General features: G+C 67.0%; 52 protein-coding genes, 1 riboswitch and 1 other annotated feature (2 of these 54 only partly in view). Of the genes, 27 read left to right on the top strand and 25 right to left on the bottom strand.

The genetic code is table 11. From position 1 onward, the window contains the following. Both TS85_RS02415 and TS85_RS02420 read left to right on the top strand, forming a co-directional pair. Positions 1-394, top strand: the 3' portion of a protein-coding gene (locus TS85_RS02415) for a hypothetical protein (protein WP_044330223.1). 191 nt of this gene lie to the left of the window's left edge; 394 of the gene's 585 nt are visible here — the last part of the coding sequence; its start codon lies off the left edge, out of view; it ends in the stop codon at positions 392-394. Positions 395-571: 177 nt separating this feature from the next. Further along, positions 572-1,564: a HupA family protein gene (locus TS85_RS02420; protein WP_044330224.1), complete on the top strand. Its 993-nt coding sequence runs from the start codon at positions 572-574 to the stop codon at positions 1,562-1,564. A gap of 61 nt (positions 1,565-1,625) precedes the next feature. Here TS85_RS02420 and pth read toward each other — a convergent pair whose 3' ends face one another. The 3 genes from pth to TS85_RS02435 form a co-directional block, all read right to left on the bottom strand. Then, positions 1,626-2,195 (bottom strand): aminoacyl-tRNA hydrolase, encoded by a 570-nt coding sequence (gene pth, locus TS85_RS02425; protein ID WP_044335710.1) that lies wholly within the window; start codon positions 2,193-2,195, stop codon positions 1,626-1,628. A 76-nt stretch (positions 2,196-2,271) separates the two neighbouring features. Further along, a complete protein-coding gene (locus tag TS85_RS02430) occupies positions 2,272-2,871 on the bottom strand; it encodes a 50S ribosomal protein L25/general stress protein Ctc (RefSeq protein ID WP_044330225.1) in 600 nt (199 codons plus the stop codon). A 281-nt stretch (positions 2,872-3,152) separates the two neighbouring features. Continuing rightward, positions 3,153-4,025 (bottom strand): TraB/GumN family protein, encoded by an 873-nt coding sequence (locus TS85_RS02435; RefSeq protein ID WP_044335712.1) that lies wholly within the window; start codon positions 4,023-4,025, stop codon positions 3,153-3,155. Between the two features lie 133 nt (positions 4,026-4,158). Here TS85_RS02435 and TS85_RS02440 point away from each other — a divergent pair, with 133 nt between their 5' ends. The 4 genes from TS85_RS02440 to TS85_RS02455 all read left to right on the top strand — a co-directional run bounded on the left by TS85_RS02440 (position 4,159) and on the right by TS85_RS02455 (position 10,918). Then, positions 4,159-5,025 carry a glycine--tRNA ligase subunit alpha gene (locus TS85_RS02440; protein WP_044335713.1) on the top strand — a complete coding sequence of 289 codons (867 nt, stop codon included), beginning with the start codon at positions 4,159-4,161 and terminating at the stop codon, positions 5,023-5,025. A 280-nt stretch (positions 5,026-5,305) separates the two neighbouring features. Then, positions 5,306-7,567, top strand: coding sequence for a glycine--tRNA ligase subunit beta (glyS, locus tag TS85_RS02445; RefSeq protein WP_044330226.1), 2,262 nt, complete (start codon positions 5,306-5,308; stop codon positions 7,565-7,567). 169 nt (positions 7,568-7,736) lie between these two features. Beyond that, entirely contained in the window at positions 7,737-10,400 is a 2,664-nt protein-coding gene (gene ppdK / locus TS85_RS02450; RefSeq protein WP_044330227.1) for a pyruvate, phosphate dikinase, read from the top strand. Beyond that, positions 10,400-10,918, top strand: a complete 519-nt coding sequence (locus TS85_RS02455; protein ID WP_044330228.1) for a hypothetical protein — start codon at positions 10,400-10,402, stop codon at positions 10,916-10,918. Before ppdK ends, TS85_RS02455 begins: the two co-directional genes overlap by 1 nt. 7 nt (positions 10,919-10,925) lie before the next feature. On the opposite strand, the gene TS85_RS02460 is transcribed toward TS85_RS02455, so the two are convergent. The 8 genes from TS85_RS02460 to TS85_RS02495 form a co-directional block, all read right to left on the bottom strand. Next, a complete protein-coding gene (locus TS85_RS02460; protein WP_052507690.1) occupies positions 10,926-11,249 on the bottom strand; it encodes a hypothetical protein in 324 nt (107 codons plus the stop codon). A gap of 87 nt (positions 11,250-11,336) precedes the next feature. Beyond that, complete coding sequence (locus TS85_RS02465) at positions 11,337-12,323, bottom strand: type II secretion system F family protein (RefSeq protein ID WP_227698636.1); 987 nt, start codon at positions 12,321-12,323, stop codon at positions 11,337-11,339. Beyond that, on the bottom strand, positions 12,323-13,303 hold the full coding sequence (locus tag TS85_RS02470) for a type II secretion system F family protein (RefSeq protein WP_044330230.1): 981 nt from the start codon (positions 13,301-13,303) through the stop codon (positions 12,323-12,325). The genes TS85_RS02465 and TS85_RS02470 overlap by 1 nt, the downstream gene beginning before the upstream one ends. Positions 13,304-13,356: 53 nt before the next feature. Beyond that, positions 13,357-14,658 (bottom strand): AAA family ATPase, encoded by a 1,302-nt coding sequence (locus TS85_RS02475; RefSeq protein ID WP_044330232.1) that lies wholly within the window; start codon positions 14,656-14,658, stop codon positions 13,357-13,359. Beyond that, positions 14,655-15,287, bottom strand: a complete 633-nt coding sequence (locus TS85_RS02480) for a CpaD family pilus assembly protein (protein WP_044330233.1) — start codon at positions 15,285-15,287, stop codon at positions 14,655-14,657. Before TS85_RS02480 ends, TS85_RS02475 begins: the two co-directional genes overlap by 4 nt. 19 nt (positions 15,288-15,306) lie before the next feature. After that, entirely contained in the window at positions 15,307-16,833 is a 1,527-nt protein-coding gene (locus TS85_RS02485) for a type II and III secretion system protein family protein (RefSeq protein ID WP_044330235.1), read from the bottom strand. A 1-nt stretch (position 16,834) separates the two neighbouring features. Then, positions 16,835-17,869: a Flp pilus assembly protein CpaB gene (gene cpaB / locus TS85_RS02490; protein ID WP_044330237.1), complete on the bottom strand. Its 1,035-nt coding sequence runs from the start codon at positions 17,867-17,869 to the stop codon at positions 16,835-16,837. A 53-nt stretch (positions 17,870-17,922) separates the two neighbouring features. Then, positions 17,923-18,396 carry an A24 family peptidase gene (locus tag TS85_RS02495; RefSeq protein WP_044330239.1) on the bottom strand — a complete coding sequence of 158 codons (474 nt, stop codon included), beginning with the start codon at positions 18,394-18,396 and terminating at the stop codon, positions 17,923-17,925. A gap of 48 nt (positions 18,397-18,444) precedes the next feature. Here TS85_RS02495 and TS85_RS02500 point away from each other — a divergent pair, with 48 nt between their 5' ends. After that, the gene (locus TS85_RS02500; RefSeq protein WP_044330241.1) at positions 18,445-19,389 is read left to right on the top strand and encodes an alpha/beta fold hydrolase; all 945 of its coding nucleotides are present in this window, start codon (positions 18,445-18,447) and stop codon (positions 19,387-19,389) included. Continuing rightward, positions 19,389-20,474 (top strand): NAD(P)/FAD-dependent oxidoreductase, encoded by a 1,086-nt coding sequence (locus TS85_RS02505; protein WP_044330242.1) that lies wholly within the window; start codon positions 19,389-19,391, stop codon positions 20,472-20,474. The genes TS85_RS02500 and TS85_RS02505 overlap by 1 nt, the downstream gene beginning before the upstream one ends. 25 nt (positions 20,475-20,499) lie before the next feature. Here the strand turns inward: TS85_RS02505 and manD are convergent, their stop codons facing one another. Then, a complete protein-coding gene (manD, locus tag TS85_RS02510; RefSeq protein WP_044330243.1) occupies positions 20,500-21,711 on the bottom strand; it encodes a D-mannonate dehydratase ManD in 1,212 nt (403 codons plus the stop codon). 190 nt (positions 21,712-21,901) lie between these two features. Here manD and TS85_RS02515 point away from each other — a divergent pair, with 190 nt between their 5' ends. Then, entirely contained in the window at positions 21,902-22,315 is a 414-nt protein-coding gene (locus TS85_RS02515) for an acyl-CoA thioesterase (protein WP_044330244.1), read from the top strand. An 18-nt stretch (positions 22,316-22,333) separates the two neighbouring features. Here TS85_RS02515 and rnhA read toward each other — a convergent pair whose 3' ends face one another. The 3 genes from rnhA to ispH are packed head-to-tail and all read right to left on the bottom strand — an operon-like array spanning position 22,334 to position 24,686. Further along, the gene (gene rnhA, locus TS85_RS02520; RefSeq protein WP_044330245.1) at positions 22,334-22,780 is read right to left on the bottom strand and encodes a ribonuclease HI; all 447 of its coding nucleotides are present in this window, start codon (positions 22,778-22,780) and stop codon (positions 22,334-22,336) included. Next, the gene (gene thrB / locus TS85_RS02525; RefSeq protein WP_044330246.1) at positions 22,777-23,733 is read right to left on the bottom strand and encodes a homoserine kinase; all 957 of its coding nucleotides are present in this window, start codon (positions 23,731-23,733) and stop codon (positions 22,777-22,779) included. Before thrB ends, rnhA begins: the two co-directional genes overlap by 4 nt. Next, positions 23,733-24,686: a 4-hydroxy-3-methylbut-2-enyl diphosphate reductase gene (ispH, locus tag TS85_RS02530; protein WP_044330247.1), complete on the bottom strand. Its 954-nt coding sequence runs from the start codon at positions 24,684-24,686 to the stop codon at positions 23,733-23,735. Before ispH ends, thrB begins: the two co-directional genes overlap by 1 nt. A 116-nt stretch (positions 24,687-24,802) precedes the next feature. On the opposite strand from ispH, the gene TS85_RS02535 reads away from it, so the two are divergent. From TS85_RS02535 to gcvPB, 5 genes are all read left to right on the top strand, one after another. Beyond that, positions 24,803-25,453: a hypothetical protein gene (locus tag TS85_RS02535; RefSeq protein ID WP_227698637.1), complete on the top strand. Its 651-nt coding sequence runs from the start codon at positions 24,803-24,805 to the stop codon at positions 25,451-25,453. A 197-nt stretch (positions 25,454-25,650) separates the two neighbouring features. Further along, positions 25,651-25,751, top strand: a riboswitch (glycine riboswitch). A 59-nt stretch (positions 25,752-25,810) separates the two neighbouring features. Then, the gene (gene gcvT, locus TS85_RS02540; protein ID WP_077228407.1) at positions 25,811-27,025 is read left to right on the top strand and encodes a glycine cleavage system aminomethyltransferase GcvT; all 1,215 of its coding nucleotides are present in this window, start codon (positions 25,811-25,813) and stop codon (positions 27,023-27,025) included. Positions 27,026-27,028: 3 nt separating this feature from the next. Then, the gene (gene gcvH, locus TS85_RS02545; RefSeq protein ID WP_044330250.1) at positions 27,029-27,400 is read left to right on the top strand and encodes a glycine cleavage system protein GcvH; all 372 of its coding nucleotides are present in this window, start codon (positions 27,029-27,031) and stop codon (positions 27,398-27,400) included. Between the two features lie 121 nt (positions 27,401-27,521). After that, complete coding sequence (gene gcvPA / locus TS85_RS02550; RefSeq protein ID WP_044330252.1) at positions 27,522-28,880, top strand: aminomethyl-transferring glycine dehydrogenase subunit GcvPA; 1,359 nt, start codon at positions 27,522-27,524, stop codon at positions 28,878-28,880. Positions 28,881-28,986: 106 nt separating this feature from the next. Next, positions 28,987-30,657 (top strand): aminomethyl-transferring glycine dehydrogenase subunit GcvPB, encoded by a 1,671-nt coding sequence (gcvPB, locus tag TS85_RS02555; RefSeq protein ID WP_044330253.1) that lies wholly within the window; start codon positions 28,987-28,989, stop codon positions 30,655-30,657. Between the two features lie 40 nt (positions 30,658-30,697). On the opposite strand, the gene TS85_RS02560 is transcribed toward gcvPB, so the two are convergent. Continuing rightward, positions 30,698-31,165, bottom strand: a complete 468-nt coding sequence (locus tag TS85_RS02560) for a methyltransferase family protein (RefSeq protein WP_044330254.1) — start codon at positions 31,163-31,165, stop codon at positions 30,698-30,700. A gap of 107 nt (positions 31,166-31,272) precedes the next feature. On the opposite strand from TS85_RS02560, the gene TS85_RS02565 reads away from it, so the two are divergent. Then, on the top strand, positions 31,273-31,875 hold the full coding sequence (locus tag TS85_RS02565) for a DUF938 domain-containing protein (RefSeq protein WP_044330255.1): 603 nt from the start codon (positions 31,273-31,275) through the stop codon (positions 31,873-31,875). Here the strand turns inward: TS85_RS02565 and TS85_RS02570 are convergent. Next, positions 31,850-32,764, bottom strand: coding sequence for a DMT family transporter (locus TS85_RS02570; protein WP_044330256.1), 915 nt, complete (start codon positions 32,762-32,764; stop codon positions 31,850-31,852). The genes TS85_RS02565 and TS85_RS02570 overlap by 26 nt on opposite strands. A gap of 86 nt (positions 32,765-32,850) precedes the next feature. Here TS85_RS02570 and proS point away from each other — a divergent pair, with 86 nt between their 5' ends. Beyond that, on the top strand, positions 32,851-34,386 hold the full coding sequence (gene proS / locus TS85_RS02575) for a proline--tRNA ligase (RefSeq protein ID WP_044330257.1): 1,536 nt from the start codon (positions 32,851-32,853) through the stop codon (positions 34,384-34,386). A gap of 2 nt (positions 34,387-34,388) precedes the next feature. After that, positions 34,389-34,991, top strand: coding sequence for a TIGR02466 family protein (locus tag TS85_RS02580; protein WP_044330258.1), 603 nt, complete (start codon positions 34,389-34,391; stop codon positions 34,989-34,991). 9 nt (positions 34,992-35,000) lie between these two features. Here TS85_RS02580 and TS85_RS02585 read toward each other — a convergent pair whose 3' ends face one another. After that, entirely contained in the window at positions 35,001-35,717 is a 717-nt protein-coding gene (locus TS85_RS02585) for a carbonic anhydrase (RefSeq protein ID WP_077228408.1), read from the bottom strand. A gap of 151 nt (positions 35,718-35,868) precedes the next feature. Between TS85_RS02585 and TS85_RS02590 the strand changes: the two genes are divergently transcribed. Both TS85_RS02590 and TS85_RS02595 read left to right on the top strand, forming a co-directional pair. Beyond that, entirely contained in the window at positions 35,869-38,208 is a 2,340-nt protein-coding gene (locus TS85_RS02590; RefSeq protein WP_044330259.1) for a ribonuclease R family protein, read from the top strand. A 55-nt stretch (positions 38,209-38,263) separates the two neighbouring features. After that, on the top strand, positions 38,264-38,584 hold the full coding sequence (locus TS85_RS02595; protein WP_044330261.1) for a hypothetical protein: 321 nt from the start codon (positions 38,264-38,266) through the stop codon (positions 38,582-38,584). Between the two features lie 14 nt (positions 38,585-38,598). Here TS85_RS02595 and TS85_RS02600 read toward each other — a convergent pair whose 3' ends face one another. Both TS85_RS02600 and TS85_RS02605 read right to left on the bottom strand, forming a co-directional pair. Continuing rightward, entirely contained in the window at positions 38,599-39,762 is a 1,164-nt protein-coding gene (locus TS85_RS02600; RefSeq protein WP_044330262.1) for a saccharopine dehydrogenase family protein, read from the bottom strand. A gap of 132 nt (positions 39,763-39,894) precedes the next feature. Continuing rightward, entirely contained in the window at positions 39,895-40,743 is an 849-nt protein-coding gene (locus tag TS85_RS02605; RefSeq protein WP_044330264.1) for an SDR family oxidoreductase, read from the bottom strand. A 78-nt stretch (positions 40,744-40,821) separates the two neighbouring features. Between TS85_RS02605 and TS85_RS02610 the strand changes: the two genes are divergently transcribed. Then, positions 40,822-41,232 carry a winged helix-turn-helix transcriptional regulator gene (locus tag TS85_RS02610; RefSeq protein ID WP_044330266.1) on the top strand — a complete coding sequence of 137 codons (411 nt, stop codon included), beginning with the start codon at positions 40,822-40,824 and terminating at the stop codon, positions 41,230-41,232. A gap of 150 nt (positions 41,233-41,382) precedes the next feature. After that, complete coding sequence (locus TS85_RS02615) at positions 41,383-42,516, top strand: lipase family protein (protein ID WP_044330267.1); 1,134 nt, start codon at positions 41,383-41,385, stop codon at positions 42,514-42,516. A gap of 58 nt (positions 42,517-42,574) precedes the next feature. Here TS85_RS02615 and TS85_RS02620 read toward each other — a convergent pair whose 3' ends face one another. Further along, the gene (locus TS85_RS02620; RefSeq protein WP_044330268.1) at positions 42,575-44,374 is read right to left on the bottom strand and encodes an ABC transporter transmembrane domain-containing protein; all 1,800 of its coding nucleotides are present in this window, start codon (positions 44,372-44,374) and stop codon (positions 42,575-42,577) included. 151 nt (positions 44,375-44,525) lie between these two features. Here TS85_RS02620 and TS85_RS02625 point away from each other — a divergent pair, with 151 nt between their 5' ends. The 3 genes from TS85_RS02625 (at position 44,526) to TS85_RS02635 (ending at position 48,656) form a co-directional block, all read left to right on the top strand. Beyond that, complete coding sequence (locus TS85_RS02625; RefSeq protein ID WP_044330269.1) at positions 44,526-45,758, top strand: polyhydroxyalkanoate depolymerase; 1,233 nt, start codon at positions 44,526-44,528, stop codon at positions 45,756-45,758. A gap of 272 nt (positions 45,759-46,030) precedes the next feature. Beyond that, complete coding sequence (locus TS85_RS02630) at positions 46,031-47,620, top strand: MFS transporter (RefSeq protein ID WP_044330270.1); 1,590 nt, start codon at positions 46,031-46,033, stop codon at positions 47,618-47,620. Between the two features lie 10 nt (positions 47,621-47,630). Beyond that, positions 47,631-48,656 carry an alanine racemase gene (locus tag TS85_RS02635; RefSeq protein WP_044330271.1) on the top strand — a complete coding sequence of 342 codons (1,026 nt, stop codon included), beginning with the start codon at positions 47,631-47,633 and terminating at the stop codon, positions 48,654-48,656. An 11-nt stretch (positions 48,657-48,667) separates the two neighbouring features. On the opposite strand, the gene TS85_RS02640 is transcribed toward TS85_RS02635, so the two are convergent. Further along, positions 48,668-50,155, bottom strand: coding sequence for a SulP family inorganic anion transporter (locus TS85_RS02640; protein WP_044330272.1), 1,488 nt, complete (start codon positions 50,153-50,155; stop codon positions 48,668-48,670). 68 nt (positions 50,156-50,223) lie between these two features. After that, positions 50,224-50,279 (bottom strand) — a sequence feature (sul1 is cis-regulatory element that is thought to sense ions involved in sulfur or methionine metabolism; They are found in Alphaproteobacteria). Between the two features lie 115 nt (positions 50,280-50,394). Here TS85_RS02640 and TS85_RS02645 point away from each other — a divergent pair. Further along, on the top strand, positions 50,395-51,171 hold the full coding sequence (locus TS85_RS02645) for a hypothetical protein (RefSeq protein WP_044330273.1): 777 nt from the start codon (positions 50,395-50,397) through the stop codon (positions 51,169-51,171). 127 nt (positions 51,172-51,298) lie between these two features. Here the strand turns inward: TS85_RS02645 and TS85_RS02650 are convergent, their stop codons facing one another. Beyond that, entirely contained in the window at positions 51,299-52,471 is a 1,173-nt protein-coding gene (locus TS85_RS02650) for an acetyl-CoA C-acetyltransferase (RefSeq protein WP_044330274.1), read from the bottom strand. Positions 52,472-52,505: 34 nt separating this feature from the next. After that, positions 52,506-53,519, bottom strand: coding sequence for an alpha/beta fold hydrolase (locus tag TS85_RS02655; protein ID WP_044335722.1), 1,014 nt, complete (start codon positions 53,517-53,519; stop codon positions 52,506-52,508). 69 nt (positions 53,520-53,588) lie between these two features. On the opposite strand from TS85_RS02655, the gene phaR reads away from it, so the two are divergent. Next, complete coding sequence (gene phaR / locus TS85_RS02660; RefSeq protein ID WP_044330275.1) at positions 53,589-54,191, top strand: polyhydroxyalkanoate synthesis repressor PhaR; 603 nt, start codon at positions 53,589-53,591, stop codon at positions 54,189-54,191. Between the two features lie 81 nt (positions 54,192-54,272). Next, positions 54,273-55,697, top strand: coding sequence for an alpha/beta hydrolase (locus tag TS85_RS02665; RefSeq protein WP_044330276.1), 1,425 nt, complete (start codon positions 54,273-54,275; stop codon positions 55,695-55,697). Positions 55,698-55,776: 79 nt separating this feature from the next. Here TS85_RS02665 and TS85_RS02670 read toward each other — a convergent pair whose 3' ends face one another. Beyond that, positions 55,777-56,357 carry the 3' portion of a class I SAM-dependent methyltransferase gene (locus TS85_RS02670; RefSeq protein WP_044330278.1) on the bottom strand. It continues 223 nt past the right edge of the window, so only the last 581 of its 804 coding nucleotides appear in the window; its start codon lies beyond the right edge, outside the window — the gene reads right to left on this strand; the stop codon is at positions 55,777-55,779.

The following is a 56,357-nucleotide window of genomic DNA, read 5'->3' on the forward strand; positions in this document are numbered from 1 at the left end:
GGAGGGCCGGGCGTGGCGGTTCGGCGCGTTTGCGCTCGCATTGCTCTATGCCGGCCATGTCAGCCAGGTCTATGTCGGCCAGCTCGGGGTGGTGATCCCGCGCGAACTTGCCGGAATGGCGCCCGTTACGGGGTTCGGCTGTTGCGGCTTTCGCCAGCCGATGACGGCGGTCGACCTGCTCGGCTATACCGAGATGAGTTTGGCGACGCTGTTGCTCGCGCCGAGCTTTCGGGGGGCCGCTCGGGCATGGCTGGCGATCAACGGACTCACGGCGGTGCCGGTGTTTCTTCAACTCTGGTGGCCCGCGCTGATCTGGGCAGGCGCCGCCTGGCTGGTGACCTTTCCGGTCGCGATGGCGCTCGTCGCACGCGCGCTTGATCGTGCGCGCGCCTGACGCGCCGCGCGCCGCCGAACGGCACGCAAGGCCCTGAAAGCGCCGCATCGCGCGGCAAAGGAAGCGGGGTAGGCAATGGGTGCGGCGCGTCTTTCGTCGCTTGACGGGCCCCCGTTCATCTAGGGTACAGGGGCCCCAAGCCTTTTCGGCAGTTAGAAGCGTTACGAGGAGTTTGGGATGATTCGCCGTCACATGATCATGAGTGCCGCCGTGGCGACGATGGCCCTGTCCAGCTGTGGCGGGGGCGACGATTCGAGCGCGACGCCGACGCCGACCGCAACCCCCACGCCGACGCCGACCGCGACGGCCACCTATTCGGCGTTCCCGCTGTCCGCGGCGACCGAATTCTACACGCTCAACGCGACGACGAGCTATACCGGCGATCCGGCGGGCGCAGTGACGCTGGGCGTTGCCGGGACCGAGGGGCTGACGACGCGCGTCAAGCTGGCGACCAGCAATCTGATCGCTTCGGGCACCTATGTGATCGACGAGAGCACCGAGGAGTCGCGCTTCACCAACACGAACGTCACGACCGCGCCGGCGGCGACGACCCCCGAATTCATCTTCCGCTCGACCAGCACCGCGACAGACGCGCTGGCGGGCAATTTCTCGCAGCTCGAATTCCTCAACAACACGATCCCCGACGTCGTGACGAGCGACACCGGCCTCGCGATGAAGGCCGTCAGCTATGCCAATTGGTGGCGCGGCGATTCGACGGTGGGCGCAAAGCGGCTGACCTACACGGTATGGGGCTACAACACCGTCACCACCGACATGCTGACGACGGGTTCGGCATCCTATGCCTCGCGCCTCACCGGGCGACTGGTGAGCGTGTCGGGCACGACGACGTCGGTGCTGAAGGTAACCGGCACGGTGACGACTGCCGTCAATTTCTCGACCGGGCTGGTCGAACTGACGCTCGCGCTCAGCACGATCCCCGCGGACGGCAGCGCGGCGGTGCCCTATGGCACCTTCACCGGCCAGGGCGCGATCCCGATCGGCAGCAACCAGTTCAGCGGCAGCTTCACCACCGGCAGCCCGCTGTCGGGGACCTTCACCGGCGGCTTTTTCGGCTCGCAGGGCAAGGAAATCGGCATCACCTTCGCCGGCTCGGGCACGGTCGGCACCGCCAACCAGCGGCTGGTCGGGTCGATCGTCGGCACGAAGTAGGCGCCAGGCTTTCGCGGTTCGAAAGGGGCTCCGGGAAACCGGGGCCCTTTTTCTTGGGGGCTCAGTCCTGCAGTCGCACCGCGACGTCGCTCATGAACCGCGCATCCTCGCCCGCCGCCAGCCGCGGCGCCTCGGCAGCGACGGCGCCCAGCATGTCGCTCAGCGCGTCCATCTCGGCCTTGGCGTAATTGCCCAGCACATAGCCGGTGACGCGGTCCTTATGCCCCGGATGCCCGATGCCCAGCCGGACGCGGCGGAAATCGGGGCCGATATGCGCGTCGGTCGAGCGCAGCCCGTTATGCCCCGCAGTGCCGCCGCCCATCTTCACCTTCACCTTGAACGGCACCAGGTCGAGTTCGTCGTGAAAGACTGTAACGTCGGCGGGCGCCAGCTTGTAGAAATCCAGCGCCGCGCGCACCGCCCGCCCGCTGTCGTTCATGAAGGTGCCGGGCTTTAGCAGGATCACCTTCTCGGTCCCGATCCGCCCCTCCTGCGTCCAGCCCTGGAACTGCTTCTTCGGCGGCGTGAAGCCATGGACCGCGGCGATCGCGTCGATCGCCATGAACCCGACATTGTGCCGGTGCATCGCATATTGCGGCCCCGGATTGCCGAGACCTACCCAGAGCTGCATCGCCATACCCCAAAACAAAATCGCCCCCGCACCTAGGGCGCGGAGGCGATTTTTTGAACCGTGAAACGCGCGGGGCTTATTCGGCCTCGGCAGCTTCCGCTTCGCCTTCGCTCGACTTGAGCGCCGACGGGGCGACGACGGTGGCGATCGTGAAGTCGCGATCGGTGATCGCCGACTCGGCACCCTTGGGCAGGGTCACTGCCGAGATGTGCAGCGAATCGCCGACTTCGAGGCCCTTGAGCGAGATCTGGACCTCGTCGGGGATGCTCGCCGCGTCGACCACCAGTTCCAGCGCGTGGCGCACGATGTTGAGCACGCCACCGCGCTTCAGCCCGGGGGCCTCTTCCTCGTCGACGAACACGATCGGCACTTCGACGGTGACCGTCGCATGCTCGGAAATGCGCAGGAAGTCGGCATGGACCGGACGATCCGAAACCGGATCGAACGCCACGTCCTTAGGCAGCGTGCGCTCGCCGTTGATCATCACGACCGAGTTGAAGAAATGGCCGGTCATCAGCAGCTTGTACAGCTCGCGCTCGCTGACATGGATGCCAACGGGGTCTGCCTTGTTGCCATAGATAACGGCGGGGACGCGGCCTTCACGACGCAGCGCCCGGGAGGCTCCCTTGCCAACCCGGTCGCGCGTCTCGGCCGACAGCGTAAGCGTGTCGCTCATGTGTCGATTCCAATGCGCTAATGTGTTTCAAACCATCTGCCGGGCAAGCCTCCAGGGATGACCCTGCCACGACAAGCGCGCGCCTATAGTGGAGACGGCGGCAAAGGGCAAGGCGGCGGCTGCTATCCTTCCGTGGCGGGGTGGATCGCGTTTGCGCCGTCGCCACGGGAGAGGGAAAGAATGCGCTAAACTCCCTCTCCCAGCGGGAGAGGGAAGGGGCCCGCCGCCGCAGGCGGTGGGAAGGGTGAGGGTGACGCGCTTCCCGCCTGCCGCGGAAGGATTTACTCCGCCACCCGCTCCGCCTTCAGCCCGCGCTTCGCCAGTTCCGCCTGCACGCTGGCCCCGCCCGCCAGATGCCCCGCGCCGACCGCGACGAACACCGTGCCGGGCTTCTCCATCCGCCCCTGAATCCACCCCGCCCAATTGCGGTTGCGGTTGACCAGCAGCGCCTGCGCCAGTTCGGGCGAGCGATCGAGGTCTTCGTTCATCAGCGCGCCCAGCGCGTCGGGATCGCCCTTGCTCCAGGCCGCGACCATCGCGTCGATCTGTTCGCCCGCCTTGGGCAGTTCCTCCAATGTCCGGACCAGCAGCGCGCGCTGTGCCGGCAGCGGCAGCGTGTCGAAATAGCCGAGCTGTTGTCGCGCAGTCTCCAGCCCGATCACGGGCTTGCCTGCCTGTGCCGCGGCGGCGCTCAGCACCTGCTCGGCGCCGTCTTTGTCGTCATAGCCCAGCTTGCGCAGCGGCGCCGACGACAGCAACGTCGCCGCCAGCCACGGCTCGGCATGGTCGAGCGCGTCGGGCGCCATCCCCATTTCGACCAGCGCGGCGCGGAAACGCGCAGCCGCGGCGGGGGGAAGCTGTTCGGGCAGCGTCGGCCGCCCCGGCGTGGTGCCCAGCTCGGCGACCAGCGCCTGCATCTCCGCCTCGGGCGGCATCACCAGCTCGAGCACCAGTTCGTCGCTGGCGTCGAACGCCTTGCGCACGCCATCGTCGAACCACGTCATTCCGGGGCGCAGCATATGCACCGTCCCGAACAGATAGATCGTCGTGTCGGCATCGCGCACCACCCACAAAGCCGGGTCGGCATCGGCGGGCCATTGCGACTTGCAGCCGCCCAGCACCAGCAACAGGGCAATCAGGAGCGTGCGGATCATCCCCGATGCCTTGGCCCGCACCCGGCGCCCCGTCAACGCCGCCAAGGTTGACCCCCTCCACACGCTGCGTCAAAGCGAGCGCCGAATTGCCCATCGGGAAGTGTCCGTGTCCGAACCGCTCAGTTTCCAGAACATGATCCTGCGCCTCCATGACTATTGGAGCGCGCGCGGCTGCCTGATCCTCCAGCCCTATGACATGCGGATGGGGGCGGGGACGTTCCACACCGCCACCACGCTGCGCGCGCTGGGGCCGGAGCCATGGAACGCCGCCTTCGTCCAGCCCTGCCGCCGCCCGACCGACGGTCGCTATGGCGAAAACCCGAACCGGCTCCAGCATTATTACCAATATCAGGTGATCCTGAAGCCGAGTCCGAGCGATTTGCAGGAGCTGTACCTCGGCTCGCTGGCGGCGATCGGCATCGATTTCACCAAACACGACATCCGCTTCGTCGAGGACGATTGGGAATCGCCGACGCTCGGCGCCTGGGGGCTGGGCTGGGAAGTGTGGTGCGACGGGATGGAAGTCACCCAGTTCACCTATTTCCAGCAAATGGGCGGCTATGACTGCAAGCCCGTCGCGGGCGAGCTGACCTACGGCCTCGAACGGCTGGCGATGTATATCCAGAACAAGGACAGCGTGTACGACCTCGCGTTCAACGACGCGGGCGTGACCTATGGCGACGTGTTCCACGAGAACGAAGTCCAGATGTCCAAATGGAACTTCGAAGTCGCCGACACCGAAACGCTGTTCGACCTGTTCCGCAAGGCGGCGGCGGAGTGCGAGAATTGCCTGGGCGCGGGCCTCGCCATCCCCGCCTATGAACAGGCGATCGAGGCGAGCCACATCTTCAACCTGCTGAATGCGCGCGGCGTGATCTCGGTGGCCGAGCGCCAGGCCTATATCGGTCGCGTCCGCGATCTGGCGAAGGGCGCCTGCGCGGCGTGGATCGAACGCAAGACGCCCGAATGGGAAGCGCGCTTTCCGGGATGGGTGGCGTGAACATGTCCACGCGAAGGCGCGAAGGCGCGAAGAAGGTGGTTCGCGCAGAGGCGCGGACACGCACGCCTTTTTCCCGCGTCATCCTGACGAAAGTCAGGATCCATTCGCCGATCGGCCTCGATGGCGTGCGGAGGGATGAATGGGTCCCAGCTTTCGCTGGGATGACGATTTGGGGGCGGGATGGCGCTGTTTGCGCACGCACCTCTGCGCCCTCTGCGCCTCTGCTCGAAACCACTCCCTTCTTCCTTCGCGCCTTCGCGCCTTCGCGTGAAAAGAACCTATGACCGATTTCCTTCTCGAACTCCGCTCCGAAGAAATCCCCGCCCGGATGCAGGAAAAGGCCCGCGAGGACCTCGCCCGGCTGTTCGCTGCCGAGCTGACCAAGGCCGGGCTCGCCGCTGCCGAGACCGTCACCTACGCCACCCCCCGCCGCCTCGCGCTGATCGCGCGCGGGCTGCCCGAAGTTACGGCGTCGGTAATTGAGGACGTAAAGGGTCCGCCAGCCGACGCTGCGGATGCTGCGATCGACGGGTTTTTGCGCAAACTGGGATTGACCCGCGATGTGCTGCAAACGCGCGACGTGAAAGGGCGCCCGACCTTATTTGCTGTCACGAGCAAGCCTGGACGCCCCACCGCCGCCGTGCTCGCCGAGGCGATCCCGTCCGTGATCCGCGCCTTCCCCTGGCCCAAGGCGATGCGCTGGGGCGCGCCGTCGCTCTCGACCGAAAGCCCGCGCTGGGTGCGCCCGCTCCAGGGCATCGTCGCGCTGTTCGGCAGCGACGTCGTCCCGTGCGAAGTCGCGGGCGTCACCAGCGGCGCCGCGACGCTCGGCCATCGCTTCCACCATCCCGGCGTCATCACGATCGGCAGCGCCGACGACTATGTCGAGAAGCTCCGCGCGTGCCATGTCATCGTCGACGGCGCCGAACGCCGCGGCATCATCGCGCTGGGCGCCAAGATGGCGGCGGCAAAGGCCGGGCTGACGCTTGTCGAGGATGACGGGCTGTTGTTCGAAAATGCCGGGCTCACCGAATGGCCGATGCCGCTGCTCGGGCGCTTCGACTCGGCATTCCTGGAGGTGCCGCCCGAGGTCATCCAGCTCACCGCGCGGGTGAACCAGAAATATTTCGTGTGCCGCGGCGCGGAGGGCACGCTCGCGAACGCCTTTGTCTGCGTCGCCAATATCGACGCAGCGGACGGCGGCGAGCGCATCGTCGAGGGCAACCAGAAAGTGCTGGCCGCACGGCTGAGCGACGCGCGGTTCTTCTATGACACCGACCTGAAAATCCCGCTCGACGAGAGCGCGAAGAAGCTGTCGAAGATCGTCTTTCACGAAAAGCTGGGGACGGTGGCGGATAAGGTCGATCGCGTCGCGAAGCTGGCGCGCTGGCTGGTGGAGGAGGGAATCGTCAAATCCTCCCCGGAACGGGGAGGGGGACCGCGAAGCGGTGGAGGGGGCGCGCCACAGGCGGCGTCCTCTGCGGCGATCCCCCTCCACCATCCTGCGGATGGTCCCCCTCCCCGTTCCGGGGAGGAATTGGCCGCCCTCGCCGAACGCGCCGCCCGCCTCTGCAAGGCTGACCTCGTCACCGGCATGGTCGGCGAATTCCCCGAGCTACAGGGCCTGATGGGCGGCTATTACGCCGCCGCGCAGGGCGAGGACCCACAGGTCGCGGCAGCGATCCGCGATCACTACAAGCCGGTCGGGCAGGGGGACGAGGTTCCCACCGCGCCCGTGACGGTGGCGGTGTCGCTGGCGGATAAGCTGGATACGATTTTTGAGTTCTTCTCCATCGAGCAAATGCCGACGGGGTCCAAAGACCCGTTTGCGCTCCGCCGAGCAATGTTGGGTGTCCTAGCACTCATTTTCGACAACAATCTGCGGATCGGCGTGCTTAAGCTCGCAAATGCTTTCGACCCCCCATTCAATCGCGAGTTTGTTCATCCGGCGAATTCATTTGTCCGTTTTGCTATCGACCGCCTGAAAGTCCAGCAACGCGAAGCCGGTGTCCGCCACGACCTGATCGACGCAGTGTTCGCGCTCGGTGGCGAGGACGATCTCGTCCGGCTGCTCGCCCGCGTCCATGCGCTTCAGGCGTTCGTGACCACCGACGAGGGCAGGAACCTCCTCGCAGGCTATAAGCGCGCGGCGAATATCCTGAAGAAGGAATCTCCCTCTCCCCTTCAGGGGAGAGGGCAGGGGAGAGGGGACGTGCCAGCAGGCGAGTCGCCTGAGGAGACTGCCCCTCTCCCCGGCCCTCTCCCCGCAAGCGGGGAGAGGGAGGCACTTCACCCCGCCGAATCCGCCCTCGCCACCGCGCTCGACGACGCCGAGCCCCGCGCCGCCGCCGCGATCGCCGCGGAGGATTTCGAAGGCGCGATGGCCGCACTCTCCGCCCTGCGCGCCCCAATCGATGCGTTCTTCGAGTCGGTCACGGTCAACGACCCAGACCCGGACAAGCGCGCCGCGCGCCTCGCGCTGCTCGCGCGGATGCGCGACGCGGTGCATCAGGTTGCCGATTTCACGCGGATCGACGGCTGATCGCGCCCTGCGGCGGGCCGGCGCGCAGCCGGTCCGCCGCTGCATCTGCTCAAAATTGCTTACCGCATCTCGGGCACGCCTAAGCAAAACTTCGTACTGACAACGCAGTCAGCGGCTTTCGCCTTGTTCGCACCTGCGGTAGGCGCGGGCAGATCAAGAAGGGGCACAGATGACGCAATACGTTTATCGCTTCGGCGGGGGTGTTTCGGACGGCGGCGCCGGGGACAAGAACTTGCTGGGGGGCAAGGGCGCGAATCTCGACGGGATGGCGAGCATCGGGCTGCCGGTGCCTCCGGGTTTCACGATCTCCACTGCGATGTGTACCCGCTATTATGAGGAGGGCGAGACCTTCCCCGACAGCGTCAAGGGCGAAGTCGCCAACGGCCTGATCCATATCGAGGGGATTACGGGCAAGACATTCGGCGACGCCGCCGATCCGTTGCTCGTCTCGGTCCGCTCGGGTGCGCGCGTCTCGATGCCGGGCATGATGGATACCGTGCTCAACCTGGGGCTCAACGACGAAACCGTCGTCGGGCTGGCTGCGGTCAGCGGCGACGATCGCTTCGCCTGGGACAGCTATCGCCGCTTCATCCAGATGTATTCGGACGTCGTGCTCGAACTCGACCATGGCCGCTTCGAGGAAGCGCTGGAGATCGCCAAGGAAGATCGCGGCTACAGCCTCGATACCGAGCTGTCGGCGGGCGACTGGCAGGTGCTGGTCGCCGAATATAAGGCCATCGTCGAGGAATTGTGGGGCAAGCCCTTCCCGCAGGACGTCCACGCCCAGCTCTGGGGCGCGATCGGCGCGGTGTTCGGATCGTGGCAGTCGGAGCGGGCGAAGGTCTATCGCCGGCTGAACGACATTCCGGGTGACTGGGGCACCGCGGTCAATGTCCAGGCGATGGTCTTCGGCAATATGGGCGAAACCTCGGCGACGGGCGTGGCGTTCACGCGCGATCCGTCAAAGGGCGACAATGCCTATTATGGCGAATTCCTGATCAACGCGCAGGGCGAGGACGTGGTCGCGGGCATCCGCACGCCGCAATATCTGACCAGGGCGGCGCGCGAGGCGGCGGGGGCCAAGCCCGCGTCGATGGAAGAAGCGATGCCCGAGGTGTATGCCGAGCTGGCGCGGGTGTTCGACCTGCTCGAGCGGCATTACCGCGACATGCAGGACATCGAGTTCACCGTCGAGCGCGGCAAGCTGTGGATGCTCCAGACCCGCTCGGGCAAGCGCACGGCGAAGGCGGCGCTGAAGATCGCGGTCGACATGGCGAATGAGGGGCTGATCACGCAGGAGGAGGCGATCCTGCGCGTCGATCCGCAGGCGCTCGACCAGTTGCTCCACCCGACGCTGGACCCCAGCGCGGTGCGCGACGTGCTGACCAAGGGGCTACCGGCCTCGCCGGGGGCCGCATCGGGCATCGCGGTATTCGACAGCGACACCGCCGAAAAGCGCGCGGCGGCGGGCGAGTCGGTGATCCTGATCCGAGTGGAGACGAGCCCGGAGGACATCCACGGCATGCACGCGGCACGCGGCATCCTCACCGCCCGCGGCGGCATGACCAGCCACGCGGCAGTCGTGGCCCGGGGCATGGGCCGGCCCTGCGTCTCGGGCGCCGGGGGCATCTCGATCAACGCCCGCGAGAAGATCATGCGTGTCGGTGTGCGCGAAGTTCGGGAAGGTGACATCGTCACGATCGACGGCACGACCGGCGAAGTGATGGCGGGCGCAGTGCCGACGGTGCAGCCCGAATTGTCGGGCGACTTCGGCACGCTGATGGTGTGGGCCGACGCCAAGCGCCGGCTGAAGGTGCGCACCAACGCCGAAACCCCGCTCGATTGCCGCACCGCGCGCGAATTCGGCGCCGAGGGCATCGGGCTGTGCCGCACCGAGCACATGTTCTTCGAGCAGAGCCGCATCACGGCGGTGCGCCAGATGATCCTGGCATCGGACGAAGCGGGGCGGCGCGCGGCGCTCGCCAAGCTGCTGCCCGAGCAGCGCAGCGATTTCGTCGAGATTTTCGAAGTGATGGCGGGGCTGCCCTGCACGATCCGCCTGCTCGACCCGCCGCTGCACGAATTCCTGCCGCACGAGGAATCGGAGTTCGCCGAAGTCGCGGCGGCGGCGGGGCTCGACGTCGAGACGCTCAAGCGCCGCGCGGCGGAACTGCACGAGTTCAACCCGATGCTCGGCCATCGCGGGTGCCGGCTGGGCGTGACCTACCCCGAAATCTACGAGATTCAGGCCCGCGCGATCTTCGAGGCGGCGATCGAAGTCGCGGAAAAGACCGGCGCGGCGCCGGTGCCCGAAGTGATGATCCCGCTGGTCGCGACGAAGCGCGAGCTGGAGTTGATGAAGGCGGTGGTCGACGCAGCCGCAGAGGCGGTGTTCGCCGACAAGGGGCGCCGGATCGAATATCTGGTCGGCACGATGATCGAACTGCCGCGCGCCGCGCTGATGGCGGGGCAGATCGCCGAGGTGGGGGCGTTCTTCAGCTTCGGCACCAACGACCTGACCCAGACGACGCTGGGCGTCAGCCGCGACGATGCCGCGCGCTTCCTGACGACCTATGTCGAGAAGGGCATCTACCCCAAGGACCCGTTCGTCAGCCTGGATGTGGAAGGCGTGGGCGAGCTGATTGCGATTGCCGCCGAGCGCGGGCGCGCGACTCGGCCCGACATCAAGCTGGGCATTTGCGGCGAGCATGGCGGCGATCCGGCGAGCATCGCATTCTGCGAGGCGACCGGGCTCGATTACGTGTCGGCATCGCCCTATCGCGTGCCGATCGCGCGACTGGCGGCGGCACAGGCGGCGCTCAAGAGCCAGTGATGCTCGCGGTCGCGGCCGCGTTGGCGTTCGGCCAGAGCGATCCGGTCGCGCGGCTCGACGCCGAGCTGCGCGCCGCGACCAGCGCGACTGCGGTGCTGCAACGCCGCTGCGCGGAGCCGATCCGCGCCGTGGTGGACCGCGCCGCGATGCGGGCACCGACGGCGGAGCAGCGTGCGCGGCTGCGGGTCGGCGCGGAGGAGCCCGTGGGTTATCGCCACGTCTCGCTCCGCTGCGGGGACAAGGTGCTGTCGGACGCCGAGAACTGGTACGTGCCAGCGCGGCTCACCCAAGCGATGAACGCGGCGCTGACGGGCGACACGCCCTTTGGCGCCGCGATCCGCCCGCTGGCGCCTAGACGCGAGGCGTTGGATTCGCCCGATCCGCGCCGCGATCCGGCGGCGGGTTCTCGCTGGGTGCTGGAGCATCATGCGCTGGTGCTCGACGGGCGGGGCGTGCCGCTGGCCGAGGTTATCGAGCGCTACACCCCGATGATGCGCGACCTGCCCGTCCTGCGCTGACGCGCGTTCAGGCGTGGCTGTCCGCCGGCGCTGGCGCCGGGGAGTCGGCGGGTTTGCTCGCCACCGGATCGGGCGCGGCCACTGCGGGAGGAGTTGCGGCAGCGCTGAGCCTGGCGTTCTCCGCTTCCAGTGCCTTGATCTTGCGATGCGCGTCGCGCAGTTCCTGTTCGGCGCGGTCGCGATATCCCGCATGGTCGAGTGCCTCGTCCTGATAGCGCTCGCGCCATTTGGCACCGCCGGAGTGGCTCGCCATCCCCAGGAACCAGCCACCGACCAGCGTAAGGCCCAACGCTACGAACTGCGTCAGCGTTTCGAACGGCAATTGGTGCATGCGACATCCCCCGTGTCGGCGATAAGCCTTACCCGGAATTTACCGTGTGCCGTGACGGTACGCCACCGTAATGATCGGCGCGGCGGCTCAGCGGATCAGGGCGTCGTTGATCGAGCAGGCGGCGGGCCCCAGGATCACGATGAACAGCACCGGCAGGATGAACAGGATCAGCGGGATCGTCATGATCGCGGGCAGCCGCGCGGCCTTTTCCTCGGCCCGCATCATCCGCTCGTTGCGGAATTCGGCCGATAGCACGCGGAGCGCCGATGCTAGGGGCGTGCCGTATTTCTCGGTCTGAATCATCGTCGTGACGACGCCGCGGATCGCGTCAAGGTCGATCCGCAGCGCGAGATTTTCGAACGCCTGCCGACGATCGGTCAGGAAGCCCAGTTCGATCGCGGTCAGCGAGAATTCCTCGCCAAGTTCAGGATAGGCGCGGCCCAGTTCCTTGGCGACGCGGTGAAACGCCGCATCGACGGTCAGTCCCGCTTCGGCACAGATCACCAGCAGGTCGAGCGCGTCCGGCAGGCCCTTGCGGATGGCGTGGCTACGCTTGGTGATCTTGTTGTTGAGATAGAGATCGGGCGCCTTGTAGCTCAGGATGAAGCTGCCCGCGACGAGACCATAGGCCTTGAGCGGGCTCCAGTCGGCAAAGGCCTGGGTGCCGTAGACGAGATAGAGCATGGGCCCGCCGATCAGTATCGGCAGGACCAGACGCCCGAAGATCACCGCGACCGCCCATTCCTTGCGCCGGATGCCCGCCTGGAGCAGCTTGGTCTGCGCGACCTTGACCTGGCTCTCCTGAAGGACCTTCAGCGACAGGAGCAGCGCGCGGATGCGGTCGGTCGCCTCGTTCTTCTGGACAAGCCTGGCGCGGCGCTTCGAAGTCGAGGCGGTGATGCCTGCCTTGAGCTGTTCGCGGCGGTCGTTGAGCGCCTTGACGCGCTTGGTCATCGGATCGCGGACCGTGGCGGCGGTATAGATTGCGAAGATCACCGCCGCCGCCGCGATCGCCGACAGGATCGTGGCGACGGTGAAGACGTCCACGCCGAGCAGGGTAGGGCCTGCCATCATCAGATCTCGAAATTGACCATCTTGGCCATGATGAAGGCGCCGAGCGCCATCCACACCAGCCCGCCGCCCCCGGCGACCATCAGCCGCTGATCCTGGAAGAAATTGGCCATATAGTTGTTGTTGATGAACCAGACCATGCCGAAGACGATGAAGGGCAAAGCGCCGACGATCAGCGCCGACGCCTTGGACTCGGACGACATGGCCGCGATCTTGAGCTTCATCTGGCTGCGCTTGCGCAGCACGTCGGCGAGATTGGCGAGCGTCTCTGCCAGGTTGCCGCCGGTTTCGCGCTGGATCGCGATCGTGATCACGAAGAACTGGAACTCGGGCGTGGCCAGCCGGTCCGCAGTCTCCTGGAGCGCGGCGTCGAGCGTGCGGCCGATCTTCATCTTGTCCGACACCGCACGAAATTCCTCGCCGACCGGGCCATCGATCTCGGCGCCCACCACGCCCATCGTCTCGGTGATCGGCAAGCCGGAGCGCAGCCCGCGAACAAGCAACTCGATCGCATCGGGGAAATTGGTGGTGAACTTGGCGATCCGTCGCTTGATGAAGAAGCCGACGACCATGTGCGGGACGCCCAGCCCGACGAAGAGGCCCAGGAACAATGCGAGCCAGATCGGGGCTCCCTGGAGCAGGAGCAGCGCGGCGAGGACCAGCGTCATTCCTGCGCTGACCATCGCATAATGGCCCAGGCTCCACGTCTTGCCGGTCATCGCCAGCCGCTTCTGAAGCTCGACTGGGTTGGGCAGCAGCCGCGATACCGCGAGATCCATCCGGGTTGAGCTGGCCGTCGATATCCGCCGGATCTGCGCTTCCATCGCCGCAGTGCCGATATTGCTCACCATGTGGCGTTCGCGCAGCGTCGACAGCCGACGCGATCCGGCGCGCGCGGCATTCGGCCCCGAAAAGGCGAGCACGAACAGCAGCAGCGCCAGAAAGGCGCCGATTGCGAGCATCAATATCGGCAGCATGTCCACGCCGCGCGCGCCTCCGAAAAACCCTGTACCCGGCGCACACTAGGCGCCAAAGATTACTTCTTTGCCTTGGCGCCCCGCCGCGCCGCGAGGCCGCCCAGCTTGCCGAGCAGCGAGCCGCCCTTGGCTGCGGCGGCGCGTTCGCTCTTGGCGCGAACCGCCTTGTCGTCATGTTCGCCCGAATCGGTGATCGCAGTGATCCGCGTCGCCAGTTCGGCAAGCGCGGCGAGCGCCTTCACGCCCTTGCCCACTTCGGCCAAAGGCTTGCCGAGCTTGGCCGCCTGCGCCGCCAGCTTGGGTTCGAAGGGAATCAGTACGTCGAGCTTGCGTTCGATAGAGCCTTCGAAATCCTTGCGGCTGATCTCGAGCAGCGGCACCGCCGGCATGCGGTTGGCGACAACGATGACCTGCGTCTGCGGGGCGTTCGACTTGAACCAGCTCAGGATGCGGATTGCGTCGCGCGCCGCAGCCAGCGTCAGTTCGGTGACGAGCACCACAACCTGGATGTCGGCGATCAAATGCGGGTGGTTGACCAGCATCGCGCGCGGCAGGTCGATCACCATGCATTCGAACGCGGCCCGGATTTCCTCCTGTAACTGGTAGAATGCCGCGCCGTCGGTCAGCACGGGCGAATTGATCGGTGCCTCCGCCGACAGCACCGCCAGCCGTTCGGACGCCCGCACCATCGCGCGTTCGATGAACAGCCCGTCGATGCGGCTCGGATTCTCGATCGCATCGGTCAGCCCGCGGCCCGGCTCAAGGTCGAGCGCTAGGGCGCCGGTGCCGAAATGGACGTCGAGGTCGAGCAGCGCCGTGGTTCGGCTATGCTTCTGGCTCAACAGCCAGCCCAGCGATGTCGCGATCGTCGACGCGCCCGATCCGCCGCGCGTGCCGATTACCGCAACTGCGCAATGCGGGCGTTCGGTGCTCGTCTCCGCGATCTTGGGCGCATTGAGCGCGGCCTGTGCCTGGGAGAAGGTGTCGCGCAGCGCGTCGGGGTTGAGCGGCTTGAGGAGATAGTCGTGGATGCCGCTGGCGACGAGGTCGCGGTACAGGCGAACGTCGTTGACCTGACCCGATGCGATGACGAGCGTGCCGGGCTCGCATACTTCGGCCAGCGCGTTGATGTCGTTGAGCGGGTCGCCCGATTCGGACAGGTCGACGAACAGGATGTTGGGGCTCGCAGATACCGACAGCGTCTGCACGGCGTTGCGCAGCCCGCCCTTGTTCACCTTCTCCGGCGACCAGCCGAGTTCGGCTGCGATCGGCCGCAGCAGCTCCGCAGTTGCTTCGTCGCAGACAAAGGCGACAAAGGGCTCGCGGTGCCCGGTGCGGCCCGGATGAAAGGGGGCGTTCACTTACTGCCTCCGACCGAAGTCGCCTTGATCGTGGTGCCGCCGGCGCCGCTGGGGGTGGCGTTGCGATAGGCATTCACCGCCTTCGCCGCGCTGGCGGGATCACTGGTCGGCGATCCCGGCGCGCCGCGCACCAGATCGGCCGGATCGGCGACCATCCGCGCGAGATTGGTGTTGGTCGCGCAGCCATAGTTGGAGGTCGTGCTGGCGGAGAAATCCGGTTGGTATTGGCGCGAGAAATCGGGACAGTCGGGCACGCCCGCGGTCATGCGCGTGACGACCACGCGCAGGGTGCCGGGCGCGACCTGTCCCACCGTGGTCGGCGCGCGATCGGTGAGCAGCAGGCCGTATTTACCGGCCAGCGCTGCGATTTCCTCGCGCGCGGTGCTGCCGTCGGCGCCGTCGTCGATCGCGATGCGATCGCCATAGCGCAGCCCCATCGCGCCCATCCATCCGGCCAGCCGGTCGCCTTCGCCGGGGGCGAGGGCATAGCCCGCGGTCGCGACGTCGAAGGCATAGTCCTGCCGCGCGACGACGGGTTGGTAGACCGATTCGAGGCCGCCATTATAGCTCCCGCACCCGGCGAGCAGCGCGAGCGGAGCGAGGAGCAGGGGAGTGAAGCGCGAAACCATTGCGAATCCTCTCGACACGTCAGAAGCCAAAGCCGGGCGCTGCGGAGCCGCCCTTTTTGGACTTGGATTTGGGGGGCTCGGCCTTGACCGGGGCATCGGTGGGACGCGGCGAGGGGGCGGCAGGCGCAACCGGCGCCATCGCGCCGACCGCGGGCGCCGTATTGGCCGGAGGCGCCATTTTCGGCGTGGGCCGCTCGCCGCCGGGCGTGGTGCCGCCGAGCTGGCCGCCGATCAGCCGCTGAAAGTCGTCGGGCGCCTTATAGCCATCGGTGGGCAGGACGATCTCGTTCGCGTTGACCGGCTTGACCAGATACGGCGTGATGACGATCACGAGTTCGGTCTCGTTGCGCTTGAAGGCGTTGGAGCGGAACAGCGCGCCGAGGACCGGCACATCGCCCAGCCCCGGAGTCTTGGTGATCGAATTGTCGTGGCTGTTCTGCATCAGTCCGGCGATGACCATGCTTTCGCCGGAACCCAGTTCGACGGTCGTTTCGGCGCGGCGGGTGGTTAGCGCCGGGATCTGCGTTCCGCTGATCGTGACCGCGCCCGCTGCCGACAGCGCGGAGACTTCGGGGCGGACGTGGAGCGAGATGCGCCCGTCGGCGAGCACGGTCGGGGTGTAGGACAGGCCCACGCCATATTGCTTATACTCGACCGACACGGCGCCGAGCCCCTGGCTGACCGGGATCGGGATCTCGCCGCCGGCCAGGAAGCTGCTGGTCTCGCCCGAAATCGCAGTGAGGTTCGGATTGGTGAGCGTGGTCACCTGACCCAGCGTTTCGCCGAGGTCGAGCGCGCTCAATATGTCGAGCCCGAACAGCTTGCCCGCGATCCCGATCGTGCCGTTTTCGGAGCCCGAGGTGAAGGTCGCGCTGGTGGTGCTGGTCCCGAAGGTGCCCGGAGTGCGGCCCGATGCGATGCCGAACTGGAAACCGCTGGTGTTGTCCTGCGTCAACAGGTTCACGCCGACATTCTTGACGAAACTGCGGCTGACTTCGGCGAACCGCACCTGGAGTTGGACTTGAAGCGGCGTCGCGGTCTTCAGCCGGCTGATGACCTGGGTCTCCTTGCCGGTAAAGGCCTGGACCAGCCGTTCGGCCTCGGCGACATCGGCGGGCGCGCCGACCGTGCCGGTGAGCAGCACCATTCCGTTCATCGGCGTTGCGACGATCTTCGCGTCGGGCATCGCCAGCCGCAGCATCGAATCGATCGAGTCGATGTTGTTGCCGATCCGGACCGTGGTCGCATAGACGACCCTGCCGCTCTTCGACGTTGCATAGATCGTGGTCTCGCCCGCCGACTTGCCGAAGACATAGATCTGGCTGACCGAGCGGACCTGGACGTCGGCGACGCCGGGATTGGCGACGAACACGTCGGTGATCGGCGCGTCGAGCGTCACCAACCGACCGCGTCCGGTGTTGATCTGAAGGATTCCGGTCGGGCCGCTGACGGTCTGGGCAGCCGCAGGCAAAACGCCGCCCGTTGGCGCAGCTATTGCCGCGAGCAGGGCCAGAGGCAGCCCGATCGGCTTTGCCACGTTACGCATCTTAATGATTCCCCCCGACCTCGATTGCGGTCACGTCGTTGCCGCGGGCGATGGTGACCACCGGCCCGCGTCGAATGGGCGACGGCGCGCCCGGAAACGCGCCCGTCGCGGGCGGCGCGACCCCGCCGTTCGGAGCGCCCTCGGCGGCCTTGCCGGGCACCGTGCGGCGCTGGAAACGCGAGACGTCGGCGCCGGTCGAGAAGGTCGTCCCGCTATCGTCGGGGCGTGCGGCGACGCGCGCGAGCATCGCCTTTTCGGCCTTGGCATCGCCATTGGCCGGAACCTCGACATCGCCATTGGCGATGGCGTCTTCCAATTCACCCTGATTGTCCGCGATCGAGCGGAGCGACAGCGACAGCGATCCAAGCGTCTGGGCGACTGCAATCTTTTCGGCGAGCTTGGGCGTCGCCTCCAGCGTGACGGTAGAATAGGTGCTGACCACGGTCTTGCCGGCTTCGTCAGCCTGTTTGTCGGTGCGCTGGTCGGTGGCGAGCACGCGCAGGTTGCGCAGGATCGTCTCCGACGCCTTGAGCGGGGGGCCGTCGCCGCCGCCGGCCACAGTCTGCGTCAGGACCAGGTCGATGCGGTCGCCGGGAAAGACGAACCCCGCCACCGACGTCTGCGCGGAGACCGGCACCGTGACGGCGCGCATTCCCGGCCCGAGTGCCGCGGCGAGGAAGCCACGGTCGCCGGGCTTGACCAGCGCGCCCTGGGTGATCGGCTGCCCCGCGGGGATCGCGAAACGGACGACGGTGCCCTGAAGCTTGCTCGTATCGCCGTCCGCCTTCAGGAAATAGGCGCCCTCGACCAGTTCTTTCGGCCAGGCGACAAACTTGATCGCCTGCGGGTCGAGGATCGTTCCGACGGGGAGCGCCCGCGTCGCGACGAGGACTTCGGTCGTGTTCTCGGCGACTGCGGTGGGAGCCGCCCCGGCCACGGGCGCGGGTGCGCCGACCAACAGGTTACGCGCCATGAATGCCGTCACCGCCGCGATCAGCAGCGCTCCGACGAGCAAAATGACCTTGCGTGCATCCATTTCTACTCAAGCCTTCTCATTCACGCCACGGCTGGTTCTGAGGGCGTTAAGCATCAGGTAAATTGATTAAGGATCGGTTCGCGGAGGACGATCAGCGCCGCGATCACGATCGCTACGCCATACGGTATCTCCAGCGCGGCAGTGCTCTGGCGGCGCATCCAGCGTTCGCCGAGCATCAGCAGCGTCAACGCTCCGCCCAGAAGCGACATCAGCACCAGCATCCAGATCAAAGGCTGGAGCGGCAGCCACAATGCCAGCGCGCCGATCAGCTTGACGTCGCCGCCCCCCATCTGGCCGAGCGCAAAGGCGCCCGCGAACAGCGCGAAGACGACGCACGCGATCCCAAGCTGGATCGCCATGCCGGGCCATAGCGGGAGCCCGTTGGCCCACCACCATGCCGGCGCCAGCAGCGCGATCGCAGCATTCTTCCAGTTCGCGATCTCCCGCGAGCGCGCGTCCTGTACCCCGGCCGAAACCAGGAGCAGCCCGAGCGTGCCGAGCAGAAAGGCTGCAAACATGTCCCCCATGACCGTATTCCCTAGACGATACGGCTTATCAAAACGTAACCACGCCGGATGACCGCTTCTTCCTTCGATCGCCGTTCGATTCCCGCGGGTGCCTCGGTCCAGCGCTGGACCGCGCCCGATGGCTGGCAGCTTCGCGCCTTTGCCTGGCCCGCCGACACGGCGAGCCCGCGCGGCAGCATCCTGTTCCAGGGCGGGCGCGGCGACGTTTTCGAGAAATATCTGGAGGTGTTCGCGCACTGGCACGCACAGGGCTGGACGGTGACCTCGTTCGACTGGCGGGGGCAGGGCGGCTCGGGCCGGCTGAGCGCGGCGGCGAATTGCGGGCATATCGAGAGCTTCGATGCGTTCATCGCCGATCTTGGCGCATTCTACGCGGACTGGCAGGCGGCGACGCCCGGGCCGCATGTCGTGATGGGCCACTCGATGGGCGGCCATCTGGTGCTCCGCGCGCTGGTCGAGGGCGCGATCGCGCCCGACGCTGCGGTTCTGGTCGCGCCGATGCTGGGGTTCCGGAGCCCGTTCGGGCCGCTGGCTGAGCGGATGGCGCGCTTGCTCGGCGGTGTCGGCGATTCGTCGCGGCCGGCGTGGAAGGGAAATGAAAAGCCCTATACTACGGACACCCGCGCTTCTTTGCTTACCCACGATCCCGATCGCTATGCCGACGAAATCTGGTGGCAGACCGCCAACCCGGAAACGGTCACGGGCCCGCCGAGCTGGCGCTGGGTGATCGAGGCGTTCAAATCGATGCGCGAGAGTGCGGCGGACCCGCGGCTAAAGGCACTGAAGGTGCCGATCCTGATGCTCGTGGCCAAGGCGGACGGCCTTGTCGACGCGCGGGCGTCGCTGCGGATCGCGCCGAAGCTGCCCGACGTACGCGTCGTGGCGTTCGGCGCGGAGAGCGCGCACGAGATATTGCGCGAAGCCGATCCGGTGCGGAACCGCGCGATCGGCGAGATCGACCTGTTCCTGGCGGCACGGGCGCAGCGGGCGTGATGCGTTACGACGTGGCGATTGTCGGAGGCGGCATTGCGGGGGCCAGCCTGGCCGCCGAAGTCGCGCAGCATGCGCGGGTGCTGATATTGGAGGCCGAGGACCGGCCCGGCTATCACGCCACCGGACGCTCCGCGGCGTTCTGGTCCGAGACCTATGGCGGACCCTTTGTCCAGCCGCTGACGACCGCGTCCGGCCCGGCGCTGGAGGCGGGGGGATTCCTGTCGCCCATGGGGTCGCTCCATATCGCGCGACGCGACGAGCGCGCGGCGTTCGATTCGTTCCTGAGCGCGTTCGAGGACAGCGGAGTCGCGCTCCATGCGGTCGATCCGCATGCGACGATTCCCGGCTTGCGCGAGGAATGGACGCTGGGCGTCCTTGAGCCGAGCTGCTCCTATATCGATGTGGGCGCACTCCACGCCGCCTTTCTCGCGCGGGCGAAGCGCGCTGGCGCAATTCTGGCGACCTCGGCCGAACTGCTGGCGGCGCGGCGCGAGGCGGGGCGGTGGTTGCTGGATACCCGTGCGGGCGCGTTCGAGGCGGAGTTGCTGGTCGACGCAGCGGGTGCCTGGGCCGATCCGGTCGCTGTCGCGGCGGGCGCGCGCCCGATCGGCATCCAGCCCTATCGTCGCACGATGGTCCAGTTGCGCACCGAACCGGCCCCGCCCGAGGCGCTTCCGCATGTCGCGCATCTCGATGGCAGCTTCTATTTCAAGCCCGAGGCGGGGGGGCGGCTATGGCTCTCCCCGCATGACGAGAGCCCCAGCGCAGCGTGCGACGCGGCACCCGAGGAAATCGATATCGCCATTGCGATCGATCGGTTCGAGCATGTCGTCGATTGGCGTGTCGCGGCGCTGGAGCATAAATGGGCCGGGTTGCGCAGCTTCGCGCCTGACCGGCTTCCCGTCTATGGCTTCGACCGCGATGTGCCGGGCTTCTTCTGGTGCGCGGGGCAGGGCGGGTTCGGTATCCAGACCGCCCCCGCCGGTGCGCAACTCGCCGCCGCGCTGCTGCTGGGCCACGCACCCGCCGCCGCCGTCGCGCATATCGACCCGCTCAGCTACGCCGCATCGCGTTTCGGCGCTTAGGCTCGCGACCGGGCGCCCCCGTGGCTCACCAGTTGAACATCGTCCCGTCCTCTAGCCGGTTCACCGGCAAATAGGCGCGCTTATATTCGTATTGGGCGGCGGTTTCCTCGTCCATCTCGACGCCCAGGCCCGGCGCGTCACCGGGATGCATCAGCCCGTTTTCGAACGTGTAGGCGTGCGGGAACACTGCGTCGGTCTCCGGCGTGTGGCGCATATATTCCTGGATGCCGAAATTGGGCACCGAGAGGCCGAAATGCAGCGCCGCCGCCATGCACACGGGCGACAGGTCGGTTGCGCCGTGGCAGCCGGTGCGGACCTGGTAGAGATCGGCGAGCGCGGCGACACGGCGCAGATGGGTGATGCCGCCGGCATGGACGACGGTCGCGCGGATATAGTCGATCAGCTGTTCCTCGATCAGCTGCTTGGCGTCCCAGATCGTGTTGAAGATCTCGCCCACTGCCAGCGGGGTGGTGGTGTGCTGGCGGATCAGCCGGAACGCGGCCTGGTTTTCCGCCGGGGTGGCATCCTCCAGCCAGAACAGGCGATAGGGTTCCAGGTCCTTGCCGAGCCGTCCTGCCTCGATCGGGGTCAGCCGGTGGTGGACGTCGTGGAGCAGATGCACGTCCCAGCCCAAAGCCTCGCGGCCGCGCGCGAACAGCTTCGGGACGTGGTTCATGTATTTCGAGGTCGACCAGACGGTCTCGTCGGGCAGCGAGCCCTTGGCGGGCTCATAATAGAATCGCTCGCCGGAGACGCCATAGGTCGTGGCGATGCCGGGCACGCCCGACTGGAGGCGAACCGCCTTGTACCCCTGCTCGACCAGCTCCTGCGCGCGGTCGATCGTTTCCTCGATGTCGGTGCCGTTGGCATGGCCATAGACCATGCACCCCTCGCGGCTGGCGCCGCCGAGGAGCTGATAGACGGGGAGACCCGCGATCTTGCCCTTGATGTCCCACAGCGCCATGTCGACCGCGGCGATCGCCGACATGGTGACGGGGCCGCGCCGCCAATACGCGCCCTTGTACAGATACTGCCAGATGTCCTCGATCCGATGCGCGTCGCGCCCGATCAGGCAGGGAATGACATGGTCGGTCAGATAGCTCGCTACCGCAAGCTCGCGGCCGTTGAGCGTCGCATCGCCCAAACCATAGACGCCGTCCTCGGTCTCGATCCGCAACGTGACAAAGTTTCGGCCCGGGCAGGTGACCACGACGCGAGCGGCAGTGATACGCGACATTGCAGAACATCCCCTTTTGTCTGATTAGTTGTGCATTCGGACGGAGGGGCCGTCGGTGTCAAGGTCTCGTGCACGCGCCGCGGCACGCTGCCGCTACGGCAAGCGTCGATCCTGCCGCCGCCCCCGTAGAAATCCGGAGGCCGGGCGATTGGAGTCGCGAAATCGCGCCGCCTGCGCTATGGGGGATGCTATGACAGGTACCGCACTCCCTTATGATTTCCAGGTCGATGTCGCCGCCGATGACATTGATTTCATGGGGCATGTGAACAATGCCAGCTATTTGAAATGGGTGCAGGCGGCGGTTATCAGCCATTGGCAGCATCTCGCTCCGGTCGAGGCCGTGGCCGAGCATCTGTGGGTCGCGCTCAAGCATGAGATCACCTACCGGCGCCCGGCATTTCTCGACGACGACGTCGTCGCAACGGTGCTGCTGGAAAAAGTGCAGGGCGCCCGTGCCTTTTATGAGACGATCATCAAGCGCGGCGGCGATGTGCTGGCCGAAGTGAAGTCGAGCTGGTGCTGCATCGATGCCCAGACCCACCGCCCGGCGCGGCTGACCAAGGACGTGATCGAGAAGTTTTTCGTGAAGCCCGCCGACGCCTGACGCGCAGCGCGCGCCCTATCAGCCCCGCTGCGCCAGCGCCGCGTCGCTCGCCAGCTTGTCGGCGCGCTCATTGGCGGGGTGGCCGGCATGGCCCTTTACCCACACCCATTCGACACGGTGCGGCTTCGACGCCGCCAGCAGTTCCTGCCACAGATCGGCGTTCTTGACCGGCTTCTTGTCGGACGTGCGCCAGCCATTTTTCAGCCAGCCGTGGATCCATTTGGTCAGCCCGTCCATCACATAGCGGCTGTCGGTCGACAGCGTGACGCGGCACGGGCGCTTGAGCGCGTTCAGCCCCTGGATCGCCGCCATCAGCTCCATGCGATTGTTGGTCGTATGGGGCTCGCCGCCCGACATATCCTTCTCGACGCCGCCCATCCGGAGCACCACGCCCCATCCGCCGCGCCCCGGATTGCCCTTGCACGCGCCGTCGGTGGCGATTTCAACATGCTGTAATTCGGTCATGCGAAGAGCGTGGCCCCGTGTTCGGCGTAAAAGTCCAGGCGGTGGAGATAGGCCAGCGGGTCCTTGCGCGTCACCATCGCGTCGGCAGGGGTGTTGAGCCAGTCCCAGGCGCGGGTGAGGAAGAAGCGCAGTGCCGCACCCTCGGCCAGCACCGGCAGCGCGGCGCGTTCCTCGTCCAGCAGCGGGAAGTTGCCGGCATAGCCCTCGACCAGCGCGCTGCCGACTGCGGCGTCATAGTGCGCGCCGGTCGCGTCGAACGCCCAGGCGCCGTGCATTACCGCCAGATCATAGGCGCGGATGTCGGTGCAGGCGAAGTAGAAGTCGATCAGCCCGCTGACCTGGTCGCCCAGCATCAGCACATTGTCGGGGAACAGGTCCGCATGGATCGCGGCGCGGGGAAGGTGGCGGGGCCATGCCGCCAACAGCTTATCCACAGCCCGGTCCACATGATCGTAGAGTCCGGGCTGGATCGAATCGATCGCGCGCCCGCAGCGATCGAAGAACGGGCGCCAGTCGTCCACGCCCAGCGCATTGGGGCGTTCCAGCGTGAAATCGACGAGGCTCGCGTGCATCTGCCCCATCGCCGCCGCCGCCGCGCGCGCCTGAACCGGGGTGGGGTGCGACACCGACAGGCCGGGAAGGAATTCGATCAGACAGGCCGGGCGGCCCTCCAGCTCGTGGATGATCCGCCCCTCGCGATCGGGGATCGCCGGGGGCACGCGGTTGCCGCGCGCGGCGAGATGATCGAGCAACGCCATGAAAAAGGGCAGGTCGCTCGCCGCAACGCGCTTTTCATACAGCGTCAGGATGAAGCGCGACCAGCTTGTCTCGACCAGATAGTTGCTGTTCTCGACCCCCTCGGCAATGCCCTTGGCCGAGACCAGTTCGCCCACGTCGAACCCGCGCAGAAACGCGCCCAGCGCCTCCGCCGAAACCTGCGTATAGACGGCCATCAGGCGGCTTCGAGGCCGCGGGGAAGCTTGAAAGCGATGTTTTCAGTCACGGTTTCGACCTGATGCTCAGTAACTGCGAAGCGCGTGGCGATGCGATCGACGACTTCGCGCACGAGCACTTCTGGGGCGGAGGCTCCGGCAGTGATTCCGATGGTGCGCAGTCCGTCGAACCATTCGAAATCGATGTCGTCGGCGCGCTGGATCAGCGTAGCGCAGGTGCCGTTGCGGATCGCAACTTCCACCAGGCGCAGCGAATTGGACGATTTGGGCGAACCGATCACCAGCACCAGATCACAGGATTCGGCGATCGCCTTCACCGCCGCCTGCCGGTTCGACGTGGCATAGCAGATGTCGTCGGCGCCGGGCGCGAGGATCGCGGGAAAGCGTTGCTTCAGGACGGCAAGCACCGCAGCAGTGTCGTCGACGGACAGCGTCGTCTGGGTCAGGAAGGCGAGGTTCTCCGGGTCGGCTGCGACCACAGCCTCGGCGTCCTCCACCGTCTCGACCAAAGTCATCGCACCCTCGGGCACCTGGCCGAAGGTGCCGATCACCTCGGGGTGACCGGCATGGCCGATGAAAAGGATGTGCCGGCCCTGGCCGACCAGCCGTTCGGCCTGGCGATGGACCTTGGACACTAGTGGGCAGGTGGCGTCCAGGAAGGAAAGGCCACGCTCCGCCGCCTTTGTCGGCACCGCCTTGGGCACGCCATGCGCGGAGAACACGACGGGCACGCCGTCGGGCACCTGGTCGAGCTCGTCGACGAAGATCGCGCCCTGCGCCTTCAGCGTGTCGACGACATATTTGTTATGGACGATTTCGTGGCGGACATAGACTGGGGCGCCGTATTTCTCGATCGCCAGTTCGACGATGCGGATCGCGCGGTCGACGCCTGCGCAGAAGCCGCGCGGGGCGGCGATCAGGAGGTTCAGCGGGGGTTTTGCAAGCTCGGTCATGTCGCGGACGGGCTCTACGCGATTGCTTGCGTGCGCGAAAGGCGGTTCCTATGGTGCCCGCGTTTCCGGGCCGCCCTTGCGGCGACCCGGCGGTTCCTGTTGAAAGGTCGCCCCCCTTGTCGCGTCGCTTCCCGCTTGCCAAGCTCGCCGTCCCCGCCCTGATCCTGCTGGCCGTGGGCGGTTGTTCCCGCACTGGCGAAATCGCCGAGGGGGGCATCACTTCGGTGCGCTCTGCATGTCCGCGAGTCGGGGTTCCCGCCGGCACCGGCGACATTACCCTGTTCGATCCCCCCGCCAGCCGCGAAGCGACGGCGATCGATGTCACCGCGCTGATCACCAACGTCACCTCGACGTGCGACGATGCCGGCCCACAGATCCTGACGACCGTCAATTTCGACGTCTATGCCCGCCGTGCGACCGCCGGGCCGGCGCGCGACGTGACCTTCCCCTATTTCATCACGGTGCTGCGCGGCGGATCGTCGGTGGTGGCGAAGCGCGTCCACAACGTGACGGTGCATTTCGACGAGGGACAGTTGCGTGCGCAGGCGACGGGCACCGGCGGCTCGGCGATCGACCGCAACGCCGCCACGCTGCCCGACGATGTGCGCGAACGGCTGAATCGCAAGCGTAAGGCTGGCGACGAAGCGGCGGCGATGGACCCGCTGGCCGATCCCGCGATTCGCCAGTCGGTGCTGTCGGCCAGCTTCGAGGCGCTGGTCGGCTTCCAGCTGACTGAAGAACAACTCAAGTACAACGCGACTCGCTGAGCCTGTCGGGTCGCCGCCCCGCGCCTTTTTTGTGCAACGCGGCGAACTCGATTGACTCGCACCGCGCGGGACGGCACCAAGGGTTTAGTCGATGGCGGGAAACCGCCAGAGGCGCGCGAGGGAGAGTGTGGGGGGAAACCCCCGCCGCCGAAGGAGCAACCGCCCCGGAATCTCTCAGGCAACAGGGACCGCGCGTGCCACGACACTCTGGAAAGCGCCCCGCGCAGGTGGGGCCACCGAAGGGGTAACTGCGGCAGTCCGCAGGAAAGCTCTCAGGTTCCGTGACAGAGGGGGCGATGGTCTGAGGCGCATGTTCGTGCGTCTTGTCCATCGATCCACTGTCAACGGAGTGCCAAGATGAGCCGCGAAGTCCACAACGGACCTACAGACGACAACCAGGCGCGCGGCACCGACACTTCGGGCGATGCCGAGGGCGGCGAAGACGCAATTGCGCTGGCCCAGCTCCCGCTCGACGCCTGGCACCGCGCCCGCGGCGGCCGGATGGTGCCCTTCGCGGGCTATGAGATGCCGGTCCAGTATGAAGGCATCATGGCCGAGCATCTGTGGACGCGCGACCATGCCGGACTGTTCGATGTCAGCCATATGGGCCAGTTGCTGTTTTCGGGCGAGGCGTTCGACGTCGCGCTGGAGACGCTGCTTCCCGGCGAGATCACCGGGCTGGGCGAGGGGCGGATGCGCTATTCGCTGCTGCTGGCCGAAAATGGCGGCATCCATGACGATCTGATGCTGACCCGGCTGCCCGCCGCCAATGCGTTCGAGATCGAAGGCGGTGCGATCTACATGGTCGTCAACGGCGCGACCAAATGGGACGATCTGGGCGTGCTGCGCGAATTCCTGCCCGATGAGGTCGTGATCAATCACCTCGACGAACAGGCGCTGCTGGCGTTGCAGGGCCCCCAGGCGGTGACTGCGCTGGAGCGCGTCGTTCCCGGCGTGTCGGCGCTGACCTTCATGACCGCCGCCGCATTCGAATGGCAGGGCAATCCGCTGTGGATCAGCCGTTCGGGCTACACCGGCGAGGATGGGTTCGAGATTTCGCTTCCGGGCGATGCCGCCGAGGCGTTTGCCGACGCGCTGACGGCGCAGCCCGAGGTCAAGCCGATCGGGCTGGGTGCGCGCGACTCGCTGCGGCTGGAGGCGGGGTTGCCGCTCTATGGACATGACCTCGACCTGGAGACCACGCCGGTCGCTGCTGACCTGGGCTTTGCGCTGTCGAAGCGCCGCCGCGAGCAGGGCGGCTTTCCCGGCCATGCGCGGATCATGGCCGAGCGCGAGAGCGGGCCGATCGTGAAGCGCGTCGGGCTGATCGTCGACGGCCGCCAGCCGGTGCGCGAAGGCGCGATGGTGCTGGGTTCCGAGGGCAGCGAAGTCGGCAAGGTGACGAGCGGCGGCTTTGCCCCCTCGGTCCAGAAGCCGATCGCCATGGCCTATGTCCCGCTCGCGCTGGCGACGCCGGGGACGCGCATCACGCTTGCCCAGCGCGGCAAGGTTCATTCCGCGGAGGTCGTTGCGATGCCCTTCGTTCCCCATCGCTATGTCAGAAAGGGCTGATCCATGAGCCGTTATTACACCGAAGATCATGAATGGGTCGAAGTCGATGGCGACATCGGGACCGTCGGCATCAGCGAATATGCGCAGGGTCAGTTGGGCGACATCGTGTTCGTCGAAGTCCCCGAAGAGGGCAAGGAACTGACCAAGGGCGACGATGCCGCCGTGGTCGAGAGCGTCAAGGCGGCGTCCGACGTCTATTCGCCGGTTTCCGGGACGGTGATCGAGGGCAATGACGACCTCGCCGACAACCCCGCGCTGGTGAACGAGGACCCGGAGGGCGATGGCTGGTTCTTCAAGCTGACGCTGAGCGATCCGGACGAGATCGACGGGCTGATGGACGAAGCGAAATACGCGGCGTTCGTGGCGAAGCTGTAAGTCCATCCCCCTCCCGCTTGCGGGAGGGGGCAGGGGAGGGCGTGGCCGCGAGCAACGCGCTTCCGATTTTCATTCCCTCCCCCGACCCCTCCCGCAAGCGGAAGGGGAGAAGGAGCAGATCATGCGCTACCTACCTCTCACCCCTGCCGACCGTACCGAGATGCTGCGCGTCGTGGGCGCGCAGACGATCGATGACCTGTTCGTCGACGTGCCCCAATCCGCGCGGCTCGACGGGCCGGTCCATGGCTTGCCCAACCATGCCAGCGAGCTTGCGGTCGAGCGCCACATGGCGGCGCTGGCGCGGAAGAACCTGACGGCGGGGGACGTACCGTTCTTCCTGGGGGCGGGGGCGTATCGGCATCATGTGCCCGCCAGCGTCGATCATTTGATCCAGCGCGGCGAGTTCCTGACGGCCTATACGCCGTACCAGCCCGAGATCGCGCAGGGCACGCTCCAGATGATGTTCGAGTTCCAGAGCCAGGTCGCGCGCCTGCTGGGCTGCGACGTCGCCAATGCGTCGATGTACGATGGATCGACGGCGTGCTGGGAAGCGATCGTGATGGCGCGTCGGGTGACGAAGCGCGGCAAGGCGATCCTGTCGGGCGGGCTGCATCCGCATTATGTGTCGGTCGCCAACACGATGGCGAAGTTCACCGGCGACGTGCTCCACACCGCGCTGCCGGTGCTGACTCCCGAGCCCGATACCGACGATCTGATCGCGGCGATCGACGGCGATACGTCGTGCGTGGTCGTGCAATATCCCGATATTCTGGGCCGCATCGGCGACCTGTCGAAGCTGGCCGACGCCTGCCACGCGAAAAAGGCGCTGCTGATCGCGGTCGTCACCGAGCCGGTGGCGCTGGGTGCGCTCCGGTCGCCGGGCGAGATGGGCGCGGACATCGTGGTCGGCGAGGGCCAGTCGATCGGCGTCGGGCTCCAGTTCGGCGGCCCCTATGTCGGGCTGTTCGCCTGTTCGGAAAAGCTGGTGCGCCAGATGCCGGGCCGGCTGTGCGGCGAGACTGTGGACGCCGAGGGCAAGCGCGGCTTCGTGCTCACGCTGTCCACCCGCGAGCAGCATATCCGCCGCGAAAAAGCGACGAGCAACATCTGCACCAGCTCGGTGCTGTGCGCGCTCGCCTGGTCGATCCACATGACCTTGCTGGGCGAAAAGGGCCTGCGCCAGTTGGCCGCCGTCAACCATGCGGGCGCGAGTGCCGCCGCCGACCGGCTGGCGCAGGTGCCGGGCGTGGAATTGGTGACGCCGCGCTTCTTCAACGAGTTCACGCTGAAGCTGTCGAAGGAGGCGCGGCCGGTGGTCCGCACGCTGGCCGATCGCGGCATTTTGGCGGGGGTGTCGCTGGGGCGGCTGTATCCGGGCGAGGGCGCGCTCGAACATGGGCTGGTGGTCGCGGTGACCGAGACGACGACGGCGGAGGATGTGGAGACGCTTGCCTCTGCGCTTGAGGAGGTGCTGGCATGATGCGGGGCACCTCTCAATCCGTTCGCCCGGAGCCTGTCGAAAGGCCGCTGGGGTGCTTCGACCAGCTCAGCACGAACGGTTTTGATGGCATCGAGGAGCCGCTGGCATGAACACGATCAACCAGAGCGGATGGCGCCCGACGACGCCGGTTGCGGGCGAGAGCGGCGGCCAGACCTTCACCGGAAACCGCGCGCTGATGCTGGAAGAGCCGCTGATCTTCGAGATCGGGTCGGCGGATGTGACGGGAGTGGATTTTGACATAGCTCCCTCTCCCCGCTTGCGGGGAGAGGGTCGGGGAGAGGGGCCTGAGCCTCACGCCGCTATGCCTGCCGCACTGCCCCTCTCCCCGACCCTCTCCCCTGAAGGGGAGAGGGAGAGCCGGCTGGGCACCCTCGCCCGCACCGCCCCCATCGGGCTGCCGGGCCTGTCCGAGCCGGAGACGGTGCGGCATTATACCCGGCTCAGCCGCCAGAATTATGCGATCGATCTGGGGCTGTTCCCGCTGGGTAGCTGCACGATGAAGCATAATCCGCGCCTCAACGAGCGGATGGCGCGGTTGCCGGGCTTCGCCGACGTGCATCCGTTAACCCCGGTCGATTCGTGCCAGGGCGCGTTCGAGGTGATCCACCAGCTTGCGCATTGGCTGGTGACGCTGACCGGCATGACCTCGGTCGCGATGAGCCCCAAGGCGGGCGCGCATGGCGAATTGTGCGGCGTTCTCGCGATCCGCGCGGCGCTGGACGCGCGCGGCGAGACGGCGCGGCGCGTGATGCTAGTCCCCGAAAGCGCGCACGGCACCAACCCGGCGACGGCGGCCTTTGCGGGCTTTGCCGTGGAGGATATTCCGGCCACCGCCGAGGGGCGTGTCGACGTAGCGGCGCTCAAGGCGCGGCTGGGGCCGGACGTGGCGGGGGTGATGATCACCAATCCCAACACCTGCGGCCTGTTCGAGCCCGATTTGAAGGACATCAGCGACGCGGTGCACGCGGCGGGCGGCTTCGTCTATTGCGACGGCGCGAACTTCAACGCGATCGTCGGTCGGGTGCGTCCGGGCGACCTGGGCGTCGATGCGATGCACATCAACCTGCACAAGACCTTCTCGACGCCGCATGGCGGCGGCGGGCCGGGGTCGGGGCCGGTGGTGTTCTCTCAGGCACTCACCCCCTATGCCCCGCTGCCCTTTGTCGAGCGGCAGGGCGACCGCTTCGTGCTGGTCGAGGAAGAGACTGCGGGCGAGCATCATGCGGGCAGCTTTGGCCGGATGGTGGCGTTCCATGGCCAGATGGGGATGTTTACGCGGGCCCTGACGTACATTCTCTCGCACGGCGCCGACGGGCTGCGGCAGGTCGCCGAGGATGCGGTGCTCAACGCCAATTACGTGCTGCGCTCGATGGAGGACGTGCTCGAGGCGCCCTTCGCGAAGACCGGGCCGTGCATGCACGAGGCGATCTTCAGCGACAAGGGGCTGCCCGAGGGCTTCTCGACGATCGACATTGCCAAGGGGCTGATCGACGAAGGGTATCACCCGATGACGGTCTATTTCCCGCTGGTCGTGCACGGCGCGATGCTGGTCGAGCCGACCGAGACCGAGAGCAAGGCGGCGCTCGACCAGTTCATCGGCGCGTTCCGTTCGGTCGCCGCGCGCGCCCGGAATGGCGAGCCGGCGCTCAAGACCGCGCCGCACTTCGCCCCGCGCCGCCGCCTCGACGAGACGCTGGCCGCGCGCAAGCCGGTGCTGGCGTGGAAGGAGCCGGTGGTGGCGAAGGCCGCCGAGTGAAAGCAGGGACCGGGGGCGGGAATGCCGCCTCCGGCTCCGGTCAGAACCAGCGGCGCACGTTGTCGCGATACAGCCGGTAGCGTTCGCCGAACCGCGCCTCCAGCAGGCGCTCTTCCGTCTCGACGACTTCGCGCTCGACCACCAGCATAAGCGGAATCAGCGCGAGGACCGAGACCATCGAATCGAGGAAGATCGCCGCGCCGAGATAGGCGATCGCGAGCCCGAGCAGCATCGGGTTGCGCGAGCGGGCATAGACGCCGTCGCTGACCAGTCGCGGCTCGCCGCGCCACGGATCGACCCCCTCGTCGCGAAAACGCGCAGCGGCAGCGGACACAATCGCGCCCCCCAGCAACAGGCCGATCACCCCGATTCCGCGTTCGAACGCGCCGCTCAGCGGCAGGCCGGGCTGGCCGAGAATGCGGCTGACGACCAGCGCGGCGATCAGCGCGCCGACGAACAACACGATCGGGTGAACGCCACTCAGGCCGCTACGGGTTTCGATGTTCATAAGTCCCCTCCGAGCGATCTGATGGACCGGATGACACGGAACTGCAACGGGGCGACTCTGCGTCGCGGCGCTTGTGTTCGGCGGGTGGGTGGGCGAGTCTGGCGCGCATGGACAGCCTTGCTCCCCGCCGCCACGCCCCCGCCACTGCGCGCAATCGCGATGCGATCGGGGAGGTTCTGGCGGCGGTCTTGCCCGCCGAGGGGCTGGTGCTGGAAATCGCCAGCGGCACCGGCGAGCATGTAGCGGCGTTCGCGCCGGCGTTTCCCGCTTTGCGCTGGCAGCCGAGCGATCCCGACACCGATGCCCGCGCGTCGATCGCGGCGTGGTGCGACGAGTTGTCCAACGTCGCCGAGCCGATCGCGCTGGATGCCGCCGCTGCCGACTGGCCGGTCGGGCAGGCCGATGCGGTGCTGTGCGTCAACATGGTCCATATCAGCCCGTGGGAGGCGACGCTGGGGCTGATGGCAGGGGCAGGGCGGTTGCTGGCGCCGGGAGCGCCGCTGCTGCTCTATGGCCCCTATCGCCGCGACGGCGTGCCGACCGCGCCCTCCAACCTCGCCTTCGACGCCGATCTGCGCGCGCGCAATGCCGAATGGGGCCTGCGTCGGCTGGAGGACGTCGTCGCGGTGGCCGAGGCGCAGGGGCTGGTGCTGGAGCGTGTGGCGGAGATGCCCGCCAACAACCTTATGCCGGTGTTTCGGCGGCGCTGACCGGGCTGTGCGCGTGGTGCAGCTTGTGCTCGCGATAGACGATGTAGAGCCCGCTCGCGATGATGATCGGCGCGCCGATCCACGTATAGGGCGTCGGCAGCACGCCGAAGATCAGCCAGCCGTACAGCGTGCCCCAGATCAGGCTGGAATAATCCATCGGCACCACGGCGGAGACGGTGGCGAAGCGCAGCGAGCCCGTAAGCGCGAGCTGGCCCAGCCCGCCGACCATCCCGATGCCGAGCAAGATGCCCCAGGTCGCGGGATCGTGCGCCTTGAGCTGGAACAGATACACCAGCGCGAGCGGCGGCACGGACAGCCAGGAGAACCAGAAAACCGTCGTCGCCGCGCTCTCGGTCCGGCCGATCTGGCGCAGCAGCACTGCGATGATCGCGACGAACAGCGCCGCCATCAGCCCGACGATCGCACCATAGAGGGGAAAGTGGCCACTGCCCGGCTGGGCGACGATCAGCACGCCGACGAACCCCACGATCACCGCGCCCCAGCGATGCCAGCCGGTCTTTTCCTTGAGCACCAGCGCGCCGAGCAGCGTCGCGAAGATGGGCACGGTGAATTGTAGCGCAGTCGCCTCGGCCAGCGGCAGCAGCAGCACCGCGCCGAAGGTGAAGACCATGCCGACCAGCCCGGTCGCCGCGCGCCCGGCATGCGCGGCGAAGCGCGCGGTCCGAACCGATTCGAGGCCGGGCCCGCTCGCGATCCATCCCGTCACCAGCAGCGCCGCCCAGAATTGGCGATGGAACATCGTCTCGCCCAGTGTCGCGCCGCGCGTCTCGGCCAGCTTGACCAGCGCCGACATCGTCGAGAGGCAGGCGATCGCGAACAGCCGCAGGGCAAGTCCCTTGAAAACCCGATCGGTGGCGGCGCGCGTCATGCTACCGCGGTTAGGGTTCGCTTCGCACGCGCACAAGTCCGCAAGGGGACTTTGCGGGGGGCTTCAGAGCCGCTATCCGCGCAGCGATGATCAAGCACGCCCTCAACGTCACCCGCGAAGCCGATTTCGCGCAATGGTATCAGACCGTCATCGCCGAGGCCGACCTGGCCGAGGAGAGCGGCGTGCGCGGATGCATGGTCATCCGCCCATGGGGCTATGGCATATGGGAACGCATCCAGCGGCTGCTCGACGATCGCATCAAGGCGACGGGGCATGAGAATTGCTATTTCCCGCTGTTCATTCCGCTGAGCTATTTCGAGAAGGAAGCCGATCACGTCGAGGGCTTCGCCAAGGAAATGGCGGTGGTCACCCACCATCGGCTGAAGACCGATGCCAATGGCAAGCTGGTGGTCGATCCCGACGCCAAGCTGGAAGAGCCGCTGGTGGTGCGCCCCACCTCCGAAACGGTGATCGGCGCGGCGATGTCGCGCTGGGTGCAGAGCTGGCGCGACCTGCCGGTGCTCATCAACCAATGGGCCAACGTCGTCCGCTGGGAAATGCGCACCCGCATGTTCCTGCGCACCAGCGAATTCCTGTGGCAGGAAGGCCATACCGCGCACGCCACCGTCGAGGAGGCGCGCGAGGAAACGATGAAGATGCTCGAAGTCTATCGCGACTTCGCCGAGACCTGCCTGGCGATGCCGGTGGTCGCGGGTGAGAAGCCCGAGAATGAGCGCTTCCCCGGCGCAGTCTCGACCTATTCGATCGAGGCGATGATGCAGGACGGCAAGGCGCTTCAGGCGGGCACCTCGCACTTCCTGGGCACGACGTTCAGCCAGGCGCAGGACATCAAGTTCCAGAACTCGGCGGGGCAGCAGGAGCTGGCGCAGACGACGAGTTGGGGCGTGTCCACGCGGATGATCGGCGGCGTGATCATGGTGCATGGCGACGACGACGGGCTGCGCGTGCCGCCGATCGTGGCGCCGTGGCAGATCGTGATCGTGCCCATGCTGCGCGACCAGCCCGAGGATGCGGCGATCGTGGACTATTGCCGGTCGCTCCAGCAGGAACTGGCGAAGCTGTCCGCGTTCGGCGAGCCTGTGCGCGCGCTGCTCGACCTCAAGGCCGCCAAGGCGGCGACCAAGCGTTGGGGCTGGGTCAAGAAGGGCGCGCCGATCGTGATCGAAGTCGGCGGTCGCGACGTGGCGGGCGGCAACGTCTCGGTGATCCAGCGCGACCGGCTGTACCGCGAGGATGGCAAGCTCGACAGCCAGGTGATGCCGCGCGGCGACCTGGTCCTGGAGGCCGCCGCGATGCTGGAGAGCGTCCAGCAGACGCTGTACCTTGAGGCGCGCGAGCGGATGGAGAGCAATATCCGCCGCGACGTGACCGATTTCGCCGGGCTGGTCGAAGTGTTCGATGAAGGCAATCGCTATCCCGGCTGGGTCGAAGTCAATTGGGCGCGCCCGACCGGCGCCGAGCTGGACGCCGTGGTCGAGCGACTCAAGGTGCTGAAGCTGACCGTGCGCAACGTGCCCAGCGATGCGGCGCCGGCGGAGGGCGCGTGCCTGTTCACCGGCAAGCCCGCGGTCGAGCGCATCCTGGTCGCGCGGGCCTATTGAGCATGGCCGTCCGGTCGCTTTTCCCGACGCTGCTCTATCAGGCCGCGCTGGGGGACGATGCGCTGATCGGCGAGCTGGAGCATTCATGCCTACAGCTTGCCGAGGACGATCGCGCCGGGCGCGGCTGGGCCAAGGCGCATGGCTATCAGGGCTATACCTCCTATGCCTCGCTCAACGACCTGCCGGTGCGCGACCCGGCCTTTGCCGATCTCAAGCGGTTGCTCGACCGGCATGTCGCCAAATTCGCCGATGCCTGCGGATTCGATCTGGGCGGGCGCAAGCTGAAGCTGGACAGCCTGTGGGCCAATGTCCTGAACGGCGGCGGCGGGCATAGCGGGCATATCCACCCGCACAGCGTGGTATCGGGCACGGTCTATGTCGCACTGCCCCCCGGATCGCGCGGGCTGCGGCTGGAGGACCCGCGGCTGGCGCGGATGATGGCCGCACCGCCGCGCCGCGCCGATGTGCCCGAGGCGCAGAGCTTCGTCGAATTGGTGCCCGCGCCGGGCGATGTCGTGCTGTGGGAAAGCTGGCTCCGCCACGAAGTCCCCGCCGGATCCGGCAAGGGCAAGCGGATCAGCGTCAGCTTCAACTATCGGTGGTAACGCAGACCGTCAGGCTTCGATGAACTCGACCACGCCCGTTTCGAGGTCATAGACCCCGCCGACGACGCGCAGCGCGCCCTTGCGCTGGAATTGGGCGAGGATCGGCTGGCGCGGGCTGCGCAGCGCGTGGACGATCTCGACGACATTCTCATGCACGGCGGCATTGATCAGATCGCCGCCGCGTGGCTGCACGAATTCGACCGCGGGAACGATCGGGGCCACCATCTCGCCCAGGCTGCCGGGGAGGGCGATATGCTTCTCGACCACTTCGGCAGCGGCCTTCACGGCGCCGCAGTTCGAGTGGCCGAGGACGAGGACCAGCGGCACGCCGAGATGCTCGACCGAATATTCGACGCTGCCCATCGCCTGGGGATTGGCGACGGTGCTGCCCGCGTTGCGGATCACGAAGAGCTGGCCGAGCCCGGCTTCGAAAATCTGCTCGGGGCCGACGCGGCTGTCCGAACAGCAGACGACGGTTGCGAACGGATGCTGGCCGCCCGCCAGTTCGTGGCGGCGCTTGCGATCGAAGGCGTAGGCTGCCGGGCGCCCCTTGGTGAAGGCGCTGTTGCCCGCCTTCAGCCAGGCGAGCGCCTCTGCCGGGGTGGGGCCGGTGGTCGGATGTTCCTCGCTCGCCCAGCCGGGCGACGTGATCCCTGCGGCGTATGCGGCGGCGCCGACGCCGAGGCTGAGAGTGGAGCGAAGCAGCAGCCGGCGGGAGAGGGGCATGGCGATCCTGTCGTCCGATGGATTGAACTCCTCTTATCATAGACGCGCCGCGCCCGCGCCGCGGGCTCCTGCGGTCTTTACCTATGCCTGCCCGGCGAACGGCGATCACGGCGCGTGACCTTTGCCCTTGGGCTCCCTATCTTCATCGCCAATGGCCAGAGATAAACAGAAACCGGGGCTACCCAGCCGCGAACAGATACTGAGCTTTATCAGTTCATCCTCCACGCCCGCCGGCAAGCGCGAGATAGCCAAGGCGTTCGGGCTGCACGCGCAGGACAAGATCGCGCTCAAGGCGCTGTTGCGCGACATGACCGACGAGGGGCTGATCGACGCAGCGCCCGGCCGCGCCTTTCACAAGATGGGCGGGGTGCCCAAGGTGACGGTGCTGCGCGTCACCGATGTCGAGGGCGATACCGTCTGGGCCGTGCCCGAGCGCTGGGAGGCGGAGGGCATTCCGGTGCCTCGGCTGCGCGTCCGCGAGCGCGGCAAGCGCAGCGCGCTGGGGCCGGGCGACCGCATCCTGGCGCGCACCGAGGAAGCGGGCAATGGCTGGATCGCGCACCCGCTCAAGCAGCTTGCCAAGGGCGAGGAACAGTTGCTCGGCGTCGTCCATGAAGAGGGCGGGCGGCTGTACCTCCAGGGCATCGAGAAGAAGGAGCGCCACAGCTTCCCGATCTCCGACCGCAACGGCGCCGAGCCGGGCGATCTGGTGCTCGCGGAGAAGGCCGGGCGCCCGCCGCGCATCTTCGCGCGGGTCACCGAGCGGCTGGGCGATCCGTTCGCGCCGCGCAGCTTCTCGCTGATCGCGATCCACAAGCATGGCATCCCCAACGTCTTCTCGCCCGAGTTGATCGACGAGGCCGAGCGCGTGTCGAAGCAGCCTTTGGGCACCGATCGCGAGGACCTCCGCCACATCCCGATCGTGGCGATCGACCCCGCCGATGCGCGCGACCATGACGATGCGGTGTGGGCGACGCCCGACGATGATCCGAAGAACGAAGGCGGCTGGAAGGCGGTGGTCGCGATCGCCGATGTAAGCTTCTATGTCCGCCCCGGATCGATCCTCGACCGCGAGGCGCGCAAGCGCGGCAATTCGGTCTACTTCCCCGACCGCGTCGTGCCGATGCTGCCCGAAATCCTGTCCGCCGAGGTGTGTTCACTGAAGGAAGGCGAGGACCGCGCGGCGCTGGCCTGCCACCTTCAGGTCGGCAGGAATGGCGAGCTGAAAAGCTGGCGCTTCACGCGCGCGGTGGTGCGGATCGTGGCGAACATCGCCTATGAAGACGCTCAGGCTGCGATGGATGCACGGGTTTCCCCTTCCGCGCAGCGGGAGGGGCAAGGGGAGGGCACTTCTTCTGCCGAGGTGCCGGGGGATGGCCCCTCCCCCGACCCCTCCCGCAAGCGGGAGGGGAGCGTTAGTCCGGCGCTGGTGGAGTCGACGCTGGTGCCCCTCTGGGACTGTTGGCGCGCGCTGTACAAGGCGCGGCAGAAGCGTGAGCCGCTCGACCTCGATTTGCCCGAGCGGCGGATTGTGCTCGACGAGAAGGGACGCATCCTCTCGGTCGCGCCGCGCGAGCGGCTGGACGCGCACAAGCTGATCGAGGATTATATGGTCGCGGCCAATGTCGCGGCGGCCAAGGCATTGGAGGCCAAGAAGACTCCAGTCATGTACCGCGTTCACGAGCCGCCCGCGCGCGAGAAGCTGGTCGCGCTCAAGGACTATCTCAAGACCTTCGACATGGAGTTCGCGCTGGGGCAGGTGATCCGTCCGGCGGTGTTCAACAACATCCTGGCCAAGGTCGCGGAGGCCGACCACAAGGCCGAGATCATGCAGCAGGTGCTGCGCAGCCAGACCCAGGCCTATTATGGCCCTGAAAATGCAGGACATTTCGGGCTTTCGCTGGGGAGTTATGCGCATTTCACTTCGCCGATCCGCCGCTATGCCGATCTGCTCGTCCATCGCGGACTGGTCTCGGCCTATGGGCTGGGGCCGGGCGGGTTGACCGCCGAGGAAGCCACCACGATGGACCGAATCGGGCAAAGCATCAGCCAATATGAACGCCGCGCGATGGAGGCCGAGCGTGACACCGTCGATCGCTATGTCGCCGCCTATCTGGCCACGCATGTCGGCGAAGTGATGGAGGCGCGGATCACCGGCGTCCAGAATTTCGGCTTTTTCGCGACGATCGAGGGCATCGGCGGCGACGGGCTGGTGCCGGTGCGCGATCTGGGCGCCGAATATTTCCGTTACGACGAGGCCAGCCAGCGGCTGGTGGGCGAGGCGAGCGGCGAGTTCTTCGCGCTCGGCCAGCGGCTGCCGCTGCGGCTGGCGGAGGCGAACCCGGTCAACGGCGCGCTGCGCTTCGAACTACCCGACGGCAAGGGCAGCGCGAGCAACAGCGCGGGCCGGGGCGAACGGCCCGGCGGCAAGCGTGTGATCAAGCATCGCGGGCGTCCGGCGAACATCCGGCATCAGGGGCGCAAGCGATAGGGGTTGAGCGTCCGGGGCGGCGGTGGCAGCCTCTCGCTTTCTGGGGAGGCATGCCATGATCGCCTATTCGCCTGCGCCTGCGATTGCCGCGATGCTCGTTCGGGCGCGGCGCAAGATTGTCGGGCATTTCTTTGCGATGCACGCGATCAGTGCTGACGAAGCGGTGGCATTCGAACCCGATAGCCACATCCTGCGCCGCCAGTTCGAGACGATGCAGGCGCGGGGCATCGTTCGGGCGGGCGCGCCGGGGACGTTCTGGGTCGATGTCGCTGCGCTGAATGCCGACCATGAGCGGCGGCGATGGCGGCTGGTGCCGATCGCGATCGTGCTGATCGTGATCGGCGTGGTCGTCCCGCTGTTCCTCTACAAGGGCTGAGCCGCCGCCGCGCTTCACGCCACCGTGAAGCTCAGCCCCGCATTAGCCTCCAGCCGCTTCTTGAGCGGTTCGGCCATCAGCGCAGTCGGGGTCCAGATGCCGCCTTCGCCTGCCACATCGCGGAGCAGGCACAGTGCAGTCTCGGCGATCATCTTGCTGGTGGAGCCATAGCCGGGGTCCTTGTCGCCCTTCACGGTCGCGGTGACGCTTTCGCCCGTGCGCATCTCCGCGATGAAATCGAGTTCGTAATAGCCGCTCTCGCGCTCTTCCTTGCTCGGGCCTTCGCCGGGGGCGGGGCCTTTGTCGGCGGTCATGGGGTTGAGCTTGGCGATCGCTTCTGCCGCCGCCTTGCCGATGTCGCCCAGGCCGGGGGCGATCATCATCTCGTCATATTGGAAATCGGCGCCATAGGGGTGGCCACCCAGGAAGTTGGTGCGGTGGACATTCTTGGTGTTGATCACCGCCATCATGAACGGCGCGACCCAGCCGCCCACGGCCTCGTCATAATGCGGGATCATCCCGTTCGGCTGGTGCGGGCCGGCGAAACCGGGCGCGAGCGCGAAGGGGTCGATCATCAGCTTGAGGATCGACGGGTCCTTCGCCGCCGCCGCCATCGATGCCTTGCCGCTGGCGAAGGTGCCGCCCGAGAAAGTGCCCTTCATCGCGCGGATACGGCCCTTTACGCGCGGCGCGGGCTTGCCGAAGCGGGCGACCGCCGCCTGCTCGGCGACCCAGACGCCTAGGTCGAACGGGATCGAGTCGAACCCGCAGGAAAACACGATCCGCGCGCCGCTGGCCTTGGCCGCATCCTCGTATTTGGCGATCATCTGCGCCATCCAATTGGGCTCGCCGCACAGATCGCAATAGGCGGTCCCGGTCTCGACGCAGGCGGCCAGCAGGGGCTCTCCGTATAGTTGGTAGGGGCCGACGGTGGTGACGACCACGGCGGCGCGCGCAGTCAGCGCCCGAAGCGCGGCGGGGTCATCGGCATTGGCGGTGAGCAGCGGGGTGTCGGCGGGGGCGCCGATTTCGTCGCGGACCTGCTCCAGCTTGGTCAGCGAACGCCCGGCCATCGCCCATTTGAGGGCGCCGTCGCCATAGGCCTGCGCCAGATATTCGGCGACCAGCCGTCCGGTGAAGCCGGTTGCGCCGTATACGATAATATCGAACTCAGCCATCGTCGCTCTCCTTGCGCTTTTCCATACCGGCTATTCCATTCTGGCGAAACCGGCAAGGAATGGCGTTGAACGCGACGTACCCGAAGCTCCGGGCGGGCCGACGCAAATCGGCCCGGCCCGGTGCCGCCGCCGTCAGCCGAGGATGCGCGCGACGGTTTCGGAAAGCGGGGTGGTGGGGCGACCGATCAGCCGGGACAGGGTGTGGCTGTCGTCGAACAGGCCGTCCTGCGCCGCGCCGGCATCGGCACCCGCGAGCATCTGGGCCACCGGCTCGGGAAGGCCGAACCCGAGCAGCGCGGCGGCATAGTCCGCTTCGGACATATTGCGATAGGGCAAAGTCTTGCCGGTCTGGCGCGAGACCTCGGCGGCGAGACCGGCCATCGTCATCGCTTCGTCGCCGGCCAGTTCGTAGGTCGCGCCGGCATGGCCTTCGCCGGTGAGTACCGCCGCTGCCGCTTCGGCATAATCGTCGCGCGTGGCGACCGAAATCCTGCCGTCGCCCGCCGCGCCGATAAAGCCGCCAGCGGCCACCGCGCCGCCGATCGCGCTCGCATAATTCTCCGAATACCAGCCGTTGCGCAGCAGCGTGAACGGGATGCCCGATTCGGTAAGCGCCGCCTCGGTCGCGAGATGCTCCTCTGCGAGGCCGGTGAGGGGCGAGGTGTCGGCGTGGAGCAGGCTGGTATAGACGATGTGCCCGACACCCGCCTGCTTCGCCGCGGCGATCACGTTGCGGTGCTGTTCGGTGCGCTGGCCGACTTCGCTGGACGAGATCAGCAGCAGCGTATCGACGCCGTCGAGCGCGGGTGCGAGGCTGACGGGGACCGCATAGTCGAATGCGCGCGCCGTCACGCCCGAACCGGCGAGCTTTTCGGGGGTGCGGACCAGCGCGACGATCCGGTCCGGCGCCACCCGCGCTTTGAGCTTTTCGAGAACGAGTGCGCCGAGTTGGCCGGTGGCTCCGGTGAGTGCGATGGTCATGTCCGAACGTCCTTGCTTGTGGAGCCGCCCAGATATGGGCGTTGCTTACCAACCGTAAGTACATACATAAGTGTAAGTATGGAAAAAGTGCAGCCACAGGGCGAAACGCCGGCATCGATCTCCGAACAATTGCGGCGCGGCGCGCTGCTCGTCGCGGACTGCCCGTCGCGCGACGTGTTGCGGCATGTGACGAGCCGATGGGGCGTGCTGGTGCTGATCGTGCTCGAGGACGGCACGCACCGTTTCGGCGCATTGCGGCGGCGGATCGGCGGGGTGAGCGAGCGGATGCTGGCTCAGACACTGCAATGGCTCGAGCAGGATGGGCTGGTCGTTCGCACCGCGCATGCCGTGGTGCCGCCGCATGTCGAATATGGGCTGACCCCGCTGGGCGTCGAGGCGGCGCAGCGGGTGCGCGCGCTGGCGGACTGGATCGAGACATCGATGCCGCGGATCGCGGCGCATTGGGACGCGCGGGGCGCCGTGGATTGAAGGTTGCAGTCCCGCTTAGGATTAATCGATAGTAAACAATCTTTTAGAGCCAGTTCCGAGCAAAGATACGTTCATGTCGACGCCGAAATAAATTATACGGCCCGCAGGTCGCGCAACGTCTGAACGCTACTCCAGCAAGGGATTTTGCATATGTCGGGCTATGACATCTACCAGCAGATTTTTGGTATCTCGATGAAGATTTGCGGTGCCGCCAATACGCAGGGCACGCCGGCGACATTGGCGCCGATCGTAACCGCCAAGCTTACGGCCTTGTTCAAGGCTTTCGCCCCCAACGACCAGTGGGATATCGTCTGGGGACCCGCCGTGTGGCAGGCGCCGGGCAGCAAGGCCGCCGACCAGACGCTGGCGGTCTGCTACAACCAGACCAGCAACCTGTACCAGATCGCGATCGCGGCGACGAACCCGTCCTCGCGCTTCGACATTCTGGTCGAGGATCTCGACGTGGCGCCGGTGCTGATGCAGCCGTTGCCGGGCGATCCGAGCGTTCGGATCAGCGCGGGCAACCATGCTGCGATGGACGTGCTGTTGAAGATGGTTCCGCTGAGCGGGCAGGCGGGCAGCGGACAGACGCTGGTGCAGTTCCTGACCGCCCAGACCCCGCGCGCGGACGCGCAACTGGTCGTTGCCGGGCACAGTCTGGGCGGCGGGCTGACGCCGCTGCTCGCCTATTCGCTGCTCAAGCAGGGGGCGTTCGGCACACGCTGGGCTTCGCTATCCACCTATCCGACGGCAGCGCCGACGGTGGCGGACAAGGCATTCGCCGCGGCGTTCAAAGCCGCGTTTCCGCCGACCGATGCGGGCACGCCGACTCGCGCGCAATTTAACGCCGTGCTGTACAACGGGCTCGACATCGTGCCGCACGCCTGGGCGACGGCGAGCACCCCACAACTGGGCGACATCACCGCCAGCACGCAGCCGGGGGCGATGTTCCTGACGTCCGCCGCGGTCGCGGTCGCGGTCGGGGGGCTGCGCCTCGAAGCGCTGGCGATGGTCGATTATGTCAGCCCGTACATCACGGTGCCCAGCAGCCAGTTGTTCCCAGGCAAACAGCAAATCGCGGAGATCGAGACGATCAAGCAATTCGAATCCGAACTGCTGTACCAGCATATCGGCGCCTATATCGATGCGTTCGGGCTCGGCTCGCTGGTCGATACGAGCGAGATGGAGCAGGAGATCGGCGTGCCGTTGATGCCGCTGTTGCTGCGCGCCGCCACGCGGATGGAGGCGGCGGAAGCGGTTCGGGAGCCCGAGCCCGCCGAATAGGGCGCTTGCGCGTGGCGCGTCCCGCAAGGGCGGGGCGCGCCATGGCGACAGCCGGGGCTCAGGCGGACTCGTGGAACTGCAGCGCCGCGAGCCGGGCGTAGATGCCGCCCTTCGCCACCAGATCGGCGTGATTGCCCGATTCGACGACGCGGCCTTCCTCCATCACGAGGATCCGGCGGGCGGCGCGGACGGTGGCGAGGCGGTGCGCGATGACCAATGTCGTGCGGTCGCGCATCAGCCGCTCCAGCGCATCCTGGACCAGCCGCTCGCTTTCGGCGTCGAGCGCCGAGGTTGCCTCGTCGAGCAGCAGGATCGGGGCGTCGCGGAGCAGCGCGCGGGCGATCGCGACTCGCTGGCGCTGGCCGCCCGAGAGGCGCGCGCCGCCTTCGCCGAGGAAGGTGTCGAGGCCCTGGGGCAAGTCGCGCAGGAAATCGGCGGCATTGGCGGCCTCTGCGGCGGCCCATAGCTTTTCGTCGCTCGCGTCCCAGGCGCCGTAGCGGAGATTGTCGCGTGCGGAGGCGGCGAAGATCACCGTCTCCTGCGGCACGATCGCCATGCGGCTGCGCACGTCCGCGGGATCGGCATCGCGCAGGTTTACGCCGTCGACTCGGACCACGCCCGATTCGGGATCGTAAAAGCGCTGGAGCAGTTGGAACAGCGTCGACTTGCCCGCGCCCGAGGGGCCGACGACGGCGACCGTCTCGCCCGGCTGGACGTCGAGCGAGAAGTCGGCGAGCACAGCGACTTCGGGGCGCGTCGGATAGCGGAAGGTGACGCGGTCGAACGCGACGGCGCCGCGTGGCGGGAGCGGGAGCGCGACCGGATTGGCCGGCGGGGCGATGTCGGGCTCCTGCGCGAGCAGTTCGGCGAGTCGGCTGGCGGCGCCCGAGGCGCGCAGCAGGTCGCCATAGACTTCGGTCAGCGCGCCGAACGATCCGGTGACGAGCCCGGCGGTGATGACGAATGCCGTGATCGACCCGCCCGAGATGCGGCCCTCCGCCACGCCCGACACCGCGTCCCACATGATCAGCGTGATCGCAGTGAACAACAGCCCGATGACGAGCGCAGTCATCACCGCGCGCAGGGCGAAGCGGCGCTGGGCGGCGGCGAAGCTGCGCGTGACGGCGTCGTGGAACCGCCCCGCCTCGCGCTTCTCCTGCCCAAAGGCCTGGACGATGCGCATCGCCCCCAGCGTTTCGGACGCGATCGCGCCAATGTCCGCGACGCGATCCTGGCTCGAGCGCGACAGATTGCGGACGCGCCCGCCCAGCCACACGATCGGAATGACCACGATCGGCAGCCCGACGATCAGATAGGCCGCGATCTTCGGCGCGAGCGCGAACAGATAGAGTATGCCGCCGACTCCGGTCAGCAGGTTGCGCAGCGCCGTGGACACGGTGGACCCGACCACCTGTTCGACGATGGCCGTGTCCGAGGTCAGCCGTGAGGCGATTTCGGAGGGGCGGTTCTCCTCGAACCATTTGGGCGGCAGCCGCAGCAGGTTGCGATGGACTGCGGTGCGCATGTCCGCGACGGTGCGCTCGCCGAGCCACGACACGAAGAAGAAGCGCACCGCCGTCGCGACCGCGAGCAACAGCACGACGAGCAACAGCCCCTCGAAATAGACGCCGATCCGGCTGGGATCCGCGCCGGCGGCAAAGCCGTTGTCGACCACCTGCTTGAAGGTGCGCGGAATCCACAATGTCGCGGCGGACGATGTGACGAGCGCGACGATGGCGATTATCAGCTGGAGCGGATAGCGCCGCGTGAAGCTCCAGATCACGCGCAGATTGCTCAGCTTGCGACGCGGTTGCGGCGGCGGCGGGGCAGCGGGGGCAGGCGGGGCGGGTTCGGCCATGCGGCGGGACCTAGCGCGAATGCGGGGTCAGGGGAACTCCCGGCGCGCAGCACCGTAATGATACATGACATTGCAGCGCAGCATCGCGCCGTATATATGGAAAGATGGACCGGCGCCGCGTGCTTGCGTGGGTGACGGTGGAAGGAATTGCATGCTGTACGACGCCTATGAAATCCAGCGCTCGCTGCTCGCCGGCGCGAGCGCGCTGGCGAATTTCAGTGCGGGGTTGCTCAACAATCCGGCCAATCCGTTCGCCTATTTCGGCGGCGGCCCGGTGATGGGCTCCGCGCTCGAAGTGTTCGCACACGCCTCCGCGCCGCGCGGCAAGCCGGATTTCAACCTCGACCACACGCTGATCGACGGCGAGCCGGTCGCGGTTCATGAGGAAATCGTGCTGCGCAAGCCGTTCGGCCAGCTCAAGCGCTTCGTGCGCGAAGGCGTCGAGGGCGGGCCCAAGCTGCTGATCGTCGCGCCGATGTCGGGCCATTATGCCACGCTGTTGCGCGGCACGGTCGAGCGGATGCTGCCGGTTGCGGACGTGTACGTCACCGACTGGCGCGACGCGAAACAGGTGCCGCTCAACGACGGGCGATTCGATCTGGACGATTATGTCGACTATCTGGTCGAGTTCCTCGCGCATATCGGCGCGGAGGGCGCGCCGCGGCCGCATATGCTGGCGGTGTGCCAGCCTTCGGTGCCGTGCTACGCCGCCGCCGCGCTGATGAGCGCCGACAAGCACCCCAACCGCCCCGCGACGCTGACCATGATGGGCGGCCCGATCGACACGCGCGAGGCGCCGACCGCGGTCAACACGCTGGCGACCGAGCGGCCGCATAGCTGGTTCGAGCGCAACGTCATCGCGACGATCCCGATGAGCTATCCCGGCGCAGGCCGGCGCGTCTATCCGGGCTTCCTCCAGCTCGCCGGGTTCATGACGATGAACCTCGGCAACCACATGGTCAGCCATTGGGAGCTGTTCAAGCATCTGGTCCAGGGCGATGGCGAGAGCGCCGACGCGACGATGTCCTTCTACGAGGAATATCGCTCGGTCTGCGACATGACCGCCGAATTCTATCTCCAGACGATCGATGTCGTGTTCCAGACGCACGCGCTGCCCAAGGGCGAGATGCTGCATCGCGGGCGTCGCGTCGATCCGTCGGCGATCACCGATGTGGCGATCCTGGCGATCGAGGGCGAGCGCGACGATATTTCGGGGATCGGCCAGACCAAGGCCGCGCTGACCATTTCCGACAAGCTGCCCGAGGCGATGAAGCATTACCACCTCGCCCCCGAGGTCGGCCATTACGGCATTTTCAACGGCTCCAAATGGCGCAACCGCATCGCGCCGGTGGTCGAAGAGTGGATGGCCAAGCATCCCGGCTGACGCCTGCCCGACAGGTGGATAGCGGCGCGATCCCCTTGTCGTAGGGCGTGGCGGCGCTACACCCTTCCCCGTAACGGGGAGGGGAATCGCATTTGGATGCGGACGCTCAATTTTGCTTCGTCATGCTGAACTTGTTTCAGCATCCATGGCGCAACAAGCTGCGGATTCGCGTGTTGCACGTTGGACCCTGAAACGAGTTCAGGGTGACGAGAAGTGAAAGAAGCAACGCCCATTTCAAAGGCGATTGCCTTCCCCGCAAAGGGGAGACGGGGATGACGACGGCGGCGAGTGCGCCCACGGCGAAGGACATGCGGCTGGTGATCGGCGCGTCCTCGCTGGGTACGATGTTCGAATGGTATGATTTCTTCATCTACGGCACCCTCGCCGCATCGGGGATCATCGGGCGGGCCTTCTTTCCGGCGAGCAACGAAGTGCTCCAGACATTGCTCGCCTGGGCGGGGTTCGCGGTCGGATTCGGGTTCAGGCCGCTGGGGGCGGTGCTGTTCGGCTATCTGGGCGACAGACTGGGGCGCAAATATACCTTCCTCGTCACCATCACGCTGATGGGCATCGCCACCGCGGGCGTGGGGCTGGTGCCGAGCTATGCGACGATCGGGATGGCGGCGCCCGCGATCATCATCGTGCTGCGCATCCTCCAGGGCCTTGCGCTGGGCGGCGAATATGGCGGGGCGGCAATCTATGTCGCCGAGCATTCGACCGACGGGCGCGCGGGCTATCATACCAGCTTTATCCAGGCGAGCGTGGCGGGGGGCTTCATCCTCAGCCTGGTCGTGGTTCTGGCCGCCAAATTCGGGCTGGCCGACTATTGGGAGGCGTGGGGGTGGCGGGTGCCGTTCCTGTTCTCGATCCTATTGCTCGGCATATCGCTGTGGATGCGGCTCAAGCTGTCCGAGAGCCCGGTCTTCCAGGCGATGAAGGAAGCGGGCGAGACCGCGGGCAATCCCTTTATCGAGAGCTTTACCTATCCCGGCAATTGGAAGCGGCTGCTGGTCGCGCTGTTCGGGATCGCGGCGGGGCTGACGGTGATCTGGTACACGTCGATGTTCTCGGTGCTGTCGTTCCTGACCGGTCCGATGCGGATGGACGCGACCGCGGCGCAGCTCATCACCGGCGGGTCGGCGATCGTGGGCACGGGCTTCTACATCTATTTCGGCCACCTCTCGGATCGGGTGGGGCGCAAGCGGCCGATCGTCATCGGCTATATCCTGACGCTGATCCTGATCTTCCCGTTGTTCTGGGTGATCGGCAGCGCAGCCAATCCGGGGCTCGTGCGGGCAGCGCGGCAGGCGCCGGTGATCGTCACCGGGCCGCATTGTGCCTATGATCCGTTCTCGACCAAGCAGGCCGATGCCTGTGGCCAGTTGCTCGACCATCTTTCCAAGCGCGGCATTGCCTATACGACGGCGACCGCCCCGGTCGTGACGGTGCGGATCGGCGGGCAGCCAGTGGACGATACCAGCCCGGCGGCGCTCGACGCGGCACTGACCCAGGCGGGCTATGCGCTCGGCAAGACGGTGCCGGCAGCGGGCAATATCGCAGTGATCGTTCTCGCGATCCTGGGCCTCATGGCGCTTTCCGGCATCACCTATGGCCCGGTCGCCGCGCTGCTGAGCGAGATGTTCCCGAGCCGCATCCGATACAGCTCGATGTCGATCCCCTATCATATCGGCACGGGCTATTTCGGCGGATTCCTGCCGCTGATCAGCCAGTATATCGTCGCCAAGTCGGGCAATCCCTTCGCCGGGCTGTGGTACACATTTGCGGTGGTGGCGATGGCGCTGGTCGTCACGATCTTCGGGCTGAAGGAGACAGTGGTGGAACCGGGGCCGAGTTGCGACTAATCCGCCGCGCATGACTGCATCGCCGTTACGGCTGCGCCTCGACGGCGCGGCGCTCGTCTCGAACTGGAAGCTGCTCGCAAGGCTGAGCGAAGGCGCGGCATGTGGCGCGGCGGTGAAGGCCGATGGCTATGGGCTGGGCGCGGGCGAAGTGGTGCGGCGGCTGGCCGAGGCGGGATGCCGCGACTTCTTCGTCGCGGCGTGGAGCGAGGCGCGGGCGCTGGCCGATCTGGGCGTGTCGGTATCGGTGCTGCACGGGGTGCAGGCGGGCGAGATGGCCGACATGCCCGCAGGGGTGCGGCCCGTGCTCAACACCCCGGAGCAGGTGGCGCGGTGGCGCGAGGGCGGCGGCGACCGCTGCGACGTGATGGTCGATACCGGCATGAACCGGCTGGGCGTGTCGATCGCGGACGTGGGCGCCGGGCTGCTCGACGGACTGCGTATCGAGACGCTGATGACGCATATGGTGAGCGCGGACGAGGATGTGCCGCTGAACGAGCGGCAGCGCGCCGCCTTTGCGGGGCTGGCCGGGCGGACGCAGGCGCGGCGGATGAGCCTTGCCAATTCCGCGGCGATTGCGCTGGGGCGCGACTATGCGTTCGACCTGACGCGGCCCGGCATCGCGCTGTACGGCGGGGTGCAGCGCAGCGGCCATGCGGGAATCCGCCAGGTTGCGACGCCCGAGGTGCGGATCATCCAGCGGAGGCGCGTCCGCGCGGGCGAGACGGTGGGGTATAACGCCACCTTCACGGCGCCGCGCGACATGGAGATCGCGACGTTGAACCTCGGCTATGCCGATGGCTATCTCCGTTGCTTCTCCGAAAAGGGGCGTGCGCGGGCCGGCGATGCGGTGCTGCCGGTGATCGGGCGGGTGTCGATGGACCTCACCGCGCTGTGCGTCGACGCCGCCCCCGAACTGGCCGAGGGCGACTGGGTGGCGATGGACTATGCGCTGCCCGAGACAGCGGCGTTGAGCGGGCTGTCGCAATATGAGTTGCTGACCGGGTTGGGGAAGCGCTTCGATCGGGTTTGGGAGTAGGGCCGCCGCGGTCAGTGCGGCACTACGCCCAGTTCGAACCCCGTCTTGTCGTGCAACGCGAAGCGATCGACCAGGTCGGCGCTGGCGCGGTTATAGCCGATCACTTCGACCTCCGACCCGTCGCGCCGCAGCCGGGCGACGATCTTGTCCAGCGCGCCCACGCCTGAGATGTCCCAGAAATGCGCGTCCGACACGTCCAGCGTCACCGCGCGCCCCGCTTCGGGCAGGAAGGCGCGGGTGAAGCGATCGACCGAGGCGAAGAAAATCTCGCCGCGCACCCGATAGAGCACCGGCGCCGCGCCCTCGCCGCCCGAACGCTCCACCGCGAACATGCGGCGGACCTTGCCCGCGAAGAAGATGCCCGACAGCAACACGCCTGCCAGCACGCCCTGCGCCAGGTCGTGCGTCGCCACGACCACCGCGACCGTCACCAGCATCACCACCGACGAGGTGGGGGGATGGCGGCGCAGATTGGCGATCGAGTTCCAGCTGAACGTGCCGATCGACACCATGATCATCACCGCGACCAGCGCGGGCATCGGAATGCGCCCCACGACCGGCCCCAGCGCCGCGAGCAGGAACAACAGGAAAGCGCCCGCGATGAAGGTCGACAGCCGCTTGCGCCCGCCCGAGGTGACGTTGATCACCGACTGGCCGATCATCGCGCAGCCGCCCATGCCGCCGACCAGCGCCGCCGCGATGTTCGCGCCGCCCTGGCCCATCGATTCGCGGCGTTTGTCGCTGTCGGTGTCGGTCATGTCGTCGACGATCTGTGCGGTCAGCAGCGATTCGAGCAGGCCCACCGCAGCCATCGTCAGCGCATAGGGCAGGATGATCCGCAGCGTCTCCAGCGTCAGCGGCACATTCGGCAGGACCAGGCTGGGCAGGCCCTGCGGCAATTGGCCCATGTCGCCGACGGTGCGCACGGGCAGCCCCATTGCGATGCTGAGCGCGGCCAGCACGACGATGGCCACCAGCGGCGAGGGCACGGCGCGGGTGACGCGCGGCAGCAGGTAGATGATCGCCAGCCCGCCCGCGACCATCGCATAGCTGTGCCAGCTCACCCCGGTAAGCTGCGGGAGCTGTGCCATGAAGATCAGGATCGCGAGGGCGTTGACGAAGCCGGTGATGACCGAGCGCGACACGAACTGCATCAGGAGGTCGAGCCGCAACAGCCCGGCGACGATCTGGATCGCGCCCATCAGGATCGTTGCGGCGAAGAGATAGTCGACGCCGTGATCGCGCACGAGCGGCGTCACCACCACGGCGACAGCGGCGGTCGCGGCGGAAATCATCGCCGTCCGCCCACCGAGGAAGGAAATCACGATCGCAATCGCGACCGATGCATAAAGGCCGACGCGCGGATCGACTCCCGAGATGATCGAAAAGCCGATCGCCTCCGGGATCAGCGCGAGCGCGACGACGATCCCGGCCAGCACCTCGCGGCGCGCCTCGGCAAAGCTGGAGAACCATTGGGATTTCAGGGAAACAAGGGTCATGAGAATACCGCAAGCAGGCACATGGCGCCCTGTCCGAGCGGAGAGGCGAATTCGCAGTCCATGTGATCTGTGGTCCGGCGGATCGGCGGCCGGAATAGCCACCCGGATTTGCACCGGGTCCATGCGAGTAGCCGGCGCTTAGCGGGAATTGGGGCGCGGGTTCAAGGGGGTATCGGTGGGGGACGCGCTATTGGTGAAATCTCGGGCGCGTGCCATCCTGACTTTCGGGAGCGTTACCTATGGCAGGTCAGGGATGGTTGTCGCTCTTTGCGGCAGCACTGGGCGGCGGGTTCACCGTCAAGACCGTTGAGATTGTCTACCAGGAGTATCGCGGCTGGAAGGCGCGGCGTGTCGATGACACTCGCACGATCGAGTCCAGTCTTGAGCCGTTGCTCCGGGCCGCAGACGAGCTTGTCGGTAAGCTCCGATCGCTAGCCGAACAGGATTTCATTCCAATCCGTGATGTCGAGAGGACGACGCTGGAGGATGTTCGCTATGCGAGCGTGGTGTACCTGTTTGTCCAATTCTGGTCCGAAGTCGAAATTGTCCGCTTTCGTGGCATGTCGGTGGCTGTGGCGAGAAGCGCACGCGGGAAGCAGTTGCGCGCCTTTCTGGTCTGCCTGGAATCGCGGAAGGTGCGGCTGATCGACCGCATTTCGCAAAGAGCGCTGGGCGAGGCGGCGCTGGTCGGCGGTCGCACCATGAATTTTGTCGAGTTCGTGCGAGCCTGCGAGAGCGACGTGTACATGCAGCGTTGGCTCGCGCCGTTGACTGCGGTCTTTTCGCGGATTCACGAGAGCGACGCGCGGCAGAGGGTCATCCAATATGGGACGGTGCTGCACGCACTGATCGACACCATCGATCCGAAGCATCTGGTGTCGAAGGAGCGTCCGGCGACGCCGAACAAGCTCAATGCGAAATCGTGGAAGGAACTGAACTACCGGGTGTTCGGGCTCTATCTGACATTCGTCAAAGATCGCCCCAAATATATAGGGCCGCCAAAGCGGCGGCCCTGATATGGTCGGCCCTGATATGGTCGGCAGTGCGCGGAGCGCGTTGGCCCGTTGCACTGCCTTTAGCTCTGTGTCGCCTAAGCGACTTGGACACTAAGCTAGTCCGACACCCTGAAAAGTCAAGCTTCGCTCAGCGCTCGACGCACATCGCGATCCCCATGCCGCCGCCGATGCAAAGCGTCGCCAGCCCCTTTTTCGCATCGCGCTTCTGCATTTCATAGATCAGCGTGGTCAACACGCGGGCGCCCGATGCGCCGATCGGGTGGCCGATGGCGATGGCGCCGCCGTTGACGTTGACCTTGTCGGGGTCGAGGCCCAGTTCCTTGCCAACCGCCAGCGCCTGTGCGGCAAAGGCTTCGTTGGCTTCGATCAGGTCGAGGTCGGCGACGGTCCAGCCGGCCTTTTCGAGTGCCTTCTTCGACGCAGGCACCGGCCCCAGGCCCATGACCGAGGGATCGACGCCGGCGCTGGCCCAGCTCCGGATCGTCGCCAGGATCGGGGCGCCGCGCTTCTCGGCCTCCTCGCGGCTCATCAGCACCAAAGCGGCGGCGCCGTCGTTCAGGCCGCTGGCATTGGCGGCGGTGACGCTGCCGTCCTTCTTGAACGCCGGGCGCAGGCCCGACACGCTGTCGATCGTGGCACCCGCGCGGATATATTCGTCCTCGGACACCACGGTCTCACCCTTGCGGGTCTTCACCGTGACGGGGGCGATCTCATCGACGAAGCGCCCATCGGCGCGCGCCTTTTCGGCGAGGTTCTGCGAGCGGACGGCGAAGGCGTCCTGCTGTTCGCGCGTCACCTGGCATTGCTCGGCGACGTTTTCGGCGGTGATGCCCATGTGATAGCCGTTGAACACGTCGGTCAGCCCGTCCTTGATCATCGTGTCGATCAGGCTGAGGTCACCCATCTTGGTGCCCGGACGCAACGATTGGGCGTGGGCGGACATCGACATCGATTCCTGCCCGCCCGCGACGACGATCGTCGCGTCGCCGGTGAGGATCGCCTGATAGCCGAGCGCGACGGTGCGCAGCCCCGATCCGCAGACCTGGTTGACGCCCCAGGCGGGGACTTCCTTGGGCACGCCGGCGGCCATCGATGCCTGGCGCGCGGGGTTCTGGCCCTGGGCGGCGGTGAGGACCTGGCCGAGAATGACTTCGGAGACTTCGTCGCCGGTCACGCCGGCCTGGGCCAGCGCGGCCTCGATCGCGACGCGGCCCAGCTCGTGCGCGGGGGTGGCGGCGAATGCGCCGAGGAAGCTGCCGACGGGGGTGCGCTTGGCGGCGGTGATGACGACTTCGGTCATGGGTACGGAACTCCTGCGTGGTTCTGTTTGGCGGCTATCTAGTGCGCGATGCGGCGATTAGCCAGTCGCGCAGCGGCTCCCAGACTTCACGGCGCGCGCGCCCGCCGACGATCATCCCGACATGGCCCGAGGCGAGGCGGCGGCTGTCGGCGATGCGCGCGGCGCTGGCGGCGGGGACGATGCGGTCGGTGGTCGAGACGAAGGCGACGCTCGGGCAGGCGAGCCGGGCTGGGACGATGCGCGTGCCGTCGATCCACCATGCGCCGCGGCCTGGCCGATCGGCGGCGTAGAAGCGCTCGAACAATTGGCGCCCGGCGGCCAGGGTGAGCGGGGCCCCGCCATTCGCCCAATCCTCGAGCGCGACGAAGGAACGCGCGGCGTCGCTGTCGGGATCGAGTTTGCCGAAGCGCTCGAACTTGGCGATCGTGCGTCCCGGATCGAGCTGCCAGAACCCGGCCTGGAGCAGTTCCATCGGCACCAGCCCCAGCGCCTCGCAGGTCGGGCGGCCCGCCTCCCAATGCGCCGCGATTGCTGCGCGTGCGGGATCGCCATAGCGCGCGAACCGCCACGGCGCGGCGATCAGCGCCAGCCCCGCCACCGGGTGCAGCGCGGCGGCGGCGGTGGCGATCGTGCCGCCCAGGCAATAGCCCGCGAGCAGCGGCGGCTCGCCGAGCGAATCGAGCAGCGGCACCAGCAATCGGGCGACGTGGTCGTCGATGCTGTCGTCGCGATTTTCCGGGCCGGGCGCGCCCCAATCGACGAGCAGCGGGCGCACGCCCTGAGTCGAAAGCCATTGAAGCAGCGACTGGTTTTCGGCGAGGTCGAGGACGAAGGGCGGGTTGATCAGCGAGGGCACGAACACCACCGGGCGCCCGCTTCCGCCATAGTCGCGCAGCGTCGCGCGCCCGGCGCTGGCGATGGGGGGCGGGGGTACGCGCTCGGCCGGGCGCTGCGCCGACTGATAGGCGCGCAAGCCGGCAAGTGCCGCCTGGCGCCGTTCGGGCGATGCTGCGGTTTCGTTGCGCAGCAGTTCAAGAAACAGCGGCAGGGGCCTAGGCCCTTGTTGCGATGCGGTATGAAAGGATGTTAGGTGACCGTCAATCACGCGGGGGTTTCCATGAAGAAAGCAGCACCTGGTTCGGGTCCGGTCATCATCAAGAAGTACGCGAACCGCCGCCTCTATAACACCGAGACTTCGTCCTACATCACCCTGGACCACCTCGCCGCCATGACGCGCGAGGGGCGCGACTTCAAGGTCGTCGATGCGAAATCGGAGGAGGACATCACCCATAATGTCCTCACCCAGATCATCATGGAAGAGGAGCAGCGCGGCCAGACGATGCTGCCGGTGAATTTCCTGCGTCAGCTGATCGCGCTGTACGGCGATTCGATGCAGGCGATGGTGCCGGGCTATCTCGAAGCGTCGATGGAAAGCTTCCGCCGCAACCAGGAACAGTTCAAGTCCGCGGTCGAGGGCGCCTTCGCCAACTCGCCCTTCGCCGAGATCGCCAAGCGCAACATCGCGATGTTCGAAGCCGCCGCGACGGCGTTCAAGCCAGGCACGGTGCCGATGCCGGGGATGCCCGGGATGCCGGGAATGCCCGGCATGGGCACGACCCCGGCGGCCCCCGCTGCTGCGGAGGACAGCCCGACGGATGTGGCCGCGCTGAAGGCGGAACTGGCGCGGTTGCAGGACAAGATCGAGAAGCTGGCGAAGTAAGGGGCGGGGGGTGCTCTGACGCCGCTTGCTCGCGGCGTGTTATTATCGCAATACACTCGGGCACCCTATTGAGGAACCGCTTTGCCCGACCTCCGCAATTTCGCGCTCGTAGCCCTGTTCATCGCGATCTCGCCGCAAGCCGTCGCGATGGCGCCCGGCGAGAAGGCGGTAACGTCAAGCTACGAAAATGCGCCCTGCGCAGTGAAGGTTGCGCCCGAAGAGCGGATCGAATGCGGCGTGCTCACGGTCCCCGAGAACCGCAGGAAAGCCCGAACCCGCGCGATTCGATTGCCGGTAATGATCTTTCGAAGCACCGCCGCCGCCCCGGCAGCGGACCCGGTCGTCTATCTGCCGGGTGGTCCGGGGCTCAGCAGTATCGAAGGGCGATCGACCGGAAAGGGCAACCCGTTCCTTCTGGAGCGCGATAACATCCTTCTGGAAGGGCGGGGAAACCGCTTTGCCCAGCCCTCGCTCGACTGTCCCGAACTGCTCGCCCTGCGCGCAGCCGATGCGACGCTGGTGGCGCAAACTGCGGCTGCCGGGCGGTGTCGGGCGGTGTTGGTCGCATCGGGTATCGATCTGGATGGCTACACCTCGGCAGAAGCTGCGGACGACCTCGACGATCTGCGGAAGGTGCTCGGCATACGCCAGTGGAACCTGATCGGCTTCTCCTACGGCACGCGCCTCGCCCAGACCGTGGTGCAGCGTCACCCGGAGGGTGTGCGTAGCGTCGTGTTGGACTCGGTGTTGCCGATCGATGTCAATTATGACGAAATGGCCGGCGCGTCGCTCCGACGTGCGATCGACCTTCTGCTGGACAGTTGCGCCAGCGAGCCTGGCTGTGCCGTGCGCTACCCCGATCTGCGGGCCCGCTTCGCCGCACTGATCGAGCGTGCGGATCGCGAGGGCATTGTGCTGGCCGAACGCACGCTGCGCGGGCGCGATATTGCGGGCGCGATCGCTGCCGGGCTTCAGCAGCCGAACCTCATCCCCTCGCTGCCCCGTATCCTCCATGAGGCTGCAGAGGGGCGGCCGAACGGGTTGCTGCCGCTGCTCGAGCAGACCCCGACGCGATTCAACTGGGGTTTGCGCCTGTCCATCTGGTGCAGCGAGGAGATGCCGTTCGAAGACCCGGCGCGCATCGCGGCGCAGGTCTTGCCCGCACTGGGGCTGGGCGGCGCCGACAGCCGGACGGCCACGCCCGAAATGTGCGCCGCCTGGGACGTCTCCGCTGCGGACGCTCGAGCCAACGAACCCGTGCAAAGCGATGTACCGGTCCTGATCCTTGCCGGTGCGTTCGATCCGGTGACGCCCCCCGCCTGGGGACAGCGGCTGCTCCGCACGATGCCGAACGCCCGGTTCGTGCTGCTTCCCGGACAGGCACATGGGGCGATGTTCAACCGTTGCGGTGGACAGTTGACGCTGGCGTTTCTTCGCGACCCGCGCGCCCCGCTGGATGGCGATTGCGTTGCGAAGATGCCGGGTTTTCGCGTCGCGGCGGAGTAGTGCACCGGGTACGTCCAGCGCCCCGGGAGAGGATGGGGAGGTTGGTTCCCTCCCCAAAGGCCTCAATGCGATGCCGCCCCTACGGCTTACGAAACTTCAACGTCATCCGGTCGCTCTCGCCGATCGCCGCGTATTTCGCGCGGTCCACGTCCTTCAGGCGATAGGTGGGGGGCAGGGTCCATACGCCGCTGGGCCAGTCTGCGGTGTCCTTCGGGTTTGCGTTGACTTCCGATGCGGCGACGAAGCGGAAGCCGGCCTGTTCGGCGAGGCGGCGCACCGTCGAGACCTTCACATAGCCGCTGCTCTGTTCGCGCGCGGCGTCGGCCGTCTCGGGCAGGCGGTGGTCGACCACGCCCAGCGTGCCGCCGGGCTTGAGCATCGCGAACATCTGGCGGAAGGCGTCGGCCGCCTTTTCTTCGCCGCCCATGCGCCAGTTATGGACGTTGCGGAAGGTCAGCACGACATCGGCGGTGCCGTCGGCAACCTTGGGCTGGCCCTCGCTCCAGGGGAAGGCGGCGAGCTTTACCGCGCCGTAGGTGGCGGCGTCGCGCGCCTGCATCGCCTGGACACCCTTCAGCCCGTCGGGCCACGGACCCGCCGCGTAATAGGTGCCATGGCCCTTGACCATCGGGGCGAGGATCTCGGTGTACCAGCCGCCGC

Source organism: Sphingomonas hengshuiensis (assembly GCF_000935025.1).
In the GTDB taxonomy this organism is placed as follows: Bacteria; Pseudomonadota; Alphaproteobacteria; order Sphingomonadales; family Sphingomonadaceae; genus Sphingomonas; species Sphingomonas hengshuiensis.

Bases quoted from the DNA above. Each gene is read 5' to 3' on its own strand.
- TS85_RS02590 (WP_044330259.1), top strand. From the start codon at position 35,869: ATGGCCAGAGATAAACAGAAACCGGGGCTACCCAGCCGCGAACAGATA.
- TS85_RS02635 (WP_044330271.1), top strand. From the start codon at position 47,631: ATGACTGCATCGCCGTTACGGCTGCGCCTCGACGGCGCGGCGCTCGTC.
- phaR (WP_044330275.1), top strand. From the start codon at position 53,589: ATGAAGAAAGCAGCACCTGGTTCGGGTCCGGTCATCATCAAGAAGTAC.
- thrB (WP_044330246.1), bottom strand. From the start codon at position 23,733: ATGGCCGTCTATACGCAGGTTTCGGCGGAGGCGCTGGGCGCGTTTCTG.
- TS85_RS02570 (WP_044330256.1), bottom strand. From the start codon at position 32,764: ATGACGCGCGCCGCCACCGATCGGGTTTTCAAGGGACTTGCCCTGCGG.
- pth (WP_044335710.1), bottom strand. From the start codon at position 2,195: ATGCAGCTCTGGGTAGGTCTCGGCAATCCGGGGCCGCAATATGCGATG.
- TS85_RS02650 (WP_044330274.1), bottom strand. From the start codon at position 52,471: ATGACCGAAGTCGTCATCACCGCCGCCAAGCGCACCCCCGTCGGCAGC.
- gcvH (WP_044330250.1), top strand. From the start codon at position 27,029: ATGAGCCGTTATTACACCGAAGATCATGAATGGGTCGAAGTCGATGGC.
- TS85_RS02420 (WP_044330224.1), top strand. From the start codon at position 572: ATGATTCGCCGTCACATGATCATGAGTGCCGCCGTGGCGACGATGGCC.
- gcvT (WP_077228407.1), top strand. From the start codon at position 25,811: ATGAGCCGCGAAGTCCACAACGGACCTACAGACGACAACCAGGCGCGC.
- TS85_RS02630 (WP_044330270.1), top strand. From the start codon at position 46,031: ATGACGACGGCGGCGAGTGCGCCCACGGCGAAGGACATGCGGCTGGTG.
- ppdK (WP_044330227.1), top strand. From the start codon at position 7,737: ATGACGCAATACGTTTATCGCTTCGGCGGGGGTGTTTCGGACGGCGGC.
- TS85_RS02595 (WP_044330261.1), top strand. From the start codon at position 38,264: ATGATCGCCTATTCGCCTGCGCCTGCGATTGCCGCGATGCTCGTTCGG.
- TS85_RS02460 (WP_052507690.1), bottom strand. From the start codon at position 11,249: ATGCACCAATTGCCGTTCGAAACGCTGACGCAGTTCGTAGCGTTGGGC.
- TS85_RS02455 (WP_044330228.1), top strand. From the start codon at position 10,400: ATGCTCGCGGTCGCGGCCGCGTTGGCGTTCGGCCAGAGCGATCCGGTC.
- TS85_RS02625 (WP_044330269.1), top strand. From the start codon at position 44,526: ATGCTGTACGACGCCTATGAAATCCAGCGCTCGCTGCTCGCCGGCGCG.
- TS85_RS02430 (WP_044330225.1), bottom strand. From the start codon at position 2,871: ATGAGCGACACGCTTACGCTGTCGGCCGAGACGCGCGACCGGGTTGGC.
- gcvPA (WP_044330252.1), top strand. From the start codon at position 27,522: ATGCGCTACCTACCTCTCACCCCTGCCGACCGTACCGAGATGCTGCGC.
- TS85_RS02495 (WP_044330239.1), bottom strand. From the start codon at position 18,396: ATGGGGGACATGTTTGCAGCCTTTCTGCTCGGCACGCTCGGGCTGCTC.
- TS85_RS02465 (WP_227698636.1), bottom strand. From the start codon at position 12,323: ATGATGGCAGGCCCTACCCTGCTCGGCGTGGACGTCTTCACCGTCGCC.
- TS85_RS02585 (WP_077228408.1), bottom strand. From the start codon at position 35,717: ATGCCCCTCTCCCGCCGGCTGCTGCTTCGCTCCACTCTCAGCCTCGGC.
- manD (WP_044330243.1), bottom strand. From the start codon at position 21,711: ATGTCGCGTATCACTGCCGCTCGCGTCGTGGTCACCTGCCCGGGCCGA.
- TS85_RS02615 (WP_044330267.1), top strand. From the start codon at position 41,383: ATGTCGGGCTATGACATCTACCAGCAGATTTTTGGTATCTCGATGAAG.
- ispH (WP_044330247.1), bottom strand. From the start codon at position 24,686: ATGACCGAGCTTGCAAAACCCCCGCTGAACCTCCTGATCGCCGCCCCG.
- glyS (WP_044330226.1), top strand. From the start codon at position 5,306: ATGACCGATTTCCTTCTCGAACTCCGCTCCGAAGAAATCCCCGCCCGG.
- cpaB (WP_044330237.1), bottom strand. From the start codon at position 17,869: ATGGATGCACGCAAGGTCATTTTGCTCGTCGGAGCGCTGCTGATCGCG.
- TS85_RS02610 (WP_044330266.1), top strand. From the start codon at position 40,822: ATGGAAAAAGTGCAGCCACAGGGCGAAACGCCGGCATCGATCTCCGAA.
- gcvPB (WP_044330253.1), top strand. From the start codon at position 28,987: ATGAACACGATCAACCAGAGCGGATGGCGCCCGACGACGCCGGTTGCG.
- TS85_RS02500 (WP_044330241.1), top strand. From the start codon at position 18,445: ATGACCGCTTCTTCCTTCGATCGCCGTTCGATTCCCGCGGGTGCCTCG.
- TS85_RS02620 (WP_044330268.1), bottom strand. From the start codon at position 44,374: ATGGCCGAACCCGCCCCGCCTGCCCCCGCTGCCCCGCCGCCGCCGCAA.
- TS85_RS02640 (WP_044330272.1), bottom strand. From the start codon at position 50,155: ATGACCCTTGTTTCCCTGAAATCCCAATGGTTCTCCAGCTTTGCCGAG.
- TS85_RS02435 (WP_044335712.1), bottom strand. From the start codon at position 4,025: ATGATCCGCACGCTCCTGATTGCCCTGTTGCTGGTGCTGGGCGGCTGC.
- TS85_RS02515 (WP_044330244.1), top strand. From the start codon at position 21,902: ATGACAGGTACCGCACTCCCTTATGATTTCCAGGTCGATGTCGCCGCC.
- proS (WP_044330257.1), top strand. From the start codon at position 32,851: ATGATCAAGCACGCCCTCAACGTCACCCGCGAAGCCGATTTCGCGCAA.
- TS85_RS02440 (WP_044335713.1), top strand. From the start codon at position 4,159: ATGATCCTGCGCCTCCATGACTATTGGAGCGCGCGCGGCTGCCTGATC.
- TS85_RS02505 (WP_044330242.1), top strand. From the start codon at position 19,389: ATGCGTTACGACGTGGCGATTGTCGGAGGCGGCATTGCGGGGGCCAGC.
- rnhA (WP_044330245.1), bottom strand. From the start codon at position 22,780: ATGACCGAATTACAGCATGTTGAAATCGCCACCGACGGCGCGTGCAAG.
- TS85_RS02645 (WP_044330273.1), top strand. From the start codon at position 50,395: ATGGCAGGTCAGGGATGGTTGTCGCTCTTTGCGGCAGCACTGGGCGGC.
- TS85_RS02560 (WP_044330254.1), bottom strand. From the start codon at position 31,165: ATGAACATCGAAACCCGTAGCGGCCTGAGTGGCGTTCACCCGATCGTG.
- TS85_RS02565 (WP_044330255.1), top strand. From the start codon at position 31,273: ATGGACAGCCTTGCTCCCCGCCGCCACGCCCCCGCCACTGCGCGCAAT.
- TS85_RS02485 (WP_044330235.1), bottom strand. From the start codon at position 16,833: ATGCGTAACGTGGCAAAGCCGATCGGGCTGCCTCTGGCCCTGCTCGCG.
- TS85_RS02600 (WP_044330262.1), bottom strand. From the start codon at position 39,762: ATGGCTGAGTTCGATATTATCGTATACGGCGCAACCGGCTTCACCGGA.
- TS85_RS02580 (WP_044330258.1), top strand. From the start codon at position 34,389: ATGGCCGTCCGGTCGCTTTTCCCGACGCTGCTCTATCAGGCCGCGCTG.
- TS85_RS02605 (WP_044330264.1), bottom strand. From the start codon at position 40,743: ATGACCATCGCACTCACCGGAGCCACCGGCCAACTCGGCGCACTCGTT.
- TS85_RS02480 (WP_044330233.1), bottom strand. From the start codon at position 15,287: ATGGTTTCGCGCTTCACTCCCCTGCTCCTCGCTCCGCTCGCGCTGCTC.